Raw genomic sequence first — 51,655 nt, forward strand, 5'->3', positions numbered from 1 at the left:
GCCTGGAACGGAAATCACCTTCATTTTGACTAAATATTCACAAAGAGTCCCTTGACTATTTAATTTTTCAACACTATTAAGGAGCTACTCTCAAATGAGAATAGCTCCTTCTTACATTTTTATAGATCTGCTACTTGAGCACCTAATTCTTTATTATTGTACATATCTGTGTCCAATTCTTTGGTTACACGTGCAGTTGTGACACCCGCTGTCATAGAACCACTTACATTTAGTGCAGTACGTCCCATGTCGATTAATGGTTCAACAGAGATTAAAATACCAGCAAGTGCAACTGGTAAATCAAGAGCTGATAAGACTAAAATTGCTGCAAATGTTGCACCACCACCAACACCAGCCACACCAAATGAACTAATTGCTACTACTGCAATCACAGTAATGATAAATACTGGATCAAGTGGATTAATGCCAACTGTAGGCGCAATCATGATGGCTAGCATCGCAGGATAGACACCAGCACAGCCATTTTGACCAATCGATAAACCAAATGAACCTGAGAAGTTCGCAATTCCCTCTGGTACACCTAGGCGGCCTGTTTGCGTTTTAATGTTCATTGGTAAAGTACCAGCACTTGAACGTGATGTAAAGGCGAATAATAGTGTTTCTGCAGACTTTTTCAAATACGTAAATGGATTTAAACCACTTAATGTTAAGATTAATAAGTGTACTAATAACACAATAAATAGCGCTGCATAGGATGCTATTACAAATTTACCCAAATTATAAATTGCCCCAAAATCAGATGTTGCTACTGTACGTGCCATAATGGCAAGTATGCCGTATGGTGTTAAACGTAAAACGATTGTTACAACACCCATTACTAATGCATAGATGGCATCTAGACCCTTCTTAATCGTTGCACCCATCGCTTCATCCTTACGTGCTACACGTAAATAGGCAAAGCCTAAGAATGCTGAAAAAATTACAACGGCAATCGTTGATGTTGAACGAGCTCCCGTTAAATCAAGGAATGGGTTTGCTGGGAATAACTCAATAATCTGTGTTGGTAAATCTGGCGCAGCTAATCCAGAAGTTTTTTCTTCGATATATGCTCCACGCTCAGTTTCTGCATCCCCTTGCATAATTTGTGATGCGTCTAAATCAAATACAGTTGCTGATAAAATACCTACTGCTGCTGATACAGCTGTCGTACCAATTAAAATGGCTAAAATGAGTGCAGCCATTTTCCCAAAATTCTTACCCACCTTCATTTTTGTAAAGGCGATTAAAATAGAAATAAAGACTAATGGCATAGCAACCATTTGTAGCAATTTCACATAACCAGTACCGATAATGTTGTACCAAGATGTCGTTTTAGCCAATACCTCAGAATCGATGCCATAAATTAAGTGAAGTCCAAGACCAAGTGCAATTCCTAGACCCAGACCCGTAAAAACACGATTTGAAAACTTAACGTGTTTTTTGTTCATAAAATATAAAATCCCAACGAATACGAGCAAAACGGCTACGTTAAGAATAATTTGTAATGTAGACAATGGAAATCCCCCTAAGATGCTTAATTATGATGTAAATCGAATTATATACCTATAATCCCTATAATTCAAGTATGTTTTATTTAGATTAATAATTTCCTAAAGTGAAAGCGGTTCCTTTTCTTTGATTATGCCCCAAACAAGGAATATAATAAATTTAGTTTAACGTTAAACCTTTTTTCGCAATAAAAGAGAGGAGCTTTTTTATGGGGAAATTACAAGATAAAGTAGCTATTATAACTGGTAGTGGTGCAGGTATAGGAAAAGAAATAGCACGTAAGTATGCTGTGGAAGGTGCAAAAGTAGTCATTGCTGATTTTAATGACAATGCCTTAAACACAACTGTTACTGAATTTAAGGAAGCTGGCTATGAAGCATTTGGTGTGAAGGTAAATGTTGCTGTAGAAGAAGATATTCGTGCAATGATTGCTAATACCATTAATCATTATGGTCGTATTGATATTTTAGTCAACAACGCTGGAGTTGGTGACAATATGCAAGCAGCAGCGAATGTAGAAGATACTGTTTGGCAGCGCGTAATAGACATTAATGTAACTGGTATGATGCGTGCGATTCGTCAAGTTTTGCCAATACTTGTTGAAAATGGAGGCGGCACAATTGTTAATATGGCCTCTATTACTGGTCTTACAGGAGGACGAGGTGGCTTAGCATACACAACTGCCAAGCATGCTGTAGTTGGTATGACCAAAAATATTGCCTCTCACTATGGTTCACAAAACATTCGCTGTAACGCTATTGCACCTGCACATGTGGAGACTGGCTTTGCGGCGACAATGACAAATGTTGACCCGTTCGGAATGGAGCAATCTATTCGCGGTGTACAACTGATGCCAAAAGCTGGACAGGTTTCTGATATTGCTAACATTGCTCTATTCCTTGCCTCAGAAGATGCTGGTCTAATTAACGGTGTGGCATTAGCAGCTGATGCTGGTTGGAGTGCTTATTAAAATTTTAGAAGCTAAAAATCCAAAAATCCTACCTCAATTAATGAACGAGGTAGGGTTCTTTTTTGAACTCATTAATTAAATAACAGCTTCCTGAAATCTTTTTACATTGTTTTTTTACACGTGTCACAGCATCTGATAAATGATTGACAGAGGTGAATTGTTGATTTTGATTGGTAATCACCGCAACTGATAGAGATGTACATTTAAAGGGCTCTAGCTTTCCCATTCTATTATGAATCTGTAATGTTGGTAAATCCTCTGGGTCATAAAAGTCTAAAATTTGAGCATCAAACTCATTGATAATTCTTTCACAAATAGGAATGGTATCATAATGAGGAAGAATTGCGACAAAATCATCCCCTCCAATATGCCCTAAAAAATCCTCCACACCAACGATATTTCTTTTCAAAATATCTGTTAAATATAGTAGGATTTTATCTCCTTTATTAAAACCGTACGTATCATTATAGGATTTAAAATGATCTAAATCAAAATAGATTAAGCTATACTGTGGTAATAACAACGATTCTTCTAGTTTTTCATCAATTAATTTATTACCCGGAAGGCTGCTTAATGGATTTAAGAAGCTTGCAATAGCTACTTGTGTGTCTACAAGCTTTAGTAATAGTTCACGAATGCTAACTACACCAACATATATACCATTCCTTGTAACAATAACATCATCATATAAATCCTCTGGAGGTCTGCTCATTGCAACTGTGCTGACCTCCGTAATAGGTGTGTGATGTTCTACCATTAACGGATTGTCCTTAATAATAAGTTGGTTTTGACGTCCCATAAATAAATTATAGCCATAACGTGTACCAATTTTTTGATAGAAATGTGTGCGTGTAATATGCCCAATTGGTCTCTCATCCCTGACAACAACAACACTGCGCAACGATAGATTACTGGTAAACAGTAAATCCACCTCTTTGTTCTTCACAAATTCATCAATACAAGGAACAGTTTCAATGACTTCCCCTATCTTCATGGTCACCCATCCTTATTTTCCCCAAATGTATTTCCTTTGCTGGCTTTCCTAACGCATAGCCTTGGGCATAATGAATGCCTATCTTATGCAAATATTCAAGCTCTTCTTGCCGTTCAATGCCCTCTGCAATAATTTTTGTTTCTACCTGCTCCGCATATCCCATAAGCAATGACACAAGCTGCTGCTGTTCACTATTCTGATCGATATATTGAATTAAAGAGCGGTCTAGCTTAATAAATTCAGGCTTTAAATAAATAAGTGTTTTTAGGCTGTTATAGCCTGAACCCACATCATCTACTGCAATTCGGTAGCCCTGTGATCGATAATGTGATAACACACGTTCAAACTCTACAAAATCTAACACAGCACTACGCTCTGTTAGCTCAAATACAACCTGCTGCGGTTTAATGCCTAACTCCTTTAATAATTGCAAGGTTTCACCACTATGATATTTCTTATCTAGCAGAACATTCGGATGTATATTCAAAAAAACTAAAAAATCTCTATTTTCCAAATCTCCAGGCAATCTCTCTTTAAAACGTTGCAATGAAAGGTTGCGGCAGAAGCATTCAAATAAAAAAACACAGTCAGTTTGTCCAACAAATTCATAAAACTGATCAACACTTGAAAACAGTTGAGAAGGCTCTGGACGATTTAGCGCTTCAAACCCCATTGTCTGCTTAGTCTGAATATCGACAATCGGTTGAAAATAAGTATGTAAAGCATTTTCTTGAATAATTTGCTTTAATGCCTTTAAACGTTTTATATACAATGTATTGTTTTGATGCTGCTCATATAAATGCTTCAAATAAGAAAATACATTACTAGTTTTTATGCTTTGTCTCACAACAGACTCCATTCTCGCACCTCTTAAATTGGTTATTATGATCTATTGTACCTCTTTATTGTAAATGTACTGTGAATAAGATGTAAAAAGAGGTAGCCCAAGCACTAGTTTTCTATCAATCTAAACCATTGCTCTCTTAAAAGTAAGCTTTTTTGATTATTTTCAAACATAGTACATTTTTCTCAATATACAAACTATTCAAATATAACAAATTTGATATATTTCATAATTAGTGTATGCTTGTAATAATAGTATTTTATTACCTTTCATAAAAATTTGTTCTTAATAGGGAAACCTATTTAGATAAAAACTATTTTTTCAAGGGAGGATCCTGTTAATGAGCTTGTCTATTCAACAAATATTGGAAAACAAAGGAATTACACCAAAATCTGAGCACCTTGAACAGTTAAAAATACGCTGGGAAGGCATGCAGTCGCTTCGAGGTAATTTAGAAGGAATCGCTATCGATGACGCTGATATTGCTATCCGTAATCTTCCTGGAGGTGATCATATTGACAACTGATTTACATTTAAAATCTGTTGAAGAGCTAGCACCTTTACTGGAGGCTAAAAAACTTTCTCCCATCGAACTGACGAAAGCAATCTTAGATTTTGCAGAAGAAAGTCAGCCAAGAATTAATGCATATATGGCATTTTATCGTGAAGAAGCTCTAGCACAGGCACAAGTTGTAGAAAAAGAGATCTTAAACGGACAGTATCGTGGAATGTACCACGGGATTCCCATGGCTTTAAAAGATAATCTGTATTTTAAAGATAAAATTACAACGATGTCTTCCAAGATTCATAAAGACTTCGTATCAGGCTATGACGCGACTGTCGTAGAAAAGCTTCGTGATGCTGGTGTGATTTTCACGGGAAAATTAAGCATGCACGAATATGCTTGGGGGATTACCAATAATAACCCTCATTATGGACCCGTTCGCAACCCTTGGGACTTAGAGAAGATCCCTGGAGGCTCTAGTGGTGGCTCTGGAGCGGCAGTAGCAGCAGGAGCTAGCGTTGCTTCATTAGGGACTGATACTGCTGGCTCCATTCGAATTCCATCATCCGCCTGTGGGATTGTTGGCTTAAAGCCTACTCATGGACGTGTAAGTAAGTATGGTTGCTACCCGCTAGCCTGGAGCCTAGATCATATTGGTCCTATGACTAAGACAGTCAAAGATGCGGCAGGTCTACTTGAAATAATCGCTGGTTTTGACCATAGAGATCCTACTTGTGTAAATGTCACAACTGAGAATTACAGCCAGCAAATCTCAGGTGATGTTAAAGGTTTAGTTATTGGTATCAACGAAGATTACTTCTTTAATCGTGTTGATTCAGAAGTAGAAAAGGCCGTGCGAGCAAGCATCCAAAGCTTAGTGGATCAGGGTGCAAGAATTGAAACTGTTCGTATCCCTTCTCTGCAATATGCTGAATGGGCTGAGCTGGTTACTTCCCTTTCGGAGGCTGCAGCCATCCATCATTCAGATTTACAAAGCAGACCGCAGGATTTTGGTGATGATATCCGATTGTTATTTGAACTAGGTGAATTACCTTCTGCAGTGGATTACTTACAGGCTCAGCAAGTCCGTCGACAAATTAAACAAGAGTTTACACAAATATTTAATCAGGTAGATGTGTTAATATCACCTACATTGCCTGTAGTGGCTAGTACCATCGGTGATAATTTTGCCACTTTAAATGGTGAAAAGGTTGATTTAATTGACAATATCATTCGTTTTACAGGTCCAAGTAACTTAACTGGATTACCTGCCCTTTCCGTTCCTTGTGGCTTTAAAGGCAATTTACCAGTAGGCCTACAAATCATAGGGCCTGCCTTTAAAGAAGGTCTTATTCTGAATGTTGGTTATGCAATTGAGCAAACAAATCCACTGAAAAATAGAAAGCCTAATATTTTTGCAAACCATTAAGCATAAAACATTTTACTAGAAATCTGCTGATTGTAATCGTCAGCAGATTTTTTGGTTGTGAGTGCATTCTGTAAATCATCAATATTAATAGAATTTTATTAACAATTACTTTTATAATAAGTAGTAGTAGCTCAATCTCAAGAAAGGTTGCTTGATGTCCTTATGAACGTAGAGAACTTTTTACAACTACCTATTACAAAAGATTTTACAGTCGTTGCTGGTCACAATGGATTACATAAATCGGTTCAAAATGTCGAAATTCTAGACTTTGAATTTTCACCTGATATTCATACTGTGCGTGACACAATCTTCACACCAAATAGTGTTGTGTTAAGCAGCTTATTATTTGCTAAGCAACAGCCAGAATATTTATTGAATGCGGTGAAGAATCTAATTGAGCTCGGGGCAAGTGCTTTAGCTTATAAGCCTGTAATCTTTAGGGATCTACCAGAGGAAGTAATAATGTATGCAGATGAAAACAATTTTCCTATATTACGATTTGGGGGAGATGAATTTTTCGAAAAAATCATTTTAGAGACGATGGCCTATGCAAAAACACAGGATTATTCATTCTTTTTAGAAACGATGATGAAACGTCTTATCGAGGAGGATATCCCTGATGAACAAATAAAATCCTTTTTACAGCAGATCAATAAGCCCTTTGATAAATATGTATTTGTCGCCAATATTCAAGTACAAGAATATACCGATAGTCAATGGATGCAACCCCTATTTCAATTAGAGCCCTTAATGAAATCCGGAATGATTTGTTCTTACAAAAAGAGTCTCTTTATTTTATTTACACATTCTTCTGAGCAGTTTCAATTTAAAAAATTTCTAAATGAATGGTTAGTTATGTATGCAATTTCAACTGAATCATTGACCTTTGGCTATAGCAGCCGCCATGTAACTCAACAGGAACTCTCGATAGCTGTTCGTGAAGCCTACTATGCACGCATCATGGCTGGAATTGAAGGTATTCCTAGCCGTCATTACGAAACCCTTGCATCAGACTGTTTGTTAATTGAATTACACCGTAAGGACGCTAAATTTGCTATGGACTATGTTTATAGCTATCTTGGACCCTTACTTGAGGAAAAGGCTGATCCTGATTTAATAAAAACTGCTATTACCTATGTTGCAAAAAAAGGCAATATCAAAGAAGTGGCGATTGCTCATTTTTGCCATCCAAACACTATTCGCTATCGCATGGCAAAAATTCGTCAGCTGCTAGCACCTATAGATAATGAGTATGTTTTCTATGAACGGCTCGCAGCAGCCGTTAAATTGTACTTATTACATAGCAATATGAATGATTAATTAGCAGCTTTGGAATAAGTACAAAGAAACGCCTGAATATTTAGAATTAAAATCAAAATAATTTCCTCCCTCTCATGCTATTCTAGTAAAGTTAGGAGGAAGAAAGATGAAACAATATATGGCTGACGGTATGCTTTTAGTTACAGCTATCGTTTGGGGTAGCGGATTTGTTATAACGGCTATCGCTTTAGAATATTTAACAGCTTATCAAGTAATGGCAGGGAGATTTATATTAGCTGCCATTATACTAACAACAATATTTGGCTACAGATTAAAAAAAGCTTCAAAATCAGTAATTTGGAAAGGGATTATATTAGGTACCATATTGTACATTGCCTTTGCACTTCAGACTGTCGGTTTACAATATACAACCCCCTCTAAAAATGCTTTTTTAACAGCAGTCAATGTTATTGTCGTCCCATTAATCGCATATGCCGTTTACAAACGTCGTATAGACGGTTATGAAATTATTGGTTCAATAATGGCTATTGTTGGAATCGGTTTTTTATCACTACAGGGCTCATTAACCATGAATATAGGAGACGCACTTTCCTTAGCATGTGCTGTTGCATTCGCCTTTGATATTTTTTGTACAAACCTCTTTGTCCAAAAAGAAGATGCCATTGCCCTGACGATTATTCAATTTATCACAGCATCACTATTAGGTATTCTGGTTGTAGCCAGTCAAGGTGAAATCCCTACTACACTTGAAAAAGAAGCCATTTATTCTATTATATATTTAGCTATTTTTTCAACTACCCTTGCCTATCTATTCCAAAATGTGGCAAATCAATATACTTCCGCTACAAAGGCTGCAATTATCTTGTCGACAGAATCCTTCTTCGGCATGGTATTGTCTGTCATATTCTTACATGAGGTATTAACAGGTCGCATGGTTGTAGGTGCGGTACTAATTTTACTTGCTATATTAATTGCAGAGGTCAAACCTGCTCATCCCAAAAAAAGAATGATGAAAAGCTCTCGCTAAGAACTTTAAAATAGTTTCAGTCTTACTGAAGCTATTTTTTTATGGATGACTAGTCATTAAGCTGGTAGTAATGCCGACAACAAATACGGTAATAATAGACAGCATCAGTGTACTAGAGGATAAAAGGAGCCCCCCTACAACGATAACAATGGAATCAATCATAAAAATAAGAATCCCCACATTAATGCCTGTTTTATCGCATATGAACTGCGCAATTAAATCTGTCCCACCAGTGCTTGTCTGAAATCTAAGCATTAAACCTATTCCAAACCCCATAAGAATCCCACCCAATACGGCACTATAGATGGCTTCTATTTGAATAAGATTGCGAACAGGCTTCATTAAATCAATCATAAGTGAAGAGGCTATTAATCCATGTATGCTATTGTAAAAATACGCTCTATATTTATACCAAGCTATAATAAAAATCGGAATACTAATGATGATAATCATTAAGCCAATTTTTAACTTATACAAGTAGTATAAAATTAGTGCTATTCCTACAACTCCCCCATCTAAAATTTGATAGGGTGTTAAGAATAAATTAATCCCTAACGATACAGCAGTACTACCTATAAGAATGACCAGACCTTTCGTAAAAAAATACATACAACCCCCCTCCGGGACTTAGCATGTAAATATAGTATGAAAATTTGAAAATGAACATGTTATGAAATACACCTTTGTACAAGAATACTCTCACTTTTTTTATCGAGTCCGCTCGATAAATTTCTCAATAATAAGTGCCGATCAATTATGCCTCGGCATAATTGCGTCTGGAATCGGCTTTGTGTTTGCACAAAGAATTCCTTTCCGATTCCGTGACATCCGCCGGAGGCTTTAACTTCTTTCAACAGGTGTTTGGACACCCTCTGAAAACAGCTTAAATCCGCATTCATCTCACCACCTATAGAGGTGGGAGACTTCTGCTGAAAGAAGTTAAAAAATTTCATTCTTCTACTTAACAATCGAATCTTATTCCTTTATTCTCAGTATATAGTTGTAAAAAAATGAAAAGAGGTATAAATGATGGAACATACATTGTTAGAGCGAGTAAAAGATACACGCTTACATTTAAGAAGATCTTTGCTAGCAACTATTTTTGAAGAGTTTGATGTACAGCGTATGAAATTAAGCGAACAGCAACGTAAAGAAAAGTATGATACGATGCTAGACAGTCCCTTCCGCTTCTTCCGTGGAAGTGCCTATCTATTTTATTTTGATGTTACAAAATCCCCCTCTATATTCCATACGTCTGATGTTAAACCAGCATGGATACAGGGTGATATGCATATGGACAACTTTGGCGCATTTCAAAATGAAACAGGCGACATTGTATTTGATGTTAATGATTTCGATGAAGGTTATGTTGGCTCTTACCTCTATGATATTATTCGCATGAGTGTCAGTATAGCACTATATCTTGAGGAGCAGGGCTTACATCAGGCTGCTCAAGAAACAGCTATTCATCATTTTCTACATAGCTACATCAATCAATTAAAACGATTCCAACGTAAGCAGGACGATCCACTGACACTAACATTTACTAAACATAATACAAAAGGACCTATTAAACAGGTGCTGAAAAAGCTTGAAAAACGGCAACGCTCTCACTTTTTACAGGATATAACATACATTAACGATGCTGGCCAGCGTGTCTTCCAATGGAATGATGAGGTACAGCCCGTCTCTGCTGAGGAATATGCTGCTATCTCCTCTGTATGTCCAAGCTATAAAATTAAAGATATAGCTATTAAATATGGCTCAGGAACAGCATCTATAGGTTTGAAGCGTTATTATATTTTAGTTGAGGGTCAAACAGATGCTTTGGGCGTAGACGATTTAGTTCTTGAAATGAAGGAGGTACGCACAGCCATCCCAGCTTATTTTTTGCCATATAATGAGGTATTTTGGGAGAATTATAAGCATCAAGGAGCCCGTGTAGTCAGCACTCAGAAAGCCATGCATCATCTAGAGGACCCACATCTTGATTTTGTTACAATGGATGGCCAGGAATACTACATTCGAGAGCGCTCTCCTTATAAGAAAAAAGTAAAGCCTAAAAACTATCGGGAGTTAGAAGATTATTTTACTACTACTGCAACTATGGGCCAAATTGCAGCTAAGATTCATGCCCGTGCCGATGTGGATTACTCACAGGTTTTCACATACCATAGTGAAGAGGAAATTTTAAATGCCATTGGAAAAGAGCGCCGTGTTTTCGTGGAAAGTAGTATTTTACAAGCAATGCGCTACAAGGAAATTGTTTATACTGATTATGAATTATTTAAAGAATGGGTTAACGAAAAGTTTAATAAAAGTTAAAAAAATAGACCTCTGCCAAAAAACAGAGGTCTATTTTTGTAGTAAATCGCATTATTTTTGCTTTACCTTCATTCGATTCAGCAAAAATCCGCCTTTAAAAGACTTAGGCTCGTAAGAAATAATAAACGCATTTGGTTCAAATTGCTCCACAATTTGAAAGAGTTCCGTCTCGCGATTTCTCTTTGTTAATATTTCGTATTTATAGCGATTACTATCTCGTCCTTCACCAACATAGATGGTCACAGCAAAGCCTTCATTACGCAGGTAATTTATAAGCTCTTCGTTTTTATTCTGAGTATTGATAGTCGTATAAACGTAGCCAATCGCTAATTTCCGTTCGATTTTTGCACCTAAAAAAATGCCTAAACCAAAACCAATAGCATAAACGACCATGGCTAACATACTTTGTTTTCCACTAAAAACAAGGGAAAGGCCAAATACATACACTAACATCTCCATCATACCGAATAAAGCAGCAAGAAACGTTATATTTTTTACCAAAAATATTGTTCGTAACGTTAAAAAAGGTACATAAACCAATTGAAGTATTAAAATCAGAACTATACTTTGCATTTGTAAGAGACCTTTCAAAAAGTAATGGATATACACTATAAATTATATGTTCAGTTAAGTAGTTGCATTCTATTAATAAACAAGCCTATAGTTTATTTAGCAATTCCCTATTCTTTGTATTTTAAACATCTACATGAACTAAAATCATGGGATTTAGAAATTCGTTTTTCTGTATTACCAAGTAATCTAACGGTTCTTATGATTGCACTCTTTCTATTTACATTCATTTTATCTGGTTAGTAATCTAGTCGGGATTTTCCCAGCAGAAAGTTTCTAAACAGTTCCTCCGAGGTAGGCTTTGCAACTGCAATTAGTCGTCTAGGTTCTGCCGCAAGTACGTTCCTGCTTCCGATGAGTATGGCTAACCTTGGTGTACAAAATACGATGCTTTGTTTAACAGGTATTTTAGTCATCGGTACCATCGTGTCAATTGCATGGGCTCCAGAAACTAAAGCATTATCTTTAAGTGATGCTAGTAATGTTTCTGAATAAATAATATAAAAATGCCGCCTGCTTCTTCAGAATAGCTAGAAGCAGGTGGCATTTTATATGAAGGTTATATCTACCCATGCATCGGGTCTTCCTTATGCTTAGGCCCAATCATGTTGAATAAAATATTAAGGATAATCGCTGTAACAGAACCACAGACGATACCATTTGACGTTAGAATCGAAACGCTTTCTGGTAGTGCATCAAAAATTCCAGGAACAACTGATACACCGACACCAAGGCTGACTGCAATTGCTGCAATCATGGCATTTTCCGCTGATTCATTCATAACAGGTACTAGCATGCCCATACCTTGAGTTATTACCATACCGAACATCGCAAGCATTGCCGCACCAAGTACTGGTGTTGGAATAATCGTTGTTAATGCTGCGATTTTTGGTAGGAAACCAAGTGCTACTAGTAATCCACCTGTGATGTAAATGACTTTACGATTTTTTACGCCTGACATACGTGTAAGTCCCACGTTTTGTGAGAACTATACCTGTTTAGAATTTAATCTTTATATATAAACTTTTATTTCCTTAAATAATAATACTTAAAATCCCACATTCGATAGTCACCTACGTTCAACTATCATATTACTCAAAATTGTATTGTATTTGAAGCATATTTACAAGAAATACTTAATTGAACTATGAAAGATAGAAATTTTCCGCCTTGCTGTTTTTCTTTACTATTTTTATATAGTAGGAAACCCTATTTAAAATGGTAATTCCAAATTGTTACCAATTAATTTCCTTATTCAATATAGTTTTATTTATTTCTATAGTCAGTTTCTTACTTAAATCATCTTCATCAGTATAAAATAATATATTTTTTGATTGTAAATCAAAAGGAACTTTATTTTTACTTTTCGAAATCATTATTGTTGGTTTATCTAATGCATGTGCTATGCCTAATTCATAAAATACATTCGAATTTCTCCCATCAATATTTGCAATTATAATTCTAGCTTTAGCAATTCTACGGAGAATGTGCTTCAATATATCATTTTCAATATAGTTTTCATCACTTCTACTACAAATAAGCCCAGACATTTCACACGTATTTTTTATTACTTCATACGTATATCTTTGTTCTTCTAAAAATGAGGTCAAGACAAATACTTCTAACCTTTCAACCTTTAAGTCCTCTTTAGTTAAACCATGATTCAACAAGAATTTCGCTTCACTTGTTTCTCTATTTTTCAAATTTTCTTTATCAAGAGTAGACTCATTACCACTTATTATTAAGTGGTTGGAGGTAATCCAACGTTCTTTGTCAGCAGCCAGTTTTTCATTCATATCATGTAATTTTTGTTCATAATAATTTCTCATCTGGTCATAACGAACCATATCTTTTTCAAAATCATACGTATTTTTTTTGCTTTCGTTAATATTTCTTATGAGTATTTGCATAATCGTAAACATTAGTAAAACTAATAAAGCTGATATTAGTATACTTAATAATATTCCATTATCCATTTAGACCACCCCATTTAATTTAATCAATGCTATTATTAAAAATGCAAACGATATTATATATGCTAAACCAATGAGATAAGTACAGTTCTTCCACTTACTTTCATTTATCGCCTTTTCACTAAATCTCCATAAAACAATAACTGGGATAGTGAAGATTAAATATAAAATCAAATATAAAAAATCAGAATTCATATCCAATTCTTTCGTAATTACAGTTTTTTCTCTTATTAGTTTGCCTATATACGCTATTCTATAAGCAATTATAAAAGTTATACTAGTAAACATCATATCAACTGGTAGTTCCGAAATAGCTTTAAGCAAACCCAATTTCTTTAGTTCTCTATTTATAAAAATTTTCAACAGAAAAGCTAAAAATAATAAACCCAGAGATAAAAAAAAGCCGTTCATCATTCTCCCCCTATGTATCTATTAAATTAATTCTATCCTTTTTTTATAATTTGTAAATAGAACCTACTTTTCCTCATTTTTCATATATATAATTTAAGGTTATTAGACCTTAACTACTCTAGTTAATTTTAATAACAAATAGTATTTATCAATGATTAGTTCTTACTGAACCAAACTAACTTCATGCCTCGATTATTTCACATACACCCTAATTCACCTCCATATTGCTGGTGTTCCTATGCACACTAATTTAGGAGGTATGCATTATGACAGTTAAAATAAATCCCTATATAGCAAAATTAACAGATCAGTAAGTTTATCAGATTCTTTATTTGTACTACGAAAAGAAAGTTATGCCTTCCAACCTTGCACCAACTTTTAATGTGACTAAGACTACAATCAACAATATCGTTAATGATAAATCACAACAAGATTGTTATGAGGTTTTGATTAAATATAGATATACTATGAAAGATTAGTTAGAAGAACTTGTTACTTCATATAAAGATAAGTTGTTTTAATAAATGATTATGTTCCATATAAAAAACCGCCTAGTTACAGCTAGACGGTTCTCTTATTGTTTATGTAATTATTTTATTAGTACAACGATTATTACTTTTCTAGCACCCTTAAAAAGGTGAAATAAGGTAATATTGACTGATATTTCGTTACTAAGTCATAATCGTCTGTAAATCTTGAATCAAAATGGGTATGGAATAGGTATTCCAAAAATTTATTACGTTCAATATTCTCCAAATCCTTAATCAATGAAATCATTTGTTCAGCAGTCATTTTTGTCATGTAGTATACCCTCACAAAATTTTATTTCTGGGAAACGCTTTCCCATTTAAACAAAAGCCCCTAACCACTCTCACCTAAAACGCTGTTAGAGTAATAAAGATGATACCTTACCCATTAAACTATATTTCGATCCGTATCAGATCAGTCTAACAGTCGGTATTACTAGCTTTCTAGCTGATTGTGCATGGAAAAGTTATAAAAATGGTGCTTATATTTTTCATACAGCAGACTGACCCTATATCACATCCAGCCCCCATAGGGTGGGCTTCCTGTTAATATTGAGTTAGACATGATGAAATACACTTTCCTATTCAAGACAAAGGGGCGTTATAAAGGTGTTGGTAGTATAAGATGATGGTTCTCGGCTTCACTTGCGTTCTCAGTTCGCTGATGACGGTTGGTGGGGGCTATGTCGTTGGGTGCTTGTGCCTATCCTACCTATGTCCTGTCTATCTGTGTCTGACTCGTTCCCTTGCTGTGTGTGTACGTGTGCCTATTATCCTTATGTAGCGTGACTGTGTCTCTCTGTTCGGGAGGCAGATAGTTGTTTACCCATACTATCAATCGGTTAGAGTTCCCAATCCCCTTCAAGGTCATGTGGTGTAACATGTTCAAACATTTTATCTCACGCTTTACAACCTTCACCTCTATTCAGTTATTCTTACTATCAATGATACCTTCCACGAATTAGTAGCTTCACCATTTAAATCTGGAAAAAAAACCGCAAGTAAATACACCATTTTCTCGGAATTTTTACCTAGACTTTTGACAGTCACTTTTGATAGTGGATGAACTCGCATTGTTATGTTGCTGTCATGCAACTGTTGAATGTCTTGATATTTGATAGTAAAGAAATATGTATAAAAAAATATCCAACACCTTTAATACACGATGTTGGAAGACATATTAACTATTAAAGAGACTAGCATGATTTAATAGTATATTTTCAGACTCATTCCTAATTTTTTAATTACTTATTTAAAGGAACAAATAAAAGGAATTTTAATTTACGAACGCAGAATATCTCTATTTATTGATTGATGAACTTTCAGAATCATTATTTAAACTTAGAGAAAGAACATCATACTCATTCTTATATAGATAATACCTTTTTAAGGAGAATTTATATTTTTCCCAACAGTTTTTGTATGAGAAAACATACCAAATACCACTAAAAACTAGTATACCACCTACAACGTAGTCATAAGTTATTTGTAGAACAATTAAGTCATTTAAGACTTCCTTAAAATCAGCACTATCCCATGTAATTACAATACCCAAAATGAATACTAATATAGGAATCGGGGTAATCGCTTTATGTATCTCTATTCTCATTTTATATTCTTCTATATACTTTTCGTAGTGATTCATCCCTCTTAACATTCTTACAATTGCATCATCTGTTCTTTTTTGTTCTCTAATAAAAGTATTAGCTTTTAAATCTGCTACTGTATCCTTATAAGTTTTAATACAACTTATAACCAAAGATATTCCGCATATTACCAAAAGTACTATTACCAAGTAATTTTCCTTACTAATAAAGTTTGGATAAAACCTATCTATTACCACCAATACCAATATAGCAATTATAGAAGGAATTAAATGTATTCTTATCAAAACATTTAATGCGATTTTTGAATATTCTTCTTTCAAGTGTAATAACCTCCCAATTTATAAAGCTTTTTAGGAATCTTTTTAAGTTTAAAATCATAGCTAGCAGCTTTTCAGAAAAAATTAATTTTAAATATCCTTAAAACCATTCATTTTTATTACCTTTCCTTCCAAGTCTTCATTAGTTTACAATTATTGTATCTTTTATTATCAAAATTGTAATTAAAATTTTTGAGGTGGATATATGGAAAATAAAATAAAACCTAATAAAGCAGAAGAAATGTTTCTATATTTAGCTTATAACAGATTTTATGATTTGTATGAAGAGATCACGGAAGATGCTTTTTGGAATAAAGATTCATATTATCGATTTACTAAAATAAATTCTATGTTTACAGTCTATGCTGAACTCTTAAACTACGAACCGCTTAAACATGTTATAAAAATTATCGAATTGAAAAGACCACCTATGGAATCTAATATAGCCAAAGAATTATTTAAATTTATTCGAAATATTATGGCACACTTTCCTTTCTTTGATTCATGGAATGAAGTCTATGTAAATAAAGAAATTATAAATTGGTATAAAAAAGGCATGATGATAGATAAATTTCTAACTTCCTACGAAGGAAAAGAGGAAGTTAAATATCGCTTTTGGGATTCTAAAAAAAAATCAATGACATATTTAAGTATAAAGTTCCCTACTTCCTATACTGCTGGTGAAAATATATATCTTAAAGATATACTTAACGAAAAAGAAGGTATTCAATTTGCTAGCATTCTTATGAAAAAGGTTTTAGACACTCAAGTCATAGAAATTAGCTAGAAAGATAAATTGCATTTATAACTTATAAGAATTGACACCGTTAACTATATCCTGTATTATCAAGGCATCAAAAGGTGTCTTAACTTAGCGTCATAAATAAGACACCAAAAGGGGCTAATACATAATGAAATATGGCTATGCAAGAGTATCAACAGCTTCACAAGATTTAGAAGTACAATTACATGCATTAGAAGGTGCTGGTTGTGACAAGATTTATCAAGAAAAATTTACAGGTACTAAGACAGATAGACCTCAATTCAATGAGTTACTACAGGTATTAAAAGAAGGTGACACATTGGTTGTAACTAAACTAGACCGTATCGCACGTTCAGCCTCACAAGGAAGTGAATTAGTAAAACAGCTAATTGATAGAGGGATAGCTGTTCACATCTTAAATATGGGATACATGGATAACACCCCAGCGTCTAAGCTTATTAAGAATATCTTTTTTGCTTTTGCAGAGTTTGAAAGAGATATGATTGTAGAACGTACACAAGAAGGGAAAGCCATCGCTAGGCAACGTGACGATTTTAGAGAAGGTAGACCGAATAAGTATAGCCAAAAACAAATAGAACATGCTTTAGGATTACTGGAAAGCTACTCATATAAAGAAGTTGAGAACATGACAGGGATCTCTAAAAGTACGCTTATACGTGCTAAACGAAAGGCTACACACTAAATGGTGTTAGCTTTTTTTAGTTCCTTTTTTAGCATCTTCTATGTAACGTCCCTAAAAAGGGATATTATTCATCGGTCTTCTAATGTCTAGTGGATAGTGTTTAATCCATAATCCTGTGCAAAAAAAGTTTGTAGGGGGACGTGTATAATGTGCATCTACTTGTTGTAGTATAGCTTAATTGCCCGCCCCACTTGGTATCCCCAAACTCTATAACTTTTTATTTGCATATTTCTGCACAGTATTTATTCATGACCTTTTCTTGCTTTCCTATCAAATCATGCAACGCTTTTACTATTATATCTTCTTCAGATATTCGTCTCCCTTCGATAACTGATTGATTTCTCATTGCTAATTTAATCGTATTATCAAATACACTACTATTGTATGCCATTCAATTCCCCCCTTTCTCTGTACTTCGCTTCGCTACGTATGTGGACGTTTCACGCCCACACAGTTTTAAAGCTAATAATATTAGTTATTTTTTATCTAGTACAAGAAGGACACGCTAGTGTTCTTCCTGAATAACTGGGGTAGATTTTTCTACCGCAAGTTATTTAGCAAATTACTTATATACTTTTCTAATACTTTCTTTTTAAAGAAACATGCTAGAAACCCTTATACACCAATGGTTACTGCGTTTGTTTACCACCCTTCGAGAGTAAAGATAATATTAAATTTCATTATTAAGATACTGTTCCAATAGAGTTCTCATTCGAATAGATGGTATATATATGTTTATTGGTTCACCTTTACGAATACGGCTACGAAAGATCCATTGTAGTAGTTCTGATAAAGCAAATAAATTCATATTAACTTCAACACCTTGTTTATTAAAGAAATGTTTTGTCAAAGGATTCATATAAATGTTAGCTAAATAAATACATGTACTTTTGTGTTGAAACTCATTTGTAGCCCTTGTATTTACACTTACAAATTGTTCTTTTAATCCCCTTGGGGTTAATTTATCCTTATAATCTTTAAAGGTAGTCCACATTACTTCATCTGTAGGCACAGTACATTTGTTACGATAGAAGTTATATGCATTATCTTTAATTACTTTCCTTACATCCTTGCTTGCAGTTTTTTGTTTTAAATCAGATACACTAAAATAATTGTGCCTATTCCCCATCTTGTTCATATCTTTTCTGTCATTAGGTGAAAGGTAATAAATGTTTATCATTCTTTTTAAATGCGTTCTATCTTCATTTTCAAAGGAAACATATGATGCTAATTTATAATCCTTTCCTTCCTTTACGACAGTTTTATACACATATTTTTGACCATACAAGTCAAAATAAGCACGTTGAATCTGACCATCAAACATATAAGTCAATATAAATACTCTTTCAAAACAATTAAATGTTTCAACAGGAAATAACCGATATAACGCTACTGGTTCCTTATTTTTATCTTCATACATCATTAGTTTTCCCGAATTAGCCAAATTTCTTACTTTTTCAAAAAAACCTTTTTTATAATCGGTTTGCTGCCAATCAACCAAACCATTTTTACCTAACCCAATCACCTTATTTTCTACTAGCATTTTTAAATCATCTGTTGCAATATCTACTTGTTCAATTACATCCATAACTTCATCAAGAATTAACGTGTAGTTTTCCATCTCCAACAGATCAATAAATTCACGGTCTATATTTTTAAATAGTGAATGAGTAGATACAATATTTTCACCAGCAGCAATAAGACGTTTAACATCCTCTAGTTTCGTGTCACCTTCTCTATCTTCATCAGGTTGTTTAAAACCACGGTTAACAGATGCTATTACTCTTTCTACCTCAGTTTTAAATGGTGTAATATACATAAACTTCTGATAAACAGGGGCATTCTTCATATATTGAATAGCCCAGCTTGTTTTACCACTTCCCATAATCGAATCGACAACCGTTATTGATACTTCTTTCCTTTTAATAAATAAATTCGTCACCATATATCCTCCATTTGCTTTTAATAAATACACTTGCATAAATACACTTGCAAATTAAAATCAATATAGGACATGTAAAATAAAAAAGCCGTCCGACTATTCGAACGACTTTACAATAAATTATTTTCTTGTTTCTTTAGGGAGAAGTATAAGCTGTAATTACTTCATTACACTCGTTAGTTACTTTCATGTTAGCAAGAAGGTATGTACCATGTGCGTTGTTCTTACTACTTTTTTCGCATAGCGTGAAGTTCCATATCAATTTCCTGTAATTTATGTGTGAGATACCTTACAGATTCATTCAGTTCTTTGTGCGATACTTGTTCCATCTTTAAAGAAATTATTTCTTGCTTCATGTCCATTAAAGTAATTTTAAAGAAGTCTTGCGTTCTTTGAACCGCATTTTCGGATTCTCGTTGTGTTCTTGCTTGCAATTGTAAAGCTTTTTCAGTTTTCTCAAATTGTTGACCAATGCCATTATGTTTGTTTTCGACTGATTCAAAGCATTCTTCTACTTTATCAAGACGCTGTTCCATTTTGTCAAAGCGTTGGTTCATTTCAATTTTCATTTCTTGTAGCATTTCCAAAATTATTTTCATTTCGTTTTCCAATTTAATTCACCTCTATAGTTGAAGACCCCAATTAGCATCTTTAGTAATGTTTTTCCCTTTTACTTCAATCTGAGGACAAACAAAGCTTAACTATCTTTATCAGGAATAGTATAAATCTGTTCGATTTGACACCATGCAGCATTTAAATATTCTTCAACAGATTCATTGATTTCTGGTAATCTAAAATCTCCATCACCATCTAGTACATACTTTAATATCCTTTTTGGATTATCGGATAATTTAGGTTCTACACCAAATACACTTAATGCAATTTCAAGTTTTAACTTACCTTGATATTCTCGCACTACCTCTCCCAATAAATAGCGAATAATTCTAGTTTCGTCCGACATCATCTTTATCTCCCTAACTATTATATTGACAAACCTTGATTCCCCTCCCACCATGAAGCCTGAGTTGAGGACAACAGGTGGTGCTAAAAATGACTGCCTATATCACTGAAACTAAAAAAAGAATCAATGACATAGACAGACATTCGCATATACTTCATGAATCCGTCATTTGAGGTATCCAGTATTGTATGCCCTTGTTTAAATGAGACTCTCTCGAATCAATACACGTAGTTTCTACTTCTGCCCCCGAAACGTCTTGTAATCCGTCTACACACCTCTTGTATGTATCGTAAATGCTTATCCTACTGTTATGAGGAACTCAGCAACAATTACAATGTATCGTGTATTCTGCATGACCGTAATCATTCAGACCTTCCACACCTAGCTGTTATGGTCGCTAACACCATTCAGACACTACGAGAAACAAGGAACTCGCTTATCAGTGCCCTAGACTTATTTAATGCGTCGGCTAAGTCATAACCTTTCCAGTTTTGTTTTGATTCGAGTTAGTGGGCAACCTCGAAAGAGTTTTTCCTAAAAAAGACAATAGGAAACCAGACCTTTGCACTTTAACTTTTTTTGAAGTAAAATGAAGGCAATGTAACTCATATTCAGTTATCGATGCTGAGTCGATTTTTTTATGGGTTTCGCACTACTATGTCGCCAAACATATAGTGCATTTCAGTTAAGAGGGTGTTTCCAGCACTCTCTTTTTATTTGTCTTAAATACATCATCTACGTCTTTTGTAGACCATTTGATTAAGTGGACTATACAACTCATGCTGAATTTTTATTGTTTCATCATCAAAGTGAACGTATTTTTTCGTAGTGCTTATTTGAGAATGACCAGCTATTGCTTGTACCATAAATACCGAAGCACCATTCTTAAGCATGTCTGTAATAGCTTGTCTTCTGAAATCATGACAACTGTATTCCTTATGGATTCCAGCTTTTTTAAGATAACGTTTCAAGTTCCTTCTAAAGGTGTCTACCGCCATTCTTTCACCGTACCAATTCAGGAAAACTGCTTCCGCATCCTTAAACACTTTCTTATTTTCATCAATCAATTTAATTAGTAGCTGTACGGTTATATTGGATATTGGAATTGTCCTATATCGTCTGTCCTTCGCCTTATCTGCTGGAAGGATAATCTGTTTCCTCATTAAGTCTATATCCATTACATCTAAATTGACTGCTTCGGAAATTCTCAATGAACTATCATAGAGTACATGAAACAACACATAATCACGCCATTGCGGATAAAATTTTTGGTCAGGTACCTCAAATAATCTTTGCATTTCATCCTTGGTTAATAGCGTCACCTTCTTTTCATCTATTTTTAAGTAATTAACAGTAAGCATAATATTGTCTTTTATTAAGTTCTCTTTTTTTAAAAAGGAATACCAAGTTTTTAGAAACCTTATTCTAGCGTTGATAGTTTGAACAGACAGCCCTCTTTTTCCTGTTTTAAAATTGTAATGTTCTTCTCGCATATAGTTAATATAAGCCCGTACAATTTCTCCCGATAAGTCATTAACACTTTTCAATTTATAATCAGTAATCTCTAACCAATTAGTAAAAAAGCGAAAATGTTCTACATACGTGACTAGTGTTTTTTCTCGAATATTTTCAGCCTTTTTAGCAGAATAAAAATAGTCATAAGCCTGCTGTAAAGTAAGAAATACAGTATCATCATTAAAATCATCCCTCATTAAATAGCCTTTTTTCCGCATAAAAAAATGCCACCTCCTCAAATCTATATCAATAGATAAAAGTAGGTGACAACGTTCTTTTCATCAAAATATGTGGGGTATTTAGATGAAAGTTATTTAATTTTTGTTTTAAGCTTCTCCATGCATCGGGTCATTTTTATGCTTCGGCCCAATCATGTTGAATAAGATATTAAGAATAATCGCTGTGACAGAACCACATACGATACCGTTAGACGTTAGAAGAGAAACACTTTCTGGTAGTGCATCAAAAATGCCAGGAACAACGGATACACCAACACCTAAACTCACTGCCACAGCAGCAATCATCGCATTTTCTGCTGACTCGTTCATAACTGGTACAAGCATACCCATACCTTGTGTAATCACCATACCGAACATCGCTAACATTGCCGCACCTAGTACGGATGTTGGAATAATCGTTGTTAATGCTGCGATTTTTGGTAGGAAACCAAGTGCTACTAGTAATCCACCTGTGATGTAAATGACTTTACGGTCTTTTACGCCTGACATACGTGTAAGTCCCACGTTTTGTGAGAAAGTTGTATAAGGGAAGGCATTGAAAATACCCCCAATCACAGAAGCAAGACCTTCTGAACGATAGCCTCGCGCTAAATCCTTTGAATCGATTTTTTTGTTACAAATATCGCTTAGTGCAAAATAAACACCTGATGATTCTACTAGAGATACCATCGCAACAAGTGTCATAGTGACAATTGCAGATGCATTAAATGTTGGCATGCCAAAGTAGAAAGGTTGAACCATGTGTAACACATCAGCATCTGAAACTGGACTAAAGTCGACCATCCCCATAAACGCGCCTAGGATTGTCCCAGCAACTAGACCAATTAAAATAGAAATTGCACGTACAAAGCCTGTAGAGAAACGATAAACCAATAAAATAATAACTAATGTAATGAAAGCTAAAGCAACATTAGCACCAGATGCAAAATCCTCTGCCCCTTGTCCACCTGCCATATTGTTCAATGCTACTGGCAATAAAGAAATACCAATAATCGATACTACAGAGCCTGTAACAACTGGTGGGAAGAATTTTACTAGCTTTCCGAAGAAGCCAGCAATAATGACAACAATGAAACCTGAAGCAATAATAGAACCGTAAATATCTGTAATTCCCTGCTCAGGATTTGTACCGATTGCAATAATTGGACTAACCGCAGTAAACGTACAGCCTAGTACTACTGGTAACCCAATACCGATAAACTTACCTGAATACACTTGTAAAAGTGTTGCGATCCCACACATCATAATGTCAATCGCCACTAGATATGTCATTTGCGCTGAATCAAAGCCAATAGCGCCACCGATAATGAGTGGTACTAAGATGGCACCTGCATACATCGCAAGTAAATGTTGAATCGCTAGCGTTGTCGATTTAAAGGTATTCATTACGCGCGAGCCTCCGCAGCAAATGTTACGTTGCCATCTTCTAGGGAGTCAATAATTGCTAATGATTCTACACGAACTCCTTGTTCACGTAATAATTTCCCACCATCTTGGAAGCCTTTTTCGATAACAATACCAACACCAACCACATTTGCACCTGCTTGGGCTGCGATGTCAAGTAATCCTTTTACTGCTTCTCCATTCGCTAAGAAGTCATCAACGATTAGTACATTATCCTCTTCATTTAAGAAATTACGTGATACGGAAATATCATTTGTTTCATTTTTTGTAAATGAATGTACTTTTGAAGAATAAAGATTATCCGATAATGTTAACGATTTACGTTTACGCGCAAACACTACAGGAGCACCGATATCAAGTCCTAACATAACTGATGGTGCAATTCCGGAAGATTCAATCGTTAAGATTTTTGTAATAACTTGGTCAGAAAAGCGGTTGGCAAATTCATGACCAATTTCTTTCATTAGCATTGGGTCGATTTGATGATTTAAAAAAGAATCTACCTTTAATACTGATGAAGATAAAACTTTTCCTTCTTGCATAATTTTGTCATGTAGTAACTTCATTTCCTTTATGTCCTTCTTTCTTATAGTAATAACTTATTATGAGCTGATAACATCCATTATTAGAGAAAATACAAAACGCTCATTCCTATTGATCAATTTCGCCTTGGCGTAATTGTAGCTGCCGCTATGCTTTCGCTACAAAAAACATTTGCTGAATGAAGATAAAAAAACGCTGAATACTTTGATTCCATTCATCTATGAGTGGAGCAAAGCATTCAGCGTTAAACGTCGAAACGAATAGAAAACATCATCACCTTGTATGAGGTTTCCTAAAGCATTGCTACCCATAGTCGATTTATTTACGGTAAATCGGTAGAAACTCGCGAGCCCTATTCTCGCTATTATATGAGTGAAACTGTATGAAACTGTAAAAACTTTCTTATTGCTATTCCGTTTTCAATCAATACGTCATTCGGTATGTGCTTATATGACACTATGAATAAAGTTTAATTTTTCGGAATTTACTGGTATTCTACTAATTTTCAATTGTAAACGTTCGTGTTTTACAATCAACGTACTGATTATATCAGACAATTTTCAAGCTTGCTAGTCATTATTTTGATAAATGAAAAGGTACTGTCATAATGACGACATTTTTGTGAAATAACAGAGAAGCGCGAATTAAAAGACTCGATTGATTGTGTAACATATGATGCCAGCCTTTTTTTGGTAAAAACTGTGGAATCACAACTGTTACTTGATGCCCTGTTTTCAGACATTGATGCTCAACCTTATCTATAAATTTCATTAACGGCTGTGTGATACTTCTATATGGAGAATAATATGTTACAAGCCGAATAGTTGGCTGCCAGGCTTTCCATTTTTCCTCAAAGGCTTTTGCATCAGCCTGATCAAATGCAACATAAAAGGCAATAATTTTATCTACATTTAATGACTGTGCATAATGTAAGGTGTTTTCCACTACCTTAGTAATCCCAGCCACAGGTACAATGAAAACATTCCCCTCAATAATCGGATGCTCCTGATTTACTAATCTGAGCTGTTCACCAACTGCCTGATAATGATGCTTGATGCGATGAAACATCAGAATAATGATTGGTAAAAAGATAAACACTGGCCATACCTGAGGCAACTTCGTCACAAAAAACATCATGGCAACAATAAAAGAGATAATTGCGCCAATTGTGTTAATTGTAAATTTAGGTATCCAACCTTTTGGTTTTTCACGCCACCATTTTCGCATCATCCCTGCCTGTGCTAAAGTAAATGGAATAAACACACCAACCGCATAGAGTGGGATTAAATGCTCTGTCATTCCATCAAATAAAATGATTAACACGATGGCTGCTAAGCCTAGCATCATAATACCATTCGAATAGCCGAGGCGATCCCCACGAATTTGGAATATTCGTGGGATAAAACCATCCTTTGATAAATTAACAGCGAGTAAAGGAAAGGCTGAATATCCTGTATTTGCCGCAAACACTAATATCATCGCTGTTGTTCCCTGAACAATATAGTAAAAAATATTTCTACCAACACTTGCCTCTGCAATTTGTGAAACAACTGTTGCCTTTGCATTTGGAGCCACTCCATAAAAATAAGCCAGGCTGACAATACCAATAAATAGTATGGCTAAAATAGCCCCCATTGCTAATAATGTCTTTGAGGCATTTCTTGGTGCCGGATCTCTAAAATTAGGTATAGCATTTGAAATGGCCTCAACACCAGTCAAAGCAGAGCTTCCTGATGCAAACGCCTTTAATAATATAAATAAACTAATTCCAGCTACTGGTGTCCCAACCTTTGGATGTAGCTCTGCGGGAACCTGACCAGTAATGACGTTGTAAATCCCTATTCCGATTAACACCAGCATAACTACTACAAACAAATAAACGGGATATGCTAGAACAGATGCCGATTCCGTTACACCACGTAAGTTTAAAATCGTTAGACAAATAACAAAAAACACAGCAATTATGACATTATATGAATGCAGACTTGGAAATGCCGAAGTAATCGCATCGGTCCCAGCTGATACACTTACAGCTACTGTTAAAATGTAATCAACAAGTAATGATCCCCCCGCAACAAGACCAGCATTGATGCCTAAATTTTCCCGAGACACAACATATGCTCCTCCGCCATGGGGATAAGCAAAAATCACCTGACGATACGAAAAAATAAGTGCTGTCAGTAAAACAATTACCCCAGCAGCAATCGGTAGTGAATACCAAAAGGCAACCGTACTTATCGTCATAAGTACAATTAATATTTGCTCAGGACCATATGCCACTGATGACAAAGCATCCGATGATAGAATGGCAAGTGCCTTTGTTTTACTTAGCTTCTGTTCCCCTAACGCGTCGGATCTTAATGGTTTACCGATAACATAACGTTTTAAGGAAGATTTCATAATAAACACCTTCTAGTTTCATAGAGTGTGTTTCGCATTTCTAAATCGATTACGCCTTCGCATAATCGTTATTGTGTTATACATTGAGGCTTTTTTTCATCCCTAGAACGATCAATTACGCCTTGGCGTAATTGTAGCTGCCGCTTTGCTTTCGCTACAGAAAACATTTGTTGCTGTCGCTTCGCTTTCGCACAGATAAACATTGCGTCCGGATTTTGAATTGTGCAAGCACAATTCATTCCTTTGAAAATCCGTGACATCCGCCGGAGGCTTTGGGCCAACAGTTGTTTTTTGTGCGAAAGCGTAGTGCTAACGCAGCGGCAGCAACAGGATGTTGGTCACTCAGTCGTGTGTTGCTGTCGCTTCGCTTTTGCACAGATAAATTGCAACAGGACGTGGCGTTCTTAGACTAAGTTCCGCTATTTCAGTAGGTGTTGGGACATCCACTGAAAAGGAACCAAAACCGCATTCATCTCTCCACCTGTAGAGGTGGGAGTCTTCTACTGAATGAAGATACATGGGATAAAAAAAGTCCACAAGTCATCACTAAATAAGACTTGTAGACGTTCATTCGTCTGCCAAGCTCCACTTTTCTGCTCTTAACGCTTACGAGGTTAGCTGTCGGATTCGGGCCTGAGTAGCCCTACCCTTCATATTGAAGAGATTCACCCCAAGGATTACCTAAGTTATCCGTAAAAATTGGGTCCCCCGCGTTTAGTTGCTTCAGCGATTTAGAAATTTGAAACTTTTATAATGATGTCATATTACGCCTGTAGATTAAAAAAGTAAAGCAGAAAATTTTTCATTAAGACATGTAAAACACATAAACTTCTTTAGCCATCCAATAACAAATTGATTATTGAATTTAGACAAAAAAAGCTATCTTAAAAGTATATTCCCACTTTTAAGATAGCTAAGCACATTAATCCTCAATATCCTGCTCGAACCATAAAATGTCCCCAGTTGAAGAATCAACATCAATTTCGTATTCATATTGGCCGTTTTTAATTTCTATTTCATATATGCCATCATCGAGCTTTATTTTTGTAACTGTTCCCTTTACTTTTGTTAGTGCCTTTTCAATAGCCTGTTCTTTTGTAATTTTTGCTGTTTTGTTAGTAGAGGTTGTAGAGTAGTAATTCATATCATCCGAATCACGAAGCTCTTTCTTTTGCTTTAATAGCTTCCCTGTAAAAGCATCAAATTTTAAATCATATTCTTCCGTCTCTGTATGCACCTCAACCTCGTAGATAGAACGATAACGATTTTGATCGAACTCAATATCCGCAACTGTACCGTTAACAACAGCTAATGCTTTTTTCTCAATCTCCTGCATTGTTAACACTTTTTTTTCTTCTGCATCACCAGTTAGTAAAGTTGTAGAACCAATTACCGCTCCGACACCAAGTACACCAACAAATGCTGGAATTAAAATAATTTTCTTCATGTTCCTCTCTCCTTTGTTTTAACTGTCCTTAGCATAGCAAGTTAAGATGATAGGACAATAAGAGAAACATTAGAATTTCATGAGAACACCTAATGATCTTCATCCCATGAGACAGACATCACTTTTCCTGAGATTGCATGTATTTGAAACACGGCTTCCTCGTTCTTTGTTTCAATTTCAACTAGGTAGTAGCCACCATCCTCTGTCTCCTCATAATCAACGGAATCTATCTCACCATTTAGTTGCTGTAAGGCAATTTTAACTGCCTGCTGCTCAGAAAGCACTCCTCCACCTTCAGGTTGCTTGACTGGCTGTATATCTTTTTCTGTTAAAACCTTTCCAGTATAAGCATCTATAGTTAGCTCCTTTTGAGTATCTTTATTTTCTACCAGTACTGTATAAATAGTATGGTTTAATTTAATATTTTCGACTTCCCCATAAGCACTCGCCATAAGCTGCTTTATTTGTTTTTCTGATAATAACGCTTTTCTTTCAGTTTCCTTTAATTCCAATTCTTTGATCTGTCCTGAAGCGGCATCAAGCAAGACTGTATAAATTGCTCCATCACGGGAAAATACCATTTTATAATCATTTCCTCGCTTTTCAATTTGCTTTACTTGCCCATTATAGATAGCTTCGATATGCTGAATGGCCCCTGTTTCACTATAGGGCTCTGCTTGAAAAAAACGGTATTGAATAAACAGTAAAATGATACTTGCCATGATGAGGAAGACAACACTAATGATGAGCCACTTTTTCATTGCTGTCCCTCCTTCGGCACGCGTAACATAAAGCTTGAGCCCTGACCAAGTTTGCTTTCAACCTCTATTATAATACCCAATTGCAACGCAAGTTCTTGTGCGATCGCAAGGCCTAAGCCTGAGCCGCCAGTTTTTCGATTACGATCCTCAGCCACGCGATAAAAACGTTCAAATAAATGAGGAATATGCTCAGCTGGAATGCCAATTCCGTTATCCTGTATCGTAATTATCACCTGGTTTGTAGATTCTGTTGCATGTATATAAACATCACCCTCGCTATATTTGCGCGCATTATCAAGTAAAATGAAGAGCAGCTGCTTTATCAATTTTTCATCACTATATATATAACGCGGTACTTCAGCATCAACTATAAAGGATCGATGATAGGCCTGCTTCATTTGTGAGGCAACCTTCCTTAACAAAGGAGAAAGCTCAAGCTGTGTGAATTGTATAACAAGCTGCTCCTTATTTTTCGCTAATTCAAGTAACTGCAAGACCATTTCATGCATACGAGAGGATTCATTGACAATTGCCTGCAGTGATTCTTGTGCCACCTCTTTATTATCAAAGCCTCTGCGTAATAATAATTTTGCATAGCTTTCAATAACAGTAATGGGGGTCTTTAACTCATGTGAAGCATTTGATACAAATTGCTGCTGCTTTTGATAATGCAGTTCAAGCTTTTCCATCATCATATTAAAGGTATGATTAATTTTTGCTAACTCATCTCCACTTTTATCAGGGAGGTCAATTTTTTCATAGCTTCCTGTTGCCGCACTTTTGAGCATTGTTTTATTTAAACGCTCCAACGGCTGCAAAATTAAACGACTAAGAGCTAAACTTGCTAAGAAGATTGGGATAGATGCAACAATAGAGACAATGATTAATATAACCTTAAGCAAACTCAACGATGCCGCGACCTCTTCCATTGACTGCTTTAATTGAATTTGTATAACTGTACCATCCATCCAGATGGCAGGCATTGAATAGCTAATAGAAGGAGCATCTGACATTTCAAGAGTAGCCTGAACCTTTGTTTTTAACTGCTCTCCTTCATAAATATAGACAGCTCCATCCGTTGGCATATACGCTCTTAATACTTGCTGCAAATTGGTCTGCTCATTCAATTGGCTTAATGCTGAACTAAGCTCGTTAGCACGTGCTTGAAGCTGCTTATTTTCAGTGTTATAAGCAAGCTGCTCATATAAAAAATAAATACCACCGTTCGTTACCACTAAAATCACAAGCATTAACAGGGTTGTCAGCAAATGAATTTTTGTTTTAAGTCGCATGCTTGTGCTCCTTCAGCACATAGCCAACACCACGAACTGTCTGAATTATAGGTGTATTGTTAGCAGCTTCTAGCTTTTGTCGAACATAACGAATATAAACATCCACTACATTGGTATCTCCATAATAATCATAGCCCCAAACTGCCTGTAAAATTTGCTCTCGTGTTAATACCTGCTTTGAATGCTTTAGTAAATATAGGAGAAGATCATATTCTCGAGGTGTTAAGTCAATATTGATTCCATAATAGATAACTTCTCGTGTTTGCTCATTAATGGATAACTGGCCAAATGTGGCTTGTTCTTGTTGGGTGGGACTTTTTTGTGAAAATCTTAAAGCACTCCGAATACGAGCAAGTAATTCCTCTATTTCAAATGGTTTTGTCACATAGTCATTTGCCCCCAGGTCTAAACCCTTGACCTTATCTTCCACCTCATTCTTAGCTGTCAGCATGATAACAGGCGTCTGTGATTCAGTAGCACGAATGCGCTTTAGTACATCCATGCCACTCATTTCAGGTAACATAATATCCAATAAGATTAAATCCCATTGCTGCTCACGGTATTTCAGTAAACCATCCGTTCCTGTATGTGCCATCTCAGCCTCATAGCCCTCAAATTGCAACTCCAGTTGTAACACCCTTGCAATCTTTTCCTCATCCTCTATTATTAAAATTCGATTGGTCATGTCGAATCAGTCCTCATCTTTTCTTTTCATCGTAAACTAAGCAGGATGTGAAAGTCTAATTAGAAAATGATGAGAACTTATTTAATCTTTTATAACAGGAAATTTATTGATTTATTTCCTTAATTATTTTCTTATTCGCTACCTTTACCTTCATTTAACCTTTAAATTTTATACCATGAATGGAATCTCTTTTGATTTACTTACTTCTTTCACCTTCAACATTAGCTATCATCGAAAAACGATCCATGTAACGTTTTGTAAATATATTAGCGCTTATTTTAGCTACCTTTTTACCATTCAGCTCATCTGGAATAGAAAATGCATTGGTGTCCCCGTTATAATGAATTACAGTAACGGTACCATCTGGATTATTTCTCCAATCATAATTTCTTTCATCTTCCTTTATAGAAAGATTAATGGATACAACTGCAAAAAAAACGAATACTACAAAAAATACAAATCGAATTAACTTTATCTGAATCACTCCTTTTTATCTAAGATGAGTATAAAAATGTCCGTGAACTGCATTTATAAACCCGATTTTTTCTGGGCAGCTCTTCTAACTATTTGGGTGATGAGGCGAGACTGGTTAAGATTCTGTTATCCCTTATGATAGGGATATTAAATTTCGTGCACTATTGAGCAATGTTAATAGTTTGCTAAAAATAAAAATCCCATTAATAACAATTGAAAAAGTTATTGATGGGATTTTTATTTATTGTTGAAGGACTCTGTGTAAAAATGCTGCAAACTGAGCACGTGTCACAGGATCTTCTGGTCTAAAGTTTCCCTTTTCTCCTAGCGCAATACCATTCGCTGCAAGAATTGCAATATAGTCATATGCCCAATGTGTTACTGGGACATCATTAAATGTCTCTTTTTCCGTTGACGTTAAATGAAATGCTAGCACCATTATTTTTGCCATTTGAGCGCGTGTCATATTGGCTGTAGGATTAAAGTTGCCATTCACACCGTCAAATAGCCCTGCCTGTTGTACTCTTTGGATAACCTCAGCGTATGGATGTGTCGCAGGGATATCATCAAATGCTAGTGCTTCTTTTTTCAGCTCTAGCTCCATTGCTCGTGTTAGCATCAGGGCAACATGCTGGCGCTGAACAGGGGCATTTGGTTTAAATGTGCCATCTGGATACCCTGTAATAACCCTTTGTTTCACCATTGACTGAATCATTGTCCATGCCCAGTGATTCTTTGGTACATCTGAGAAAGTAATGTCTTCTTCTGGTTGAGGTGTTGGCTTAGGTGGTTGTGGCTCAACAGGTTCTACTGGTACAGGATTTGGTTGCTCTGGAGTCGGTTTTTGAGTAGGCTCTTCTGGAATTGGCGTCGGAGTTGGATTTACACTTCCCCCGCCACCTGATGAGCCGTTTACTAGCCATTTAGCGTACAAAGTGATATTGGCTGTTACTTTATCCATGTTAAAATTCCACGGTATTGTGAAATTAGCATCCTTATACCAACCTGAAAATGTATAACCTGCTTTTGTTGGATTTACTGGTTCTATTGCTGTTGCATTTCTAGCAATACGTTGGGATAAAACTGCACTTCCCCCGTTTGTAGCAAAGTCCAGCGTATATAGCAATTGTGCTGCCTCCCACTTAGCATATAAAGTTAGATCCTCTGCCACCCTATCTGTATCAAAGCTCCATGGCATAGTCAGTGCTTTATCCTTATACCAGCCCGCAAATGTATAACCTGCTTTTGTCGGGTTTACCGGTTTCGTTGCTATTGCATTGCCAGCAATACGTTGGGAAGGAACTGCACTTCCACCATTTGTATCAAAGTCCAACGTATATTCCGATTGTGCTACTTCCCACTTAGCATATAAAGTTAGATCCTCTGCCACTATATCTGTATCAAAGCTCCATGGCATAGTCAGTGTTTCATCCTTATACCAACCCGCAAATGTATGGTCTGCTTTCTTCGGAGCTGTCGGTTCGCTTATTTGCTCATTATACATTACCGTGGCCGGAGAAATAGCTGTTCCTCCATTTGTGTTAAAAGTGACAGAATATCCTTTAGCTGCCCATTTTGCATACAATGTTAGATCTCCATTTATCCGATCTGCTGCAAAATCCCACTGCGTATTTAATGCCTCATCGATATACCATCCCGCAAATGTATGACCCACTTTTGTTGTGTCTATTGGTTGGGTAACCTCCTTATCATACATTACTGTGACCGAGTCAATTGTTGTACCACCATCTGTATTAAATGTCACGGTGTATACATTCGGTGTCCATTTCGCATACAAAGTTAGATCTGATTCCCCAACATCAATTATGCTATCTACCGCATAATCTACACTATCTCCATTAGCAGTGCTGTTCCAGCCAACAAATAAATAGCCTGTCTTCTCTAATGCACCTACATTATCCAAAACAGTTGCTTTCGTATTTCTTTCATACATATTTGGATCTACTGGAATATTTCCTCGTACTGAGCCATTGTCATTATAGATTACCTTATAAGTAAGCAGTTCAAATAAATGATTGTATTGACTTGCATATGCTTGAGCCGTTGATGCATTATGACCATATATAGTTAAATCTATTGGATTAGCCTTAAAAGCATCTTCTAAAAGAATGGTAGTATCTGATAATACTTTTACTTTTATAAGCTGGTTATCAGTAAAAGCATTATCTTCAACAGTAATGACATTCTTAGGGATTTCCAAACTACTTAGCCTATTCTCACCAAATGCCCATCTGCCAATATTCGTCACACTATTAGGAATTTCTATACTAGTAAGTTGATTATCAAGAAACACACCTTCCGTTAAGCTTGTTATGCTTAATGGAATTGAAACATTCAGAAGTTGGTTTGTGGCAAATGCATATGGTCCTATGCTTGTGACACTAGGAGGAATCTCTAAAGAGGTAAGTTGATTTTCCGAAAACGCCATTTCTCCTAAAGTCTCCAAAGTTGCTGGTAGCTCTATGCTTGTTAATTGATTCCCTGTAAATGCGTAATCACTAATTATTTTAAGCCTATTTGGTAACTTTACAGTAGAAAGCTCATTGTCTAAAAATGCATATAGGCCAATTTGTGTCACATTATCCGGTATTTCTATATTGGTAAGTTTATTCATAAAGAATACACCTTCACCGATACTTGTGAGATTATTGGATAGTTCTACATCTGTTAATTGATTCTCTGCAAATGCAAGATCCCCAATCCGTGTGACGCTGTCTGGTATAACTACTTGTGTCAGACCTTTTTCACCAAAAGCTGCCATACCTATTGCTGTTACTACCTTGCCCCCTAGCTCGTTAGGTATGATTATTGTCGTATCCGTACCAATGTAATCTTTAATCGTCACTGTCCCATCCTTATTATTTGTCCAGACATAATCAGCTGCATTCGCATGAGCAGGTAAAGGGTTTACTATAAAAATAAAATAGATAGTTGTAAAGAGTAGTCCAATCTGTAGACTTTTCATTTAAATCCTCCTTTCATATAGCAAAAGATATATCTTCATGATAAAGAGTTACTTTTTTTAAAACTATTGAGCAATGTTAATAGATTGCTCAACAAGAAAAAATCCGCTATCAAAAAGGATAGCGGATCGTTTTATTAGGGCTGTTTTAATAATATTGCCTGTGCTCTATTTTTAACACCTAGCTTGCTGTAAATTGCTGAAAGATAGACCCGTACGGTACCTTCAGATAAAAATAATTGCTCGGCTATTTCCTTATTAGAGGCACCTGCTGAAAGGAGTGAAAAAATTTCTTGTTCACGGGCGGATAGAGTCTCTAATGCAGATACTTGCTCATGTTTGTTAGCACATTCTAGCAATCGATAGACATAGCTAATAGAGACCTCCTCATCCCATTCGCCTTTAGAAGCTTTCTGTCGAACATCAACGTAGTTTCCTAATAGGGAACAGATATTGCACTCATCCAAAAAGGTTCTTGTATAGTTATAAGGCTCGGCGAATTTTAAAGCTTGATGTAATGCCAACAATGCCTCTTCTGTTTGTCCTAGCTCTGCCAAGCATAAGGCTGATAAGATTATTGCTTCAATAAGAGTGGATAGCTGCCCTTGTTGCTCTGCCTGTAATTGCACCTGTATAATAAGTTGCTGCGCTTCTAGGAGGTGCCCCTTCATAAATAAATATCTAGCTTTTACGAGCGAATAGAATGGAGAATTCATATCGGCATTATCTTTTATTTTGGCTAGCTCCTGTTCTGCTTGGTCAATATTATTTTCGCGTAAATATAAAAGTACCTTCATCACTCTTATTGTATTCATCCAATGATGTTCACTTACATTCTCTATTGCATGATCTAACACGGCCTGCGCCACTATATGCTGATTTTCTAAAGCAGCGATTTTACTTTTTAAAATGTACATGGGCACTAATAATCCTGCATCTCGGAATCGATGACCAGAACTTAAAGCCTCCTCTAATTCTATTGATAGCTCATCAAAGTGATTCCATTCATATAATTTTTCTGCACGCATTCCATAGCTATAACCAGTCATACTTAAATCCTTAAATTCACCTGTTCTAAATTTTGCAAAAAAGGACATCGCCTGTTCATCTGAAAGCAGCTTTCCTTTGGAACCTATATTCGTTCGAAACAGAACATGTTCTTTTTGGTTGTATTGTATAAAAATGGCGTCCCATTTTGATCCTATAGGTTTTCTCTCCAACCTTTGCCGAATATATTGTGCACCTTTTGCAAGATCTCCATTTTTCATCACGGAAACATAGGCTTTCACACCTAAAAAATCATCTACAGCAGATGCATATGCGGCTTTATCCATCCACTGATTCATCTCATGCTTTTGTTCCAGCTCAAGCAAAATCTGGGATGCATCATCTAGATTGTGTAATGCAGCAAGTGTATAGGCGTACATAACCATCAATTCTGGATGTACTTCATATCCATTCGTCAATAAAATATTAATCCAATTTATATAAGATGTTGAATGCCCACAGGAAAGAAACATTACAATATGTTCATGAATCCATTGCTCAGCATAGGTAAATAACCCACCACTTAACGCAAGCTCTATGGCTGATAAAAAATTCCTATTCCGGTATAGTGCCACAGCAGCTTTTTCATATAAATTAAAAATCTCAATCTGAGAAAGTCGATAATTCAATTCTTGACGCAATGTTTCCCTTAACAAATTATGGTATCGATAAACCTGTTCTTCCGTTTCAACTCTACTAATAAATAACCCTTGTTTTTCAAGCTCTAACAAAATTTGTTGAGCATTAGTTTGATTCGTTAAAACATTACATATATCAGGAGTTAATTGTTCCAAAAGAGAGGTATACAGAAGAAATGTTTGGAGAGCAGAAGCAAGTTTGGTAAAAACCTCTTTCATTAAATATTGCGCTGCATAAGAATTACTTTCTCTAAATGGTTCGTCACCAACATTTTGGAATCTTGCTAATTGCAGGCCTGTAGCCCAGCCCTCTGTTACATTAAAAACTCTTTGTAACTCCTTAGAATCCAATTGTATATTTACTTTTTTATAAAATTCCTTCATTTCTTCGTACGTAAAAAGTAGATGCTCTACACCAATTTCAAGCAAGCTGTGGTTTAATCTCCATTTTGCAACAGGTAATGAAATAGTCGATCTACTTGCCATGTAAATAAAGCAGTGTTCCGGTAAGAAATCAATAAGGCGAATCATAGTTTGATGAATAGCTGCATTGTAAATATGATGATAATCATCAATCATGATGTGAATCTTCTCAGTAGATAGTGATATTTCATTTAATAGAGAATCTACTAAATATTCTAGTGGTAACTGTGGTTGAGCATGTAGTATAGAATTAATTCGGGCTGTTGCTTCTGGCTGTAAGAAATGACCAATAGAATGAATTAAATACTTCCAATAACGAATCGGATCATTATCTGTTTGGTCAACTGTATACCAAGCAACTGTTGAATCAAGTTGATGAAACCAGCTACTTAACAAAGTCGTTTTTCCATATCCTGCTGGCGCCTGCACTACAATAAGCTTCGAAGCAGCCTGCTGAAAAATGGCTGTTAAACGATCTCTTGCAATAATTTGCTCGTTTATTTTAGGTATAGTTGTTTTTGAGGCTAATAAAATATTTGGCATCTTTTAACCTCCTTCTTCTTTTCAGCTTTAATAGCCTAACCATTGTTTAGCCCATAGAATTGCCTTCATGCGAGATTTCACGCCTATCTTACTGTAAATCTCTGTCAAATAAACACGAATGGTTCCCTCTGTAAGGTGTAATCGCTGAGCTATCTCATTATTAGAAGCACCTTCTGCGAGTAATTGTAAAACATCCTTTTCTCTGGAGGTAAAATTATCCAAAAATTCATAAACTAAGTTGTTTTTCTGTAATAATTTATTTACATATGCTAGTGGTACTGAATTAAATATATTTCGTTTATTATGCTGACGTATACGCCAGTATTTATGAAGCAATGGTAATATGACCTCTTCTTCTAAAAATGTACGACAATAACCATACAAAGCACCCTGTTCAAGGGTATCGTGTAAAATGGTTAAAGCAGACTCCTCTTTTTCCAGCTCAAAATGACAAGCAGCTTCTAGTAATCCCGCTTCAATAAACGTCACAACCTGCTTTTCTTGAATTGCTCCCTCTTTCAATCGAATAGCAATTTGCAACGCTTCCTCTATTTGATTTTTAGCATATAATATTCTACCCTGAACTAATAAATAAAATGGATTTCTTGATGCAATTCGATAATTGATAAAATCAGTCACTTTAAAAAACTCTCGCTGTGCATATGAAATATTCCCTTCCGACAAATAAGCTTGTGCTTTCATAATGTGCAGTACACCAATCCAATAAGGCTTATCCGTTTCTTTCATAGCTTTTATCAGCAATAAATGTGCATCTTCAAATTGTTTTTTTGTAATATAAATACGAGCCTTTAAAAGGTACATGGGTATAAATAAACCTGGATCTTGAAAACGTAAACCATATTGTAAGGCTATCTCCAACTCCTTGGTAGCTCGATCTAGATCATTTATTTCATACAATATTTCTGCCATTAGCCCATAGGTAACACCGGTTATATTTCGTTCCTTTATTTCACTTTCACACAACACATGAATAAGTGCATCCAGCTTTTCGATAGGTAAAAATTTACCCTTTGAGCCTGCAATAGTACGCAAAATTCTTGGCTCAAATTGATTATATTTTAATGAAATATGATAGAGAGATGACTTTTCCTTTCTCACATTTACTCGCGTTTGTAGACCTTCTTTAGCTTTTTCAAGATCTCCATCCTTCATATAGGTAACATAGGCATTAATAATTTCGAAGATTTTTGATACAGCAATAAACTTAAAGCCATCCATCCATTTAGATGCATCTTGTCTAAAAAGCAGTTCCTCAATGATTTCATTAGCCTTCTCTATTTCATGCATAGAAAACAATGTAGTGATATATAGCACAAGCATATTAATGTCTACAGGATACTGAGCATCTCTTAAGATCTGTATCCATTGTCCAAATGCTAATGTATGTCCTTCAGCAAATATTTCTACCAAATATTTCTGAATCCACTCATGCGCAAGCTCATATAATTCACCATTTAGGGCAAGTTCAATTGCAGCTGCATAATCTCCTCTATCACATAAATTTGTGGCTGCTTCGAAATATATAGAATTAATCATCTCGTATGAATACTGCCTTTTGAGTTCATACTGTAGCGCATACCTAAATAGAGTATGATAACGATAAATGGGCGGATGTAACTGTAAGCGTTCAATAAACACACCCTTTCTATCTAAATCCACAAGGGTGGCTAAACCTTCTGATTCATTTGTTATAGTTATGCAAATACTCGGCTGTAAATGATTTAGTATGGACGTTCGAATTAGAAAATCCTGTATAGAAGAAGGCAATGAACTAAGAATCTCTTGCATAAAAAATTCATGGATATATGGAGTAGCCTTCGCTAATATATCCTTGCTGCTAAGATTATCTATAACATCACCTGTTGATAGTTTGATTAGCTGGATACCTGCTACCCAACCTTCAGTTATCTTTAGCAAAGGCTTTAAAACGCCAACCTGCTCATCATTAGAAAAAGACTTGAAATAAAAATATTGCAGCTCCTCTAAATCAAAACATAATTGACCGATTCCCACTTCGAGCATCCAGCCTTTAACACGCCAATCTGCTAGTGGTAATTCTAAATCAGTTCGAGTCGTAATATATATTCGTACATTGGCTGGTAAATACTCGATTAAGCGGATGAAGATCTGATGAATTTGAGGATGTTGGATTACTTGAAAATTATCAAAAACAATATGAATATTTTCTTTACATGCATCCATTTCATTTAACAGTGTATCTACTACTGTCTCAAAAGAGGTGATTTCATCTAGTAAATTGCTTAATTTCTGTTCTAAATCCTTTAATGTGCTTAAAGCTAAAGTATGTATTAAATATTTTAAAAATCGTATAGGCTCATTATCATTTCGATCAATAGTGAACCATGCTACAGATTCATCTATATGCCCAAGCCATTGACATAGAAGTGTTGTCTTTCCATATCCCGCAGGTGCTCGAATAATGGTTAACTTTTTCATTCGGTTGTTAGCGAGAATCGTAAATAATTTCTTTCTCTCGATAGCATTTGGTACTGTACGTGGGATTGTTACTTTAGATTTTACCCATACCATATCCATCCTTTTAACCCCCTTCTTCTTATTCTTTAGTTCGATAAATTTTTAAATTTTCCTGCTAGTTGTTTTTTCCACTTCCTTACTTCGTTATCACTTCTTTTAAATAGCGCATACTTATATTATAAAAGTTGAGGCAAACCACTTCACATTTTTTAAGCCTAGCGTTAGAATACTATTATCTGATTTTCCTATAGGAAACTTTATTTCGTTTACGATATTTTTTGAAACGAGGGAACAATATGGTTTACAAACAAGTCACAAAATCGTCGGCTGAGGCGGTTTTAGATGGAGATATAAAAGGCTGGCGACGCTTCTTGCCATTTCTTGGTCCTGCCTTCATTGCAGCCGTTGCCTATATTGATCCTGGCAATTTTGCCACTAATATTACTGCGGGCTCGCAATATGGTTACTTACTACTTTGGGTTATAGCGTTTTCCAATTTAATGGCGGTGTTAATTCAATCCTTATCTGCAAAGCTTGGGATTGCGACAGGAAAAAATCTACCAGAGGTGGCACGGGAGCATTTTTCAAAAAAAACATCCATTTTTCTATGGATTCAGGCAGAACTAGTCATCATTGCTACTGATCTTGCCGAATTTATAGGTGCAGCATTAGGTCTTTATTTGCTATTTGATATTCCTATGCTTCCAGCAGCATTAATTACAGCCGTTGGTTCATTTGCTATTTTAGAACTTCAAAGAAGAGGATTCAGAGCCTTTGAGGCAGGTATTTCTGGCATGGTTTTAATTGTCGTACTAGCATTTGCCTTCCAGACATTTTTAGCACAGCCAGATTGGGGCGAGGTAACACTTGGCATGTTCACGCCACATTTTGATGGGGTAGACTCCTTAATACTAGCTACAGGTATTTTAGGAGCAACTGTTATGCCTCATGCTATTTACTTACATTCTTCGTTAACACAAAGTCGTATTATTGGTCGTAATGAAAATGAAAAAAGACGCATTTTCCGCTTTGAATTTATTGATATTATTATCGCCATGATTATTGCTGGAGCAATCAACATGAGTATGCTCATTATTGCCGCAGCAGTATTTCACACACAAGGCGTGATCGTGGAAGATTTAGATGTAGCTTACAATGGATTAAAGGATGCTCTCGGTCCAATGGCAGCCGTTTCCTTTGGTCTTGGCTTACTCATCGCAGGGCTAGCCAGTTCCTCTGTAGGGACTTTAGCGGGTGATGTAGTTATGCAAGGTTTCATCCGTAGAAAAATACCACTTTATTTACGTAGAGCGATTACTATGCTACCTCCACTAGTAATCATTGCCTCTGGTGTCAATGCAACCTATGCTCTAGTTCTTAGTCAGGTTGTCTTATCCTTTGGTATTGCATTCGCTCTTGTCCCTCTTGTTATGTTTACAAGTAAACGGGACATCATGGGGAGCCTAGTCAACCATCGTATTACAACCATTTTAGGTTGGTTTGTCGTTGTCATTGTCGTTGCTTTAAATATTTATTTATTGTGGGAAACGATATTTGGATAAAAAAATGCCAGACGCAAAGATTATAGCGTCTGGCTTTTACGTTATGGGTGGTCCTAGACTTTCAGTGCGATTCTTAAATATCCATCTTCTCAATTTTTCGAAACGATGCATAGGCCACGCTTATACCGATAATTGCTAAAGCAATTGGTATAAAAATAATATCATTTAAAGAGAAGTTTCCTGTATTAGATGATACAACTGATACAATGAAAATAGATGAGATAATGGTTATTGGAATGGAGTATTTTCTCATTCCAAAGTACAATGGTATTAATGCAATACATGATGCTGCAATTGCATTCATTATAACAACAGGAATTCGTTGTATTATTAAAGAAATCGTTAAGGTATCTGAAAGCAAATGGAAATTACTACTGATGACACAAAAAACCGCTGTCACAAAAACATTTGATACAATAATTGCACTAAAGGTAAAAAGAACAATAATAGCCAACTTTGAAGCAATTAATTTCTTCCTATTTATTGGATACATAAATGCTAAAGTGATTGTTTTATATTTAAATTCTCCAATAATAAGTTTGGCAATTAATGCACTAGCAAAGATAATAAATACCGCTCTTACAGTTGAATCTATAAGACTAAGTACAGTCTGATAATTTTCAAAGCCAGGATCTCCTTCTATTTTTGTGATAAATAAAAGCATAAACATAATCCCTATTATCACAAAATTTGCGATGATAGCTCGTTTTATATAGGAGCCCATATGAAATTTTTTCATCTCTAGACGCATTAAGTTAAGCACTAACTACACCTCCATTGATCAACTTTAAGAAATAATCCTCTAATGAGCTTGATTTTTTACTAATCCCCTCAATTTCAATATCATGTTCAATCAATGTTTTAGATAGTAGCTTTTGTGAAGCTGTCGTATCATATATACGAATACAATTGTCGTCTATTAATTTGAAATTAGTAATATTTAATGTACTTTCTATAATAAAGGCAGCCTTTTTCCCATTATTAACAATCACTTCAATATAATCTACCTGACTACGATTAACAGCATCCATTGATACTTCCGTGATTAATCTTCCATTCTTAATAACGCCTATTGTATCAGCTAGTTGTTCAATTTCCCCTAAGATGTGGCTAGAAACAATAAGTGTAATGCCATACTCTTTACAAAGCATTTTGAATAACTCTCGTATTTCTTTAATGCCCACTGGATCTAGTCCGTTAATCGGCTCGTCTAAAATAAGTAATTCCGGCTTCGTAATAATGGCCCGTGCAATGCCCAATCGCTGTTTCATTCCTAGAGAAAAGTCTTTAACACGCTTCTCCTCTGTATTTGTTAGTTTCACTAGATCGAGAACATGACTAATTTCTTTCTTATCATAATAGCCCATATATTCGCAGTGTAATTCTAGGGTTTCCTTTGCTGTCAAATCTTCATAGAAAATTGGATATTCAATAATCGTCCCCAACCTTTTTAGCACTTCGTATGATCGGTCTGTTAATTTTTCACCAAAGATCTCAATATCTCCGCTCGTTGGCTTTGTTAGGTTCGTTAGCATTTTCATAACAGTTGTCTTTCCGGCACCATTGGGACCTAAAAAGCCATAAATCTCTCCCTTCCTCACATGCATATTGACAGCAGAAACCACTTCTTTTCCGTCAAACACTTTGGTAAGTTGATTTGTTTTCACAATATATGTCATGTTAATCTCTCCCTCAAATGTAGCTAAATTTATTATAAAAAATGAAGCTCTCTAATTTATTAATTGATTCTTACAAATTTCTTAAGTACAGAAGAAAGACCTGTAAAGCATTTAAAGCTCTACAAGCCCTCTATTTTTAGTACATCATTCTTTTTAACGTTATTGTAAAGATTGTCTTTTCGTATGGGATACTGGAAAGCTGAATAGAGCCATCCATTATTTCTACAAGACGTTTGGTAATCGTTAAGCCAAGACCACTGCCCTGAAAGGATTTATTTCTGGAATCTTCAAGCGTATACATTCTTTCAAAGACATTATCAATATGATATTCATCTATTCCCTTACCTCTATCCCATACATCAATATGAATACTTTTATCATCATTTCTTACGGACATTCCAATCACATTGCCTCCTGCCCCATAAGCAATAGCATTTGACAATAAATTATTCAAAGCCCTATCTAATGCCTCTTCATTACCTAACGCATATATTGGTGTCTCTGGTATTTCAATCTCTATCTCTAACCCCATGGATGTAACCATATCGTAAAATGATAAAATATTTTTCCGACAAATTTCACTTATATTGATTTTTGTCATTGGATAATCGGTATCTCCAGCCTCCAACTTGGCTAGGTCAAAAAATGTATGGATAATTTTTAATACTTCCAATGTCTTCGAATGGACACCAGTTACTAATCGCTGCCTCTCCTCCACACTAATTGAGTGATTAAGCTGTAGCATTTCAGTATAGCCTAGGACAACGGTTAATGGCGTTTTAAGATCATGCGAAATATTCGCCAGCATCTTTTTCATAGAGCTTTCCATTTTCCGATGTGTTGCCAGCACTTTTTGATTGTGATCCAACAATGCATTCAACACAATCAGTAGCTGCTGTATTTCTTGATTAGCTGTCGGTACTAAAATTTTTTCACTTGTTTCTTCGTTAATGACTGCTTGCAGTTTTCTGTGCATGTACCGAATAGTAGCGCCTTGTTGTTTTTTTGCTTTCACTTGAAACATAATAATTCCTATGAGTAATACAATAATCAATAATAGAAATATAATCATCTGCTTATCCTTCAAATTTATAGCCAATTCCCCAAAGCGTTTTAATATACTGAGGGTTGGATGGATCGTCTTCCATTTTTTCACGTAATCTTCTTATATGTACATTAATAATATTGTCATCTCCATAGTATGCGTCATTCCAAATTAATTGATAAATTTGCTGTTTTGTAAATACTCGATTACGGTTTGTCACGAATAGTTTTAAGATGGCAAATTCCTTTGATGTAAGCTTTACTTGTTGTCCGCTCTTCTCTACGGAAAAGTTAACAAGATCGATTAATAGGTTATCTATCTCTAATATGTCTTTCTTATCCTCTACTTGATTGGCGTATTTTGTTGCTCTTCGAATAGCAGCCTTGACACGTGCTGAAAATTCCAACATTGAAAATGGCTTTGCAATATAATCATCTGCACCTAATCCTAGCCCTAATGCTTTATCTACATCGCTATCCTTCGCAGACATAATGATAATTGGCAGTGATGCCTGCTCTCGTATTATCTTTAAAACTTCTAATCCATTTAGTTTCGGTATCATAATATCTAAAATCACTAAATCAAAGGGTTTATTTAAACAATTTTGTAATGCCTCTTCTCCATTCACTGCTGAAGTAACAAGGAATCCCTCCATTGTTAAATAACTTTCTACCATTTCCCTAATGGCTTCATCATCTTCTACTAGTAAAATACGTTTTTGCACCTTTATGTACCTCTCTTTAAGTTTAATCTATATGATATTACTGTCACTACTTAAAAAAACACGATATTAAGGTCGAAGCAATTATATATAATTTACCATAAATCATTTTTTTCGTTTATCATTTTAAAAAATATAAAAGCTGTCCCATAACCATCATTCAATGGCTTATAGAACAGCTCTATTTTTAATCCTCTACTCTTAAATCGCATTCTTTTAGCGGAAGCATTTTTGTTTTATATTTGATTTTGTATCCAAACCATAGCAGTAAAAACAGTGGGATACCAATATAAGAAACGAGTATTCCATACCAATCAATTTTATCCCCCATAAAGGCCGTATAATTTTGTCCAATAACAACAATCATACAAACCGTAAAGGCGAAAAGCGGACCAAAAGGATATAGCCTTGCTTTATATGGCAGCAATTGCTGATTCAAGCCCTGCGCTTCGAAAGCCCGGCGGAATCGATAATGACTAAATGCAATGCCAAGCCAAGCTATGAAACCAGACATTCCAGAGGCATTTAAAAGCCAAATATAGACAACCCCATCACCAAAAAATGATGCTAAAAATGCAAGGCAGCCTACAGCTAATGTCACTATTAAGGCATAGATTGGAATACCACGACGGCTTAATTTGGTGAAAAATTTTGGTGCATGTCCGTCTACTGCTAATTGCCATAGCATACGGGATGATGCATATAGTCCTGAATTTCCAGCTGATAGCATGGCTGTTAAAATAATGGCATTCATTAAGGAAGCTGCAAAGGCAATGCCTAAGCGATCAAACACTAGTGTAAATGGCGATACAGCGATATCTTCTGATAGTAAACGCTCATCTGTGAATGGAATCAACATGCCTATCGCACCAATCGCTAAAATATAAAACAATAGAATACGCCAGAACACCGATTTTACTGCTTTCGGAATATTTTTTCCAGGGTCATCCGTTTCACCAGCTGTAATCCCAAGAAGCTCTGTTCCTTGGAATGAAAATCCTGCTGCAAGGAAAATACCAAATGTAGCAAGGAAACCCCCATGAAACGGTCCATCACTAATAAAGAAATTTGTAAAGCCTACAGGTGCCTGTCCACCTAAAATACCAAAAATCATTAATAAGCTGATAATAATGAACACAATCACAGTTACCACCTTAATCATGGCAAACCAATATTCACTTTCCCCATAGCTTTTTACAGATAATAAATTAAAGGTTAATACAACAGCAATAAATAATACTGTCCATAATGCAGATGAGCTATCTGGGAACCAATATTTCATAATTAATGATACAGCCGCAATTTCAGCAGCAATCGTGATTGCCCAGTTATACCAATAGTTCCAGCCCAATGCAAAGCCCAAAGCTGGGTCAACAAATTTCGTAGCATACGTACTAAATGAGCCTGAAGATGGCATATAGGCTGCCATTTCCCCTAAGCTTGTCATTAAAAAGTACACCATAACACCGATTAGGGCATAGGCTAGTAATGCACCACCAGGACCTGCCTGTGCAATAGCACCGCCACTGGCTAAAAATAGCCCTGTACCAATTGTACCACCTAAAGAAATCATTGTAATATGACGGCTTTTTAATTCTTTTTTCAGCTTCGGCACTTTATGACCGAGCTGATTCACTTTTATTTCACTCACGATATAGCTTCCTTCCTAATATAAGAGGCAAAAAAATACCATCACATGAACGCTGTGATGGCTAAGTTAATCCTCAGTTTTTTCTAAATGATAGCTCAACACGTTGTTCAAACGTGACAGTTCTGTTCCTTTCGGAGACAGCCCCAGCATGAGGTTTTCAAGTCCCCTCACACTTCGGCAGTATTTCCTTTCAGCTAATCTCGTCAATGCTTGTCATTTCCATTAGCATACTCATAAATACCGCGACCTCTACCTCAATACAAACATGAGGCATATAATTATTAAATTTATGATGTGTACAATTTTAACATAAGACATTTTACATTTCAATACGATGAGTAAAGTTCCATATTTTATGAATATTCTACTATTTCAAATAATGTGATAAAGTAATATAGTGGTTCAATTATAATTGAATGTAAACAAGGGGGGATTAATTTTGACAACAAATGAAGATTCCACTAGTTATCCTAGCCGGAAAATTAGCTGGAGGGGAGCTACTTTATTATTAGTCATCGGCGTTATTTGTATTGCCTCAACATTACGAATGCCATTAACAGTTGTGGGACCTATTATTTCTTTTATACGAGAAGATTTAGGTATATCAAATGTATTAGCTGGATTTCTAACTACGATTCCACTACTAGCTTTTGCGGTTATATCGCCATTTGCACCAGTTGTTGCACGTAAATTAGGTCTTGAACTAACATTATTTTTGTCAACTATTCTTTTAGCATTAGGGATTGTACTGCGCTCTCTAGGAACAACAAGTTTGCTCGTGTTTGGAACTATGCTAATTGGTGTTGCTATAGCATTTGGAAATGTACTTATTCCAGGATTACTTAAATTAAAATTTCCTTATCACGTAGGTTTACTTATGGCCTTTTTTACAATGTCCATGAATTTAACAGCTGGACTCGGTGCTGGAATTAGCTACCCTATTGCCCAATCATCTCTTGGCTGGCAAGGAGCTCTGGCTATTGCACTTATTTTAGTTGTGTTAACCATTTTAATTTGGATTCCACAATTAAAGTTTAATAAGCCTGAGCCCGCTGTTAAGAAAACGAAAGAACGTATACCTTTATGGAAATCCCCTGTTACCTGGGCAGTAACAGGTGCTATGGGATTACAATCATTATTATTTTATACAACTGCAGCATGGATTCCTGAAATTTACATATCACAAGGTTTAGCTGCTGATCGTGCAGGCTGGATGTTCTCCATCATGCAATTTTCACAAGTTCCAATGGCTTTAGCTGTGCCAATTATCGCTAGTAAAATGACGTCTCAGCGACCCCTTGTATTAATGTTTACAGCATTTTATTTAGTAGGCTTTGTTGGCGTTGTTATGGAGTGGACAAGCCTTGGGGTGCTTTGGATGATTCTATTAGGCTTAGCAGGCGGAGCTTCATTTGCCTTAGCCATGATGTTCTTCACACTCCGCACTCGCACAGCCTTTGAAGCAGCTGATTTATCAGGCTTTGCACAATCACTAGGCTATTTATTTGCTGCAATTGGTCCTATTCTTTTTGGCTACCTGCATGATTTATTTGGTGGCTGGAATATTGCAGGTTGGCTCTTTGTCGTTGTAACTGCAATACTCTTTTTATGTTCATTTAGAGCCTCTAAAGATGAATATGTCCATTAAATAAAAGCAGATGGGAAAACTAGTCTTGTTTCCCATCTGCTTAATTTCTGTTCCCATACTTTTTTATTTATCAGATTGTGTACGATGCTGTTTTAGTAAGGTTAGCAGTTCATCAAGATCTTCCGCTGCTTCTTTGTTATGAGCATTGATAGCAGTAAAAATAGGAAGAGCCTCTTGTAGGAGTAAATGACTAAAATAATAATAACCTAAAAAAGCTTGCTGCTCATAACCCCTTGGCGTTTCCTCCTCCCACTCCAGCTCATCATCCTCCTCGTCTGCTGTCCATAAATATTTGACATCTAGTAGCTCCTGCATAGTTTGAACAGTATGTGCTGAGTCTAGATAATCCTCAGTAATCGCTTGAGCTACAGCTAAATAAAGCTCTATTTCTTGTAATGAAATATCCTCCGTATTTTTGCTAGCAAGCTTTTTTAAAAGGATAAGCAAAACCCATGGCGTTACCTGCCATAGTGTACCTTGATGCTCAATTAATTCAGCAAGCTGTTGATATTGCTCCTGTTCAATCAGCTGTGGGATAGCCGCTCCTCTACCAAAAGGTGTCGTCAATTGTTGCCATGGAATATTCGGGATATGCTGGTTCAACATATTGGATTACTCCTCTCCTAAAAACAAGATAGATTTAGTGTAAATGGGATTATTGCGATTGTATATAGGTACTAAGAGAGGCATTTTAGAACAGTATTTTATTGATAAACATGCATCATTGCTGATACTTTTGACTGCATGAATAATATGGGAAACTAAAAGAGGCCATAGTTGTGGATAGTGGAATTAATGGAGATCTCCGTAAAACCCTTCAGGAGCTGTTGGGATATTAAACAGCTCCTTTACAGTTAATAGCATGGCTTTTGATAAAAATAATTTGGTGTATGATAAATATTTATATAAGGTTTATGAAATATATGAGTCGTTGCAGGCGAAAGCGGCGGTATTAACCATATCCAGTTGCCTGTCAGTTCTCGTCCTACCGATTCCTCTGCTTCTTCAAACAGTTTAAACTGTTGTGCAGCTGTATGATGATCCACAATGCTTACTCCATCTTCTTTAAAAGAATGAAGGACAGCAATATTGAGCTCCACTAATGCACGGTCTCGCCAAAGCGAGATTTGCTTACTTGTATCAAGATTAAATATCTCTGCAATAGCTGGCAGCATATTATAGCGATCATAATCTGCTAAATTACGTGCGCCGATTTCTGTCCCCATGTACCAGCCATTGAACGGAGCTGCTTGAAAATCAATACCTGCCATTTGAAAACGCATGCTTGAAATAATAGGTACGGCATACCATTTCAACCCTAATTTCTCCACACCTACTGACTCTGGATGACGAATTGGCACCTCTAAAATATATTCTGCAGGAATTGCAAACAACTGCGGAGCACGCCCATCAACCTGTACGACAAGTGGTAACACATCAAATGGTGTTCGCTGACCTTTCCAGCCTAATGATTCACATACTTTTGTAAATGCGATTGAATTTGAATCACCAATAACTCCTGTTTCCGTTTCATAGCCTGCATAACGAATTAGCTGATGATTCCATATCCGTACTCGATCTGAGGCAAACACGGTTATAGTTGGACGAATTTTCCCTCTATTTGTTGCATAATCAATATGCTCTAGTAGCTTTTGAAAAATGTCCTGTTCCTCTAAAACATCACGTGCGTCAACTACATGTAATGACTGCCAAAACAGGCGACCAATACATTTGTTGCTATTACGCCATGCCACCCGTGCACCAAAAATTAGTTCGTCTGTTGTTGGACTGTATTCTCCTGCACTTCTAATCTGTTGTAATCTATTTTCTAACCATAATTCAGATTCATTTTGCTCTACCTGATATAGATTTAAGAACTGTTGTATTTCCTGTATATTCATGTCGATTCCTCCACCTACCCTCATATTAGAGGAACAAATCGGGTAGCACCATGAAAATATCTATAGAAAAAACATACATATTGCATATATGAAATAGTTTGTTCAAATTTTAGAGGCTGTTATGTAATTTCATAAGATATAAAAAAGCTATATTTATCAAAATATAGCAAAGCAATAATTTAGGAGCAAGTAACAATTACAATTTCTTTTCGTTTTGAGAACTAAGGAACGTATTACAATAAATTTGTTGATCTTTCTCTATACCTTTTATACGTGCATACTTATTACCGAATTCACACATTGTATTTAAAACTGGTACAAAAGATCTTCCTAAATCAGTTAAGCTGTATTCCACTTTTGGAGGTACTTCTTTAAATACTTCTCTTTGTACAAGTCCATCTCTTTCTAATTGTTTCAATTGATCTGTTAATACTTTTTGTGTAATTCCAGGTATTACTTCATAAAACTCTTTTGTCCTTACTGATTTTTGGCTCAAGAAAAAGAGTATTAAACATTTCCATTTTCCACCTGCAATATTCATAAAAATATTGATTCCAGTATTATAGTTAACCATGTGCTCTTGCTTTTCCTCCTAAATAGGCACTTTAAAGTGGCTATACCACATTTTTGTGCGTTATTTTCTTATTTATTATTGCTTACTATAATTAAAGGTGCAATAAATAAAAATTTCGGAGTTGATAAAATGAGTGTAAAAAATATTTTAGAAAAAAGACGTTCAGTTAGACATTATGATCCAAGTTATAAAATTAATTCAGAAATTCTAACCTCTTTAATTGAAAGTGCAAGTAAGTCACCTAATGGAAATAATATTCAAGCTACTCGATACTTAATTATTGATGAGCCAGACTTAAGAAATTTATTACTGCCTATAGCTTTTAATCAGCAACAAGTGATAGAGGCTTCAACATTAATTGTTATGTTAGGTGATTATCAGGCATTTGATAAAGGCAATATTATTAAGATACATGAAGAAGGCTTTCAAGCAGGCTATTTTGATGAATCGCTAAGAGATTATCTAGCGAATGCTGCAATAAATTATTATGAAAATAAATCTAAAGAAGATCTAAAGCTAGAATTAACTAGAGATGTAAGTCTTGCGTCAATGTCATTAATTTTGTTAGCAAATGAAGCTGGTTTTGAGACAATCACTATGTCAGGTTATGATTCTAAGAAATTAAAAGAAATCTTAAATATTCCTGAAAGGTATTTAGATGTTATGCTTATAGCTATTGGTAAAGGTACTAAAGCTGGTCATCAGACCGTAAGACATAATGTTAATAAGGTAATGTATAGAAACCAAATCATTTAGGTGCTCTCATAGTATCTGATTATGTAAAATAGGTAGACAAAGAAATATGTATTCTTGATGAATAAGCAAAAATGACCAGTTACTCATTTAAAGTGAGTACTGGTCATTTTATTTATATGACTTAAATATAATTCTTCGCCTTGTGTTTCAAGGCTTAATTAACCTACACCAGTGGTTTCTTTATAAACTTAAAACTTATTTACCTCTGGCTTTGAACTGTCTACAGATTCATTAATTGAATCTATCTAGTGCAGGATTACACTTTCTGATGCACTATGATTATACCTCTCAAATGACCATGGTTTCATTTTTGATTTGTAAGTTCACTATTTTATAAGGCCATCGATTGACAAAAATACAGAAAAAAGCATGTAACACACAACTGTGCTACATGCTTGATGACCCGTACGGGATTCGAACCCGTGTTACCGCCGTGAAAGGGCGGTGTCTTAACCACTTGACCAACGGGCCGTGGCTCCGAAGGCAGGACTCGAACCTGCGACAACCTGATTAACAGTCAGGTGCTACTACCAACTGAGCTACTTCGGA

General features: G+C 35.7%; 46 protein-coding genes, 2 tRNA genes, 1 pseudogene and 3 riboswitches. Of the genes and pseudogenes, 12 read left to right on the plus strand and 37 right to left on the minus strand.

Annotated elements, in window-relative coordinates:
- Positions 1–119 precede the first annotated feature (119 nt).
- Positions 120–1,514, minus strand: a complete 1,395-nt coding sequence (locus AC1RNS_RS22010) for an L-cystine transporter (protein WP_492995759.1) — start codon at positions 1,512–1,514, stop codon at positions 120–122.
- Positions 1,515–1,717: 203 nt separating this feature from the next.
- On the opposite strand from AC1RNS_RS22010, the gene AC1RNS_RS22015 reads away from it, so the two are divergent.
- Positions 1,718–2,479: an SDR family oxidoreductase gene (locus AC1RNS_RS22015; RefSeq protein ID WP_492995761.1), complete on the plus strand. Its 762-nt coding sequence runs from the start codon at positions 1,718–1,720 to the stop codon at positions 2,477–2,479.
- Positions 2,480–2,516: 37 nt separating this feature from the next.
- Here the strand turns inward: AC1RNS_RS22015 and AC1RNS_RS22020 are convergent, their stop codons facing one another.
- Positions 2,517–3,473: a GGDEF domain-containing protein gene (locus AC1RNS_RS22020; protein WP_492995762.1), complete on the minus strand. Its 957-nt coding sequence runs from the start codon at positions 3,471–3,473 to the stop codon at positions 2,517–2,519.
- Positions 3,451–4,332, minus strand: a complete 882-nt coding sequence (locus AC1RNS_RS22025) for an EAL domain-containing protein (RefSeq protein WP_492995763.1) — start codon at positions 4,330–4,332, stop codon at positions 3,451–3,453. The genes AC1RNS_RS22020 and AC1RNS_RS22025 overlap by 23 nt, the downstream gene beginning before the upstream one ends.
- Positions 4,333–4,657: 325 nt before the next feature.
- Between AC1RNS_RS22025 and AC1RNS_RS22030 the strand changes: the two genes are divergently transcribed.
- The 4 genes from AC1RNS_RS22030 to AC1RNS_RS22045 all read left to right on the plus strand — a co-directional run bounded on the left by AC1RNS_RS22030 (position 4,658) and on the right by AC1RNS_RS22045 (position 8,559).
- Positions 4,658–4,843, plus strand: a complete 186-nt coding sequence (locus AC1RNS_RS22030) for a hypothetical protein (protein ID WP_283870429.1) — start codon at positions 4,658–4,660, stop codon at positions 4,841–4,843.
- Entirely contained in the window at positions 4,833–6,251 is a 1,419-nt protein-coding gene (locus AC1RNS_RS22035; RefSeq protein WP_492995765.1) for an amidase, read from the plus strand. Before AC1RNS_RS22030 ends, AC1RNS_RS22035 begins: the two co-directional genes overlap by 11 nt.
- A 162-nt stretch (positions 6,252–6,413) precedes the next feature.
- A complete protein-coding gene (locus tag AC1RNS_RS22040) occupies positions 6,414–7,571 on the plus strand; it encodes a PucR family transcriptional regulator (protein WP_492995767.1) in 1,158 nt (385 codons plus the stop codon).
- A 106-nt stretch (positions 7,572–7,677) separates the two neighbouring features.
- Positions 7,678–8,559: a DMT family transporter gene (locus AC1RNS_RS22045; RefSeq protein WP_492995768.1), complete on the plus strand. Its 882-nt coding sequence runs from the start codon at positions 7,678–7,680 to the stop codon at positions 8,557–8,559.
- 39 nt (positions 8,560–8,598) lie between these two features.
- On the opposite strand, the gene AC1RNS_RS22050 is transcribed toward AC1RNS_RS22045, so the two are convergent.
- Positions 8,599–9,168, minus strand: a complete 570-nt coding sequence (locus AC1RNS_RS22050; protein ID WP_492995769.1) for a YitT family protein — start codon at positions 9,166–9,168, stop codon at positions 8,599–8,601.
- A gap of 420 nt (positions 9,169–9,588) precedes the next feature.
- Here AC1RNS_RS22050 and AC1RNS_RS22055 point away from each other — a divergent pair, with 420 nt between their 5' ends.
- Positions 9,589–10,884: a DUF2252 domain-containing protein gene (locus tag AC1RNS_RS22055; protein ID WP_492995770.1), complete on the plus strand. Its 1,296-nt coding sequence runs from the start codon at positions 9,589–9,591 to the stop codon at positions 10,882–10,884.
- A gap of 51 nt (positions 10,885–10,935) precedes the next feature.
- Here AC1RNS_RS22055 and AC1RNS_RS22060 read toward each other — a convergent pair whose 3' ends face one another.
- Positions 10,936–11,457: a DUF2179 domain-containing protein gene (locus tag AC1RNS_RS22060; RefSeq protein WP_492995771.1), complete on the minus strand. Its 522-nt coding sequence runs from the start codon at positions 11,455–11,457 to the stop codon at positions 10,936–10,938.
- Positions 11,458–11,808: 351 nt separating this feature from the next.
- On the opposite strand from AC1RNS_RS22060, the gene AC1RNS_RS22065 reads away from it, so the two are divergent.
- Positions 11,809–11,949, plus strand: a complete 141-nt coding sequence (locus AC1RNS_RS22065) for a hypothetical protein (RefSeq protein ID WP_492995772.1) — start codon at positions 11,809–11,811, stop codon at positions 11,947–11,949.
- Positions 11,950–12,019: 70 nt separating this feature from the next.
- Here the strand turns inward: AC1RNS_RS22065 and AC1RNS_RS22070 are convergent.
- The 5 genes and pseudogenes from AC1RNS_RS22070 to AC1RNS_RS22090 form a co-directional block, all read right to left on the minus strand.
- A pseudogene (locus tag AC1RNS_RS22070) lies at positions 12,020–12,442 on the minus strand (solute carrier family 23 protein); the annotation flags it as partial.
- Positions 12,443–12,689: 247 nt separating this feature from the next.
- Positions 12,690–13,430, minus strand: a complete 741-nt coding sequence (locus tag AC1RNS_RS22075; protein ID WP_492995774.1) for a hypothetical protein — start codon at positions 13,428–13,430, stop codon at positions 12,690–12,692.
- Positions 13,431–13,838, minus strand: coding sequence for a hypothetical protein (locus AC1RNS_RS22080; protein ID WP_492995776.1), 408 nt, complete (start codon positions 13,836–13,838; stop codon positions 13,431–13,433).
- Between the two features lie 612 nt (positions 13,839–14,450).
- Positions 14,451–14,639: a hypothetical protein gene (locus AC1RNS_RS22085; RefSeq protein ID WP_492995777.1), complete on the minus strand. Its 189-nt coding sequence runs from the start codon at positions 14,637–14,639 to the stop codon at positions 14,451–14,453.
- A gap of 1,026 nt (positions 14,640–15,665) precedes the next feature.
- The gene (locus AC1RNS_RS22090) at positions 15,666–16,292 is read right to left on the minus strand and encodes a hypothetical protein (protein ID WP_492995779.1); all 627 of its coding nucleotides are present in this window, start codon (positions 16,290–16,292) and stop codon (positions 15,666–15,668) included.
- 202 nt (positions 16,293–16,494) lie between these two features.
- Here AC1RNS_RS22090 and AC1RNS_RS22095 point away from each other — a divergent pair, with 202 nt between their 5' ends.
- Both AC1RNS_RS22095 and AC1RNS_RS22100 read left to right on the plus strand, forming a co-directional pair.
- Positions 16,495–17,076, plus strand: a complete 582-nt coding sequence (locus AC1RNS_RS22095) for a hypothetical protein (protein ID WP_492995781.1) — start codon at positions 16,495–16,497, stop codon at positions 17,074–17,076.
- A 124-nt stretch (positions 17,077–17,200) separates the two neighbouring features.
- Entirely contained in the window at positions 17,201–17,755 is a 555-nt protein-coding gene (locus AC1RNS_RS22100; protein WP_492995782.1) for a recombinase family protein, read from the plus strand.
- A gap of 217 nt (positions 17,756–17,972) precedes the next feature.
- Here the strand turns inward: AC1RNS_RS22100 and AC1RNS_RS22105 are convergent, their stop codons facing one another.
- The 17 genes from AC1RNS_RS22105 to AC1RNS_RS22185 all read right to left on the minus strand — a co-directional run bounded on the left by AC1RNS_RS22105 (position 17,973) and on the right by AC1RNS_RS22185 (position 39,629).
- Positions 17,973–18,146, minus strand: coding sequence for a hypothetical protein (locus AC1RNS_RS22105; protein ID WP_492995783.1), 174 nt, complete (start codon positions 18,144–18,146; stop codon positions 17,973–17,975).
- Between the two features lie 279 nt (positions 18,147–18,425).
- A complete protein-coding gene (locus tag AC1RNS_RS22110) occupies positions 18,426–19,700 on the minus strand; it encodes a YonV family putative phage-derived protein (RefSeq protein WP_492995784.1) in 1,275 nt (424 codons plus the stop codon).
- 224 nt (positions 19,701–19,924) lie between these two features.
- On the minus strand, positions 19,925–20,308 hold the full coding sequence (locus AC1RNS_RS22115; protein WP_492995786.1) for a hypothetical protein: 384 nt from the start codon (positions 20,306–20,308) through the stop codon (positions 19,925–19,927).
- 86 nt (positions 20,309–20,394) lie between these two features.
- Entirely contained in the window at positions 20,395–20,658 is a 264-nt protein-coding gene (locus tag AC1RNS_RS22120) for a hypothetical protein (protein WP_492995787.1), read from the minus strand.
- A gap of 731 nt (positions 20,659–21,389) precedes the next feature.
- Entirely contained in the window at positions 21,390–22,391 is a 1,002-nt protein-coding gene (locus AC1RNS_RS22125) for a tyrosine-type recombinase/integrase (protein ID WP_492995789.1), read from the minus strand.
- Positions 22,392–22,499: 108 nt separating this feature from the next.
- Positions 22,500–23,798, minus strand: a complete 1,299-nt coding sequence (locus AC1RNS_RS22130) for a nucleobase:cation symporter-2 family protein (protein WP_492995791.1) — start codon at positions 23,796–23,798, stop codon at positions 22,500–22,502.
- On the minus strand, positions 23,798–24,382 hold the full coding sequence (locus AC1RNS_RS22135) for a xanthine phosphoribosyltransferase (protein ID WP_492995793.1): 585 nt from the start codon (positions 24,380–24,382) through the stop codon (positions 23,798–23,800). Before AC1RNS_RS22135 ends, AC1RNS_RS22130 begins: the two co-directional genes overlap by 1 nt.
- 267 nt (positions 24,383–24,649) lie before the next feature.
- A riboswitch (purine riboswitch) is annotated at positions 24,650–24,751 on the minus strand.
- 184 nt (positions 24,752–24,935) lie between these two features.
- On the minus strand, positions 24,936–26,759 hold the full coding sequence (locus AC1RNS_RS22140) for an APC family permease (protein WP_492995795.1): 1,824 nt from the start codon (positions 26,757–26,759) through the stop codon (positions 24,936–24,938).
- A gap of 68 nt (positions 26,760–26,827) precedes the next feature.
- Positions 26,828–26,998: a hypothetical protein gene (locus AC1RNS_RS22145; RefSeq protein ID WP_492995797.1), complete on the minus strand. Its 171-nt coding sequence runs from the start codon at positions 26,996–26,998 to the stop codon at positions 26,828–26,830.
- Positions 26,999–27,348: 350 nt separating this feature from the next.
- Positions 27,349–27,498: riboswitch (cyclic di-AMP (ydaO/yuaA leader) on the minus strand.
- Positions 27,499–27,681: 183 nt separating this feature from the next.
- Entirely contained in the window at positions 27,682–28,206 is a 525-nt protein-coding gene (locus AC1RNS_RS22150; RefSeq protein ID WP_492995798.1) for a PepSY domain-containing protein, read from the minus strand.
- Between the two features lie 89 nt (positions 28,207–28,295).
- On the minus strand, positions 28,296–28,967 hold the full coding sequence (locus AC1RNS_RS22155) for a PepSY domain-containing protein (protein ID WP_492995800.1): 672 nt from the start codon (positions 28,965–28,967) through the stop codon (positions 28,296–28,298).
- Entirely contained in the window at positions 28,964–30,259 is a 1,296-nt protein-coding gene (locus AC1RNS_RS22160; protein ID WP_492995801.1) for a sensor histidine kinase, read from the minus strand. Before AC1RNS_RS22160 ends, AC1RNS_RS22155 begins: the two co-directional genes overlap by 4 nt.
- The gene (locus AC1RNS_RS22165; RefSeq protein ID WP_492995802.1) at positions 30,249–30,944 is read right to left on the minus strand and encodes a response regulator transcription factor; all 696 of its coding nucleotides are present in this window, start codon (positions 30,942–30,944) and stop codon (positions 30,249–30,251) included. Before AC1RNS_RS22165 ends, AC1RNS_RS22160 begins: the two co-directional genes overlap by 11 nt.
- Positions 30,945–31,140: 196 nt before the next feature.
- Entirely contained in the window at positions 31,141–31,428 is a 288-nt protein-coding gene (locus AC1RNS_RS22170; RefSeq protein WP_492995804.1) for a hypothetical protein, read from the minus strand.
- A gap of 231 nt (positions 31,429–31,659) precedes the next feature.
- Positions 31,660–34,404, minus strand: a complete 2,745-nt coding sequence (locus tag AC1RNS_RS22175) for an InlB B-repeat-containing protein (protein WP_492995806.1) — start codon at positions 34,402–34,404, stop codon at positions 31,660–31,662.
- Between the two features lie 134 nt (positions 34,405–34,538).
- Positions 34,539–37,052: a winged helix-turn-helix domain-containing protein gene (locus AC1RNS_RS22180; protein ID WP_492995807.1), complete on the minus strand. Its 2,514-nt coding sequence runs from the start codon at positions 37,050–37,052 to the stop codon at positions 34,539–34,541.
- A gap of 27 nt (positions 37,053–37,079) precedes the next feature.
- Positions 37,080–39,629, minus strand: coding sequence for a winged helix-turn-helix domain-containing protein (locus AC1RNS_RS22185; RefSeq protein ID WP_492995809.1), 2,550 nt, complete (start codon positions 39,627–39,629; stop codon positions 37,080–37,082).
- Between the two features lie 236 nt (positions 39,630–39,865).
- Between AC1RNS_RS22185 and AC1RNS_RS22190 the strand changes: the two genes are divergently transcribed.
- Positions 39,866–41,131 carry an Nramp family divalent metal transporter gene (locus tag AC1RNS_RS22190; protein WP_492995810.1) on the plus strand — a complete coding sequence of 422 codons (1,266 nt, stop codon included), beginning with the start codon at positions 39,866–39,868 and terminating at the stop codon, positions 41,129–41,131.
- A 73-nt stretch (positions 41,132–41,204) separates the two neighbouring features.
- Here the strand turns inward: AC1RNS_RS22190 and AC1RNS_RS22195 are convergent, their stop codons facing one another.
- The 5 genes from AC1RNS_RS22195 to AC1RNS_RS22215 form a co-directional block, all read right to left on the minus strand.
- Complete coding sequence (locus AC1RNS_RS22195) at positions 41,205–41,894, minus strand: ABC transporter permease (RefSeq protein WP_492995812.1); 690 nt, start codon at positions 41,892–41,894, stop codon at positions 41,205–41,207.
- Positions 41,887–42,810 carry an ABC transporter ATP-binding protein gene (locus AC1RNS_RS22200; RefSeq protein ID WP_492995813.1) on the minus strand — a complete coding sequence of 308 codons (924 nt, stop codon included), beginning with the start codon at positions 42,808–42,810 and terminating at the stop codon, positions 41,887–41,889. Before AC1RNS_RS22200 ends, AC1RNS_RS22195 begins: the two co-directional genes overlap by 8 nt.
- A gap of 136 nt (positions 42,811–42,946) precedes the next feature.
- Positions 42,947–43,882, minus strand: coding sequence for a sensor histidine kinase (locus AC1RNS_RS22205; protein WP_492995815.1), 936 nt, complete (start codon positions 43,880–43,882; stop codon positions 42,947–42,949).
- Positions 43,883–43,886: 4 nt separating this feature from the next.
- Positions 43,887–44,579: a response regulator transcription factor gene (locus AC1RNS_RS22210; RefSeq protein ID WP_492995816.1), complete on the minus strand. Its 693-nt coding sequence runs from the start codon at positions 44,577–44,579 to the stop codon at positions 43,887–43,889.
- A 184-nt stretch (positions 44,580–44,763) separates the two neighbouring features.
- Positions 44,764–46,227, minus strand: coding sequence for an amino acid permease (locus AC1RNS_RS22215; RefSeq protein ID WP_492995817.1), 1,464 nt, complete (start codon positions 46,225–46,227; stop codon positions 44,764–44,766).
- An 83-nt stretch (positions 46,228–46,310) separates the two neighbouring features.
- A riboswitch (Lysine riboswitch) is annotated at positions 46,311–46,487 on the minus strand.
- 179 nt (positions 46,488–46,666) lie between these two features.
- On the opposite strand from AC1RNS_RS22215, the gene AC1RNS_RS22220 reads away from it, so the two are divergent.
- Positions 46,667–47,875 (plus strand): CynX/NimT family MFS transporter, encoded by a 1,209-nt coding sequence (locus AC1RNS_RS22220; RefSeq protein ID WP_492995818.1) that lies wholly within the window; start codon positions 46,667–46,669, stop codon positions 47,873–47,875.
- A 63-nt stretch (positions 47,876–47,938) separates the two neighbouring features.
- Here the strand turns inward: AC1RNS_RS22220 and AC1RNS_RS22225 are convergent, their stop codons facing one another.
- From AC1RNS_RS22225 to AC1RNS_RS22235, 3 genes are all read right to left on the minus strand, one after another.
- Entirely contained in the window at positions 47,939–48,481 is a 543-nt protein-coding gene (locus AC1RNS_RS22225; RefSeq protein ID WP_492995820.1) for a hypothetical protein, read from the minus strand.
- A 248-nt stretch (positions 48,482–48,729) separates the two neighbouring features.
- Entirely contained in the window at positions 48,730–49,776 is a 1,047-nt protein-coding gene (locus AC1RNS_RS22230; RefSeq protein WP_492995821.1) for a nitric oxide synthase oxygenase, read from the minus strand.
- A gap of 196 nt (positions 49,777–49,972) precedes the next feature.
- Positions 49,973–50,350, minus strand: a complete 378-nt coding sequence (locus AC1RNS_RS22235) for a winged helix-turn-helix transcriptional regulator (protein ID WP_492995822.1) — start codon at positions 50,348–50,350, stop codon at positions 49,973–49,975.
- A 36-nt stretch (positions 50,351–50,386) separates the two neighbouring features.
- On the opposite strand from AC1RNS_RS22235, the gene AC1RNS_RS22240 reads away from it, so the two are divergent.
- Positions 50,387–51,106 (plus strand): nitroreductase family protein, encoded by a 720-nt coding sequence (locus tag AC1RNS_RS22240; RefSeq protein ID WP_492995824.1) that lies wholly within the window; start codon positions 50,387–50,389, stop codon positions 51,104–51,106.
- A 399-nt stretch (positions 51,107–51,505) separates the two neighbouring features.
- Here AC1RNS_RS22240 and AC1RNS_RS22245 read toward each other — a convergent pair.
- Positions 51,506–51,577: transfer RNA gene (locus AC1RNS_RS22245), tRNA-Glu, on the minus strand.
- A 1-nt stretch (position 51,578) separates the two neighbouring features.
- Positions 51,579–51,655: transfer RNA gene (locus AC1RNS_RS22250), tRNA-Asn, on the minus strand.

This window comes from Lysinibacillus sp. GW821-FHT14F06 (assembly GCF_058803665.1).

Coding starts and splice junctions, on each gene's coding strand:
- AC1RNS_RS22015 (WP_492995761.1), top strand. CDS start 1,718: ATGGGGAAATTACAAGATAAAGTAGCTATTATAACTGGTAGTGGTGCA.
- AC1RNS_RS22020 (WP_492995762.1), bottom strand. CDS start 3,473: ATGAAGATAGGGGAAGTCATTGAAACTGTTCCTTGTATTGATGAATTT.
- AC1RNS_RS22025 (WP_492995763.1), bottom strand. CDS start 4,332: ATGGAGTCTGTTGTGAGACAAAGCATAAAAACTAGTAATGTATTTTCT.
- AC1RNS_RS22030 (WP_283870429.1), top strand. CDS start 4,658: ATGAGCTTGTCTATTCAACAAATATTGGAAAACAAAGGAATTACACCA.
- AC1RNS_RS22040 (WP_492995767.1), top strand. CDS start 6,414: ATGAACGTAGAGAACTTTTTACAACTACCTATTACAAAAGATTTTACA.
- AC1RNS_RS22045 (WP_492995768.1), top strand. CDS start 7,678: ATGAAACAATATATGGCTGACGGTATGCTTTTAGTTACAGCTATCGTT.
- AC1RNS_RS22050 (WP_492995769.1), bottom strand. CDS start 9,168: ATGTATTTTTTTACGAAAGGTCTGGTCATTCTTATAGGTAGTACTGCT.
- AC1RNS_RS22055 (WP_492995770.1), top strand. CDS start 9,589: ATGGAACATACATTGTTAGAGCGAGTAAAAGATACACGCTTACATTTA.
- AC1RNS_RS22060 (WP_492995771.1), bottom strand. CDS start 11,457: ATGCAAAGTATAGTTCTGATTTTAATACTTCAATTGGTTTATGTACCT.
- AC1RNS_RS22065 (WP_492995772.1), top strand. CDS start 11,809: ATGAGTATGGCTAACCTTGGTGTACAAAATACGATGCTTTGTTTAACA.
- AC1RNS_RS22075 (WP_492995774.1), bottom strand. CDS start 13,430: ATGGATAATGGAATATTATTAAGTATACTAATATCAGCTTTATTAGTT.
- AC1RNS_RS22080 (WP_492995776.1), bottom strand. CDS start 13,838: ATGAACGGCTTTTTTTTATCTCTGGGTTTATTATTTTTAGCTTTTCTG.
- AC1RNS_RS22085 (WP_492995777.1), bottom strand. CDS start 14,639: ATGACAAAAATGACTGCTGAACAAATGATTTCATTGATTAAGGATTTG.
- AC1RNS_RS22095 (WP_492995781.1), top strand. CDS start 16,495: ATGGAAAATAAAATAAAACCTAATAAAGCAGAAGAAATGTTTCTATAT.
- AC1RNS_RS22100 (WP_492995782.1), top strand. CDS start 17,201: ATGAAATATGGCTATGCAAGAGTATCAACAGCTTCACAAGATTTAGAA.
- AC1RNS_RS22105 (WP_492995783.1), bottom strand. CDS start 18,146: ATGGCATACAATAGTAGTGTATTTGATAATACGATTAAATTAGCAATG.
- AC1RNS_RS22110 (WP_492995784.1), bottom strand. CDS start 19,700: ATGGTGACGAATTTATTTATTAAAAGGAAAGAAGTATCAATAACGGTT.
- AC1RNS_RS22120 (WP_492995787.1), bottom strand. CDS start 20,658: ATGTCGGACGAAACTAGAATTATTCGCTATTTATTGGGAGAGGTAGTG.
- AC1RNS_RS22125 (WP_492995789.1), bottom strand. CDS start 22,391: ATGCGGAAAAAAGGCTATTTAATGAGGGATGATTTTAATGATGATACT.
- AC1RNS_RS22130 (WP_492995791.1), bottom strand. CDS start 23,798: ATGAATACCTTTAAATCGACAACGCTAGCGATTCAACATTTACTTGCG.
- AC1RNS_RS22135 (WP_492995793.1), bottom strand. CDS start 24,382: ATGAAGTTACTACATGACAAAATTATGCAAGAAGGAAAAGTTTTATCT.
- AC1RNS_RS22140 (WP_492995795.1), bottom strand. CDS start 26,759: ATGAAATCTTCCTTAAAACGTTATGTTATCGGTAAACCATTAAGATCC.
- AC1RNS_RS22145 (WP_492995797.1), bottom strand. CDS start 26,998: ATGAATTGTGCTTGCACAATTCAAAATCCGGACGCAATGTTTATCTGT.
- AC1RNS_RS22150 (WP_492995798.1), bottom strand. CDS start 28,206: ATGAAGAAAATTATTTTAATTCCAGCATTTGTTGGTGTACTTGGTGTC.
- AC1RNS_RS22155 (WP_492995800.1), bottom strand. CDS start 28,967: ATGAAAAAGTGGCTCATCATTAGTGTTGTCTTCCTCATCATGGCAAGT.
- AC1RNS_RS22160 (WP_492995801.1), bottom strand. CDS start 30,259: ATGCGACTTAAAACAAAAATTCATTTGCTGACAACCCTGTTAATGCTT.
- AC1RNS_RS22165 (WP_492995802.1), bottom strand. CDS start 30,944: ATGACCAATCGAATTTTAATAATAGAGGATGAGGAAAAGATTGCAAGG.
- AC1RNS_RS22175 (WP_492995806.1), bottom strand. CDS start 34,404: ATGAAAAGTCTACAGATTGGACTACTCTTTACAACTATCTATTTTATT.
- AC1RNS_RS22180 (WP_492995807.1), bottom strand. CDS start 37,052: ATGCCAAATATTTTATTAGCCTCAAAAACAACTATACCTAAAATAAAC.
- AC1RNS_RS22185 (WP_492995809.1), bottom strand. CDS start 39,629: ATGGATATGGTATGGGTAAAATCTAAAGTAACAATCCCACGTACAGTA.
- AC1RNS_RS22190 (WP_492995810.1), top strand. CDS start 39,866: ATGGTTTACAAACAAGTCACAAAATCGTCGGCTGAGGCGGTTTTAGAT.
- AC1RNS_RS22200 (WP_492995813.1), bottom strand. CDS start 42,810: ATGACATATATTGTGAAAACAAATCAACTTACCAAAGTGTTTGACGGA.
- AC1RNS_RS22205 (WP_492995815.1), bottom strand. CDS start 43,882: ATGATTATATTTCTATTATTGATTATTGTATTACTCATAGGAATTATT.
- AC1RNS_RS22225 (WP_492995820.1), bottom strand. CDS start 48,481: ATGTTGAACCAGCATATCCCGAATATTCCATGGCAACAATTGACGACA.
- AC1RNS_RS22230 (WP_492995821.1), bottom strand. CDS start 49,776: ATGAATATACAGGAAATACAACAGTTCTTAAATCTATATCAGGTAGAG.
- AC1RNS_RS22235 (WP_492995822.1), bottom strand. CDS start 50,350: ATGGTTAACTATAATACTGGAATCAATATTTTTATGAATATTGCAGGT.